Annotated in this window: 51 protein-coding genes (2 of these 51 running past the window's edge); 35 read left to right on the top strand and 16 right to left on the bottom strand. The window is 72.2% G+C overall.

Annotated features, from left to right (window positions below; all coding sequences use genetic code 11):
• The 6 genes from ACFWPS_RS12270 to ACFWPS_RS12245 all read left to right on the top strand — a co-directional run.
• Positions 1-512, top strand: partial view of an acyl-CoA dehydrogenase family protein gene (locus tag ACFWPS_RS12270; protein ID WP_383703868.1) — the final stretch only. The gene continues 640 nt to the left of window position 1, outside the view; the window shows 512 of its 1,152 coding nt (coding positions 641-1,152); its start codon lies off the left edge, out of view; its stop codon occupies positions 510-512.
• A 212-nt stretch (positions 513-724) separates the two neighbouring features.
• Positions 725-1,876 (top strand): thiamine pyrophosphate-dependent dehydrogenase E1 component subunit alpha, encoded by a 1,152-nt coding sequence (locus ACFWPS_RS12265; protein WP_383703865.1) that lies wholly within the window; start codon positions 725-727, stop codon positions 1,874-1,876.
• The gene (locus ACFWPS_RS12260) at positions 1,873-2,850 is read left to right on the top strand and encodes an alpha-ketoacid dehydrogenase subunit beta (RefSeq protein ID WP_383703863.1); all 978 of its coding nucleotides are present in this window, start codon (positions 1,873-1,875) and stop codon (positions 2,848-2,850) included. Before ACFWPS_RS12265 ends, ACFWPS_RS12260 begins: the two co-directional genes overlap by 4 nt.
• Before the next feature lie 10 nt (positions 2,851-2,860).
• On the top strand, positions 2,861-4,195 hold the full coding sequence (locus ACFWPS_RS12255; RefSeq protein ID WP_383703861.1) for a dihydrolipoamide acetyltransferase family protein: 1,335 nt from the start codon (positions 2,861-2,863) through the stop codon (positions 4,193-4,195).
• 75 nt (positions 4,196-4,270) lie between these two features.
• Complete coding sequence (locus ACFWPS_RS12250; RefSeq protein WP_383703859.1) at positions 4,271-4,927, top strand: maleylpyruvate isomerase N-terminal domain-containing protein; 657 nt, start codon at positions 4,271-4,273, stop codon at positions 4,925-4,927.
• 181 nt (positions 4,928-5,108) lie between these two features.
• Entirely contained in the window at positions 5,109-5,291 is a 183-nt protein-coding gene (locus ACFWPS_RS12245; RefSeq protein WP_089106194.1) for a hypothetical protein, read from the top strand.
• Between the two features lie 13 nt (positions 5,292-5,304).
• Here the strand turns inward: ACFWPS_RS12245 and ACFWPS_RS12240 are convergent, their stop codons facing one another.
• Both ACFWPS_RS12240 and ACFWPS_RS12235 read right to left on the bottom strand, forming a co-directional pair.
• Positions 5,305-6,531: a glucuronyl hydrolase gene (locus ACFWPS_RS12240; RefSeq protein ID WP_383703857.1), complete on the bottom strand. Its 1,227-nt coding sequence runs from the start codon at positions 6,529-6,531 to the stop codon at positions 5,305-5,307.
• Positions 6,532-6,731: 200 nt separating this feature from the next.
• The gene (locus ACFWPS_RS12235) at positions 6,732-7,397 is read right to left on the bottom strand and encodes a DUF4097 family beta strand repeat-containing protein (protein WP_383703855.1); all 666 of its coding nucleotides are present in this window, start codon (positions 7,395-7,397) and stop codon (positions 6,732-6,734) included.
• Between the two features lie 236 nt (positions 7,398-7,633).
• Here ACFWPS_RS12235 and ACFWPS_RS12230 point away from each other — a divergent pair, with 236 nt between their 5' ends.
• Positions 7,634-8,389 carry a helix-turn-helix domain-containing protein gene (locus ACFWPS_RS12230; protein ID WP_383703853.1) on the top strand — a complete coding sequence of 252 codons (756 nt, stop codon included), beginning with the start codon at positions 7,634-7,636 and terminating at the stop codon, positions 8,387-8,389.
• Between the two features lie 80 nt (positions 8,390-8,469).
• Here ACFWPS_RS12230 and ACFWPS_RS12225 read toward each other — a convergent pair whose 3' ends face one another.
• Positions 8,470-9,255: a DUF1932 domain-containing protein gene (locus tag ACFWPS_RS12225; protein ID WP_383703851.1), complete on the bottom strand. Its 786-nt coding sequence runs from the start codon at positions 9,253-9,255 to the stop codon at positions 8,470-8,472.
• A 113-nt stretch (positions 9,256-9,368) separates the two neighbouring features.
• On the opposite strand from ACFWPS_RS12225, the gene ACFWPS_RS12220 reads away from it, so the two are divergent.
• From ACFWPS_RS12220 to ACFWPS_RS12195, 6 genes are all read left to right on the top strand, one after another.
• Positions 9,369-10,040 (top strand): GntR family transcriptional regulator, encoded by a 672-nt coding sequence (locus ACFWPS_RS12220; protein WP_383703849.1) that lies wholly within the window; start codon positions 9,369-9,371, stop codon positions 10,038-10,040.
• 121 nt (positions 10,041-10,161) lie between these two features.
• The gene (locus ACFWPS_RS12215) at positions 10,162-11,103 is read left to right on the top strand and encodes a DUF6282 family protein (RefSeq protein ID WP_383703847.1); all 942 of its coding nucleotides are present in this window, start codon (positions 10,162-10,164) and stop codon (positions 11,101-11,103) included.
• Positions 11,100-11,861 carry an ABC transporter ATP-binding protein gene (locus tag ACFWPS_RS12210; protein WP_383703845.1) on the top strand — a complete coding sequence of 254 codons (762 nt, stop codon included), beginning with the start codon at positions 11,100-11,102 and terminating at the stop codon, positions 11,859-11,861. Before ACFWPS_RS12215 ends, ACFWPS_RS12210 begins: the two co-directional genes overlap by 4 nt.
• Entirely contained in the window at positions 11,858-12,730 is an 873-nt protein-coding gene (locus ACFWPS_RS12205; protein ID WP_383703843.1) for an ABC transporter permease, read from the top strand. The genes ACFWPS_RS12210 and ACFWPS_RS12205 overlap by 4 nt, the downstream gene beginning before the upstream one ends.
• On the top strand, positions 12,727-13,770 hold the full coding sequence (locus tag ACFWPS_RS12200) for an ABC transporter substrate-binding protein (RefSeq protein WP_383703841.1): 1,044 nt from the start codon (positions 12,727-12,729) through the stop codon (positions 13,768-13,770). The genes ACFWPS_RS12205 and ACFWPS_RS12200 overlap by 4 nt, the downstream gene beginning before the upstream one ends.
• A gap of 71 nt (positions 13,771-13,841) precedes the next feature.
• Positions 13,842-15,431, top strand: coding sequence for a thiamine pyrophosphate-binding protein (locus ACFWPS_RS12195; RefSeq protein WP_383703839.1), 1,590 nt, complete (start codon positions 13,842-13,844; stop codon positions 15,429-15,431).
• An 85-nt stretch (positions 15,432-15,516) separates the two neighbouring features.
• Here the strand turns inward: ACFWPS_RS12195 and ACFWPS_RS12190 are convergent, their stop codons facing one another.
• Positions 15,517-17,271, bottom strand: coding sequence for a tannase/feruloyl esterase family alpha/beta hydrolase (locus ACFWPS_RS12190; protein ID WP_383703837.1), 1,755 nt, complete (start codon positions 17,269-17,271; stop codon positions 15,517-15,519).
• Positions 17,272-17,645: 374 nt separating this feature from the next.
• Here ACFWPS_RS12190 and ACFWPS_RS12185 point away from each other — a divergent pair, with 374 nt between their 5' ends.
• The 4 genes from ACFWPS_RS12185 to ACFWPS_RS12170 all read left to right on the top strand — a co-directional run bounded on the left by ACFWPS_RS12185 (position 17,646) and on the right by ACFWPS_RS12170 (position 22,767).
• On the top strand, positions 17,646-18,776 hold the full coding sequence (locus ACFWPS_RS12185; protein ID WP_383703835.1) for a DUF3500 domain-containing protein: 1,131 nt from the start codon (positions 17,646-17,648) through the stop codon (positions 18,774-18,776).
• 289 nt (positions 18,777-19,065) lie between these two features.
• Positions 19,066-20,010: a HupE/UreJ family protein gene (locus tag ACFWPS_RS12180; RefSeq protein ID WP_383703833.1), complete on the top strand. Its 945-nt coding sequence runs from the start codon at positions 19,066-19,068 to the stop codon at positions 20,008-20,010.
• A gap of 86 nt (positions 20,011-20,096) precedes the next feature.
• A complete protein-coding gene (locus ACFWPS_RS12175) occupies positions 20,097-21,515 on the top strand; it encodes a lamin tail domain-containing protein (protein WP_383703831.1) in 1,419 nt (472 codons plus the stop codon).
• Positions 21,516-21,681: 166 nt separating this feature from the next.
• On the top strand, positions 21,682-22,767 hold the full coding sequence (locus ACFWPS_RS12170) for a hypothetical protein (protein ID WP_383703829.1): 1,086 nt from the start codon (positions 21,682-21,684) through the stop codon (positions 22,765-22,767).
• On the opposite strand, the gene ACFWPS_RS12165 is transcribed toward ACFWPS_RS12170, so the two are convergent.
• Positions 22,768-23,385, bottom strand: coding sequence for a helix-turn-helix domain-containing protein (locus ACFWPS_RS12165; RefSeq protein WP_383703827.1), 618 nt, complete (start codon positions 23,383-23,385; stop codon positions 22,768-22,770). It lies immediately after the preceding gene.
• Between the two features lie 111 nt (positions 23,386-23,496).
• Here ACFWPS_RS12165 and ACFWPS_RS12160 point away from each other — a divergent pair, with 111 nt between their 5' ends.
• The gene (locus ACFWPS_RS12160) at positions 23,497-24,288 is read left to right on the top strand and encodes an IclR family transcriptional regulator (RefSeq protein ID WP_383703825.1); all 792 of its coding nucleotides are present in this window, start codon (positions 23,497-23,499) and stop codon (positions 24,286-24,288) included.
• Positions 24,289-24,337: 49 nt separating this feature from the next.
• On the opposite strand, the gene ACFWPS_RS12155 is transcribed toward ACFWPS_RS12160, so the two are convergent.
• Both ACFWPS_RS12155 and ACFWPS_RS12150 read right to left on the bottom strand, forming a co-directional pair.
• Positions 24,338-25,276 carry a 3-carboxyethylcatechol 2,3-dioxygenase gene (locus tag ACFWPS_RS12155; protein WP_383703822.1) on the bottom strand — a complete coding sequence of 313 codons (939 nt, stop codon included), beginning with the start codon at positions 25,274-25,276 and terminating at the stop codon, positions 24,338-24,340.
• On the bottom strand, positions 25,273-26,268 hold the full coding sequence (locus ACFWPS_RS12150; RefSeq protein WP_383703820.1) for a zinc-binding dehydrogenase: 996 nt from the start codon (positions 26,266-26,268) through the stop codon (positions 25,273-25,275). Before ACFWPS_RS12150 ends, ACFWPS_RS12155 begins: the two co-directional genes overlap by 4 nt.
• Positions 26,269-26,369: 101 nt before the next feature.
• Between ACFWPS_RS12150 and ACFWPS_RS12145 the strand changes: the two genes are divergently transcribed.
• From ACFWPS_RS12145 to ACFWPS_RS12105, 9 genes are all read left to right on the top strand, one after another.
• Complete coding sequence (locus tag ACFWPS_RS12145) at positions 26,370-27,749, top strand: SRPBCC family protein (RefSeq protein WP_383703818.1); 1,380 nt, start codon at positions 26,370-26,372, stop codon at positions 27,747-27,749.
• Positions 27,746-28,081 (top strand): non-heme iron oxygenase ferredoxin subunit, encoded by a 336-nt coding sequence (locus ACFWPS_RS12140; RefSeq protein WP_383703816.1) that lies wholly within the window; start codon positions 27,746-27,748, stop codon positions 28,079-28,081. Before ACFWPS_RS12145 ends, ACFWPS_RS12140 begins: the two co-directional genes overlap by 4 nt.
• Positions 28,078-29,280 (top strand): NAD(P)/FAD-dependent oxidoreductase, encoded by a 1,203-nt coding sequence (locus ACFWPS_RS12135; protein WP_383703815.1) that lies wholly within the window; start codon positions 28,078-28,080, stop codon positions 29,278-29,280. Before ACFWPS_RS12140 ends, ACFWPS_RS12135 begins: the two co-directional genes overlap by 4 nt.
• A 4-nt stretch (positions 29,281-29,284) precedes the next feature.
• Positions 29,285-29,836 (top strand): aromatic-ring-hydroxylating dioxygenase subunit beta, encoded by a 552-nt coding sequence (locus ACFWPS_RS12130; protein WP_383703813.1) that lies wholly within the window; start codon positions 29,285-29,287, stop codon positions 29,834-29,836.
• Positions 29,837-29,875: 39 nt separating this feature from the next.
• Positions 29,876-30,724 (top strand): alpha/beta fold hydrolase, encoded by an 849-nt coding sequence (locus tag ACFWPS_RS12125; RefSeq protein ID WP_383703811.1) that lies wholly within the window; start codon positions 29,876-29,878, stop codon positions 30,722-30,724.
• Positions 30,724-31,545, top strand: coding sequence for a 3-(cis-5,6-dihydroxycyclohexa-1,3-dien-1-yl)propanoate dehydrogenase (gene hcaB, locus ACFWPS_RS12120; RefSeq protein WP_383703809.1), 822 nt, complete (start codon positions 30,724-30,726; stop codon positions 31,543-31,545). Before ACFWPS_RS12125 ends, hcaB begins: the two co-directional genes overlap by 1 nt.
• A gap of 84 nt (positions 31,546-31,629) precedes the next feature.
• Positions 31,630-33,216, top strand: coding sequence for an AMP-binding protein (locus tag ACFWPS_RS12115; protein ID WP_383703806.1), 1,587 nt, complete (start codon positions 31,630-31,632; stop codon positions 33,214-33,216).
• Position 33,217: 1 nt separating this feature from the next.
• A complete protein-coding gene (locus tag ACFWPS_RS12110) occupies positions 33,218-33,679 on the top strand; it encodes a hypothetical protein (protein WP_383703804.1) in 462 nt (153 codons plus the stop codon).
• Between the two features lie 222 nt (positions 33,680-33,901).
• On the top strand, positions 33,902-34,927 hold the full coding sequence (locus ACFWPS_RS12105; RefSeq protein WP_383703802.1) for an alcohol dehydrogenase: 1,026 nt from the start codon (positions 33,902-33,904) through the stop codon (positions 34,925-34,927).
• Between the two features lie 3 nt (positions 34,928-34,930).
• Here the strand turns inward: ACFWPS_RS12105 and ACFWPS_RS12100 are convergent, their stop codons facing one another.
• The 3 genes from ACFWPS_RS12100 to ACFWPS_RS12090 all read right to left on the bottom strand — a co-directional run bounded on the left by ACFWPS_RS12100 (position 34,931) and on the right by ACFWPS_RS12090 (position 38,641).
• Positions 34,931-35,881, bottom strand: a complete 951-nt coding sequence (locus tag ACFWPS_RS12100; protein WP_383703800.1) for a UbiA family prenyltransferase — start codon at positions 35,879-35,881, stop codon at positions 34,931-34,933.
• The gene (locus ACFWPS_RS12095) at positions 35,878-36,822 is read right to left on the bottom strand and encodes a polyprenyl synthetase family protein (protein ID WP_383703797.1); all 945 of its coding nucleotides are present in this window, start codon (positions 36,820-36,822) and stop codon (positions 35,878-35,880) included. The genes ACFWPS_RS12100 and ACFWPS_RS12095 overlap by 4 nt, the downstream gene beginning before the upstream one ends.
• A gap of 112 nt (positions 36,823-36,934) precedes the next feature.
• Positions 36,935-38,641: a SpoIIE family protein phosphatase gene (locus tag ACFWPS_RS12090; protein ID WP_383703794.1), complete on the bottom strand. Its 1,707-nt coding sequence runs from the start codon at positions 38,639-38,641 to the stop codon at positions 36,935-36,937.
• Positions 38,642-39,187: 546 nt separating this feature from the next.
• On the opposite strand from ACFWPS_RS12090, the gene ACFWPS_RS12085 reads away from it, so the two are divergent.
• Positions 39,188-43,216: a molybdopterin-dependent oxidoreductase gene (locus ACFWPS_RS12085; protein ID WP_383704028.1), complete on the top strand. Its 4,029-nt coding sequence runs from the start codon at positions 39,188-39,190 to the stop codon at positions 43,214-43,216.
• A 15-nt stretch (positions 43,217-43,231) separates the two neighbouring features.
• Here ACFWPS_RS12085 and ACFWPS_RS12080 read toward each other — a convergent pair whose 3' ends face one another.
• The gene (locus ACFWPS_RS12080; protein ID WP_383703793.1) at positions 43,232-44,260 is read right to left on the bottom strand and encodes a helix-turn-helix domain-containing protein; all 1,029 of its coding nucleotides are present in this window, start codon (positions 44,258-44,260) and stop codon (positions 43,232-43,234) included.
• A gap of 185 nt (positions 44,261-44,445) precedes the next feature.
• Here ACFWPS_RS12080 and ACFWPS_RS12075 point away from each other — a divergent pair, with 185 nt between their 5' ends.
• Positions 44,446-46,500 (top strand): molybdopterin cofactor-binding domain-containing protein, encoded by a 2,055-nt coding sequence (locus tag ACFWPS_RS12075; RefSeq protein WP_383704025.1) that lies wholly within the window; start codon positions 44,446-44,448, stop codon positions 46,498-46,500.
• Positions 46,501-46,532: 32 nt separating this feature from the next.
• Positions 46,533-46,991, top strand: a complete 459-nt coding sequence (locus ACFWPS_RS12070; RefSeq protein WP_383703791.1) for a (2Fe-2S)-binding protein — start codon at positions 46,533-46,535, stop codon at positions 46,989-46,991.
• A gap of 242 nt (positions 46,992-47,233) precedes the next feature.
• Here ACFWPS_RS12070 and ACFWPS_RS12065 read toward each other — a convergent pair whose 3' ends face one another.
• Positions 47,234-48,208: an alpha/beta hydrolase gene (locus ACFWPS_RS12065; RefSeq protein ID WP_383703789.1), complete on the bottom strand. Its 975-nt coding sequence runs from the start codon at positions 48,206-48,208 to the stop codon at positions 47,234-47,236.
• A 214-nt stretch (positions 48,209-48,422) separates the two neighbouring features.
• Between ACFWPS_RS12065 and ACFWPS_RS12060 the strand changes: the two genes are divergently transcribed.
• Positions 48,423-49,304: an LLM class F420-dependent oxidoreductase gene (locus ACFWPS_RS12060; RefSeq protein WP_383703788.1), complete on the top strand. Its 882-nt coding sequence runs from the start codon at positions 48,423-48,425 to the stop codon at positions 49,302-49,304.
• Between the two features lie 103 nt (positions 49,305-49,407).
• On the opposite strand, the gene ACFWPS_RS12055 is transcribed toward ACFWPS_RS12060, so the two are convergent.
• Positions 49,408-49,965 carry an NADPH-dependent FMN reductase gene (locus ACFWPS_RS12055; protein WP_383703786.1) on the bottom strand — a complete coding sequence of 186 codons (558 nt, stop codon included), beginning with the start codon at positions 49,963-49,965 and terminating at the stop codon, positions 49,408-49,410.
• Positions 49,966-50,067: 102 nt separating this feature from the next.
• On the opposite strand from ACFWPS_RS12055, the gene ACFWPS_RS12050 reads away from it, so the two are divergent.
• Entirely contained in the window at positions 50,068-50,748 is a 681-nt protein-coding gene (locus ACFWPS_RS12050) for a TetR/AcrR family transcriptional regulator (RefSeq protein WP_383703784.1), read from the top strand.
• On the opposite strand, the gene ACFWPS_RS12045 is transcribed toward ACFWPS_RS12050, so the two are convergent.
• Both ACFWPS_RS12045 and ACFWPS_RS12040 read right to left on the bottom strand, forming a co-directional pair.
• Positions 50,723-51,889 (bottom strand): FAD-dependent oxidoreductase, encoded by a 1,167-nt coding sequence (locus tag ACFWPS_RS12045; protein ID WP_383704022.1) that lies wholly within the window; start codon positions 51,887-51,889, stop codon positions 50,723-50,725. The genes ACFWPS_RS12050 and ACFWPS_RS12045 overlap by 26 nt on opposite strands.
• Before the next feature lie 18 nt (positions 51,890-51,907).
• Entirely contained in the window at positions 51,908-52,579 is a 672-nt protein-coding gene (locus tag ACFWPS_RS12040) for a TetR/AcrR family transcriptional regulator (RefSeq protein ID WP_383703782.1), read from the bottom strand.
• Between the two features lie 159 nt (positions 52,580-52,738).
• Between ACFWPS_RS12040 and ACFWPS_RS12035 the strand changes: the two genes are divergently transcribed.
• Both ACFWPS_RS12035 and ACFWPS_RS12030 read left to right on the top strand, forming a co-directional pair.
• Positions 52,739-53,785, top strand: coding sequence for a LacI family DNA-binding transcriptional regulator (locus ACFWPS_RS12035; protein WP_383703780.1), 1,047 nt, complete (start codon positions 52,739-52,741; stop codon positions 53,783-53,785).
• 124 nt (positions 53,786-53,909) lie between these two features.
• Entirely contained in the window at positions 53,910-55,346 is a 1,437-nt protein-coding gene (locus ACFWPS_RS12030) for an aldehyde dehydrogenase family protein (protein ID WP_383703778.1), read from the top strand.
• 35 nt (positions 55,347-55,381) lie between these two features.
• Here ACFWPS_RS12030 and trxA read toward each other — a convergent pair whose 3' ends face one another.
• Positions 55,382-55,762 (bottom strand): thioredoxin, encoded by a 381-nt coding sequence (gene trxA / locus ACFWPS_RS12025; protein WP_383703776.1) that lies wholly within the window; start codon positions 55,760-55,762, stop codon positions 55,382-55,384.
• A 136-nt stretch (positions 55,763-55,898) separates the two neighbouring features.
• Between trxA and ACFWPS_RS12020 the strand changes: the two genes are divergently transcribed.
• Positions 55,899-56,446 carry the 5' end (the start) of a dihydrolipoyl dehydrogenase family protein gene (locus tag ACFWPS_RS12020; RefSeq protein ID WP_383703774.1) on the top strand. Its footprint extends 880 nt past the window's final position, so 548 of the gene's 1,428 nt are visible here — the first part of the coding sequence; it begins with the start codon at positions 55,899-55,901; its stop codon lies beyond the right edge, outside the window.

Below are 56,446 nucleotides of genomic sequence, written 5' to 3'. Positions count from 1 at the left end.
ACTTCGAGGACGTGGTCCTGCCCGCCGACCGGCTCGTCGGAACTCCGGGTCAGGGCCTGCCGATCGCGTTGGCCGCGCTCGACGCCGGCCGACTCGGGATCGCCGCGGTCGCCGTCGGCATCGCCCAGGCCGCGCTGGACTACGCGGTCGGCTACGCCCGGGACCGGCAGACGTTCGGGCGCTCCATCATCGAGCACCAGGGCGTCGGATTCCTGCTGGCCGACATGGCGGCGCGAACCGAGGCGGCCCGCGCGACCTACCTGGTGGCCGCACGGCGCAAGGACTCCGGAAAGCCGTACACCCGGCAGGCCAGCGTGGCCAAGCTGATCGCCACCGACACGGCGATGGCGGTCACGACCGATGCCGTCCAGGTCCTCGGCGGCGCGGGATACGTGCTCGACCACCCCGTGGAACGGCTCATGAGGGAAGCCAAGATCACCCAGATCTTCGAGGGCACCAACCAGATCCAACGTCTGGTGATCAGCCGTCAACTTGCCTCTTTCGCACGGTAATCGGTGTCCGTCCACCCCTCTTTCGACGGCGCTCCGTGCATCCCCGAGGCGAGTACACGGTTATCCCGGACCTCCAACCTCCCATGCCCAACAGCCGTGTGAGCCGCCTCGGCGGATCCCTCCGCATGCCACCGCGCTGACTCCTGCCCGTGTGCCTGCCCTTCCCACATCCGCCGGTGCCCTCTCGGGTGCCTCCGAGAACGAGAGCCGTGATGCCACGAAAACCGTCCACACCGACCGCGGACGCCCGACGCTCCGACGGACCGATCCGGTTCCTCACCCCCGAGGGGGTGTTGGAGTCCGACAGCCGGCTCGGCCTGCCCGCCACGCTCGATCTGCCCGCGCTCTACCGGGACATGGCCCTGGTGCGCCGCCTGGACTCCGAGGCCATCGCACTCCAGCGCCAGGGAGAGCTCGGCCTGTGGCCCTCACTGCGAGGCCAGGAGGCCGCCCAGGTCGGGGCCGCCCACGCGCTGAGCGCCCAGGATATGGTGTTCCCCACCTACCGGGAACACGGTGTGGCCTGGTGCCGGGGACTGGACCCGGTGTCGCTCCTCGGCCTCTTCCGCGGTACGACGTTGGGCGGCTGGAACCCGTACGAGAGCCGCTTCCACCTCTACACCCTGGTCATCGGCGCACAGACGCTGCACGCCGTCGGCTATGCCATGGGACTGGTCCGGGACGACGCGATCGGCTCGGGGGACGACAGCCGCGACACGGCCGTGCTGGCCTTCCTCGGCGACGGCGCGCTGAGCGAGGGCGAGACCAACGAGGCCTTCGTCTGGGCCGCCGCCCAGAACCTGCCCGTGGTCTTCTTCTGCCAGAACAACCAGTGGGCCATCTCCGCCCCCTACAACGTGCAGAGCCGCGTCCCCGTCGCGCAGCGCGCGTCCGGCTTCGGCTTCCCCGGTGTCCCCGTGGACGGCAACGACGTGCTGGCCTGCCTCGCGGCGACCGGTGACGCCCTCGCCCGGGCCCGGTCCGGCGGCGGGCCCACCCTGATCGAGGCGGTGACCTACCGCGTCAACGCGCACACCACCGCGGACGACGCCGGCCGCTACCGGCCCGCCTCCGTGACCGACGAGTGGATCGCCAAGGATCCCCTGGAGCGGCTGCGCCGCCACCTCACCGCGAGCGGGGCGGTCGACGAGGAGTACTTCGCCGACATCGAGCGGCGGGAACGGGAACTGGCCGACCACCTGAGGACCGGCTGCCGGTCGCTCCCCGCGCCGGACCCCGCCTCGTCCTTCGAGCACACCTACACCACGATGCCGGCCGCACTCGGACACCAGCTGGCCGAGCACCTGGAGTTCGTCGCCGCCGGCCAGGAGCACGCCGGGCGGCAGAACGGGGCCACGCGATGAGCATCTCAGGCATCTCCATGGTCAAGGCGCTCAACAACGGCCTGCGCAAAGCCCTCCAGGACGATCCCAAGGTCCTGCTGATGGGTGAGGACATCGGACGCCTGGGCGGGGTCTTCCGCGTCACCGACGGCCTGCAGAAGGAGTTCGGCAGCCTGAGAGTCGTCGACACCCCGCTCGGCGAGGCCGGCATCGTCGGCGCCGCCATCGGTCTCGCCCTGCGCGGCTACCGCCCGGTCTGCGAGCTCCAGTTCGACGGCTTCGTCTATCCCGCCGCCAACCAGATCATCAGCCAGCTCGCGAAGCTCCGGCACCGGTCGGCCGGCGCGATCACCCTGCCGGTCGTCATCCGCATCCCCTACGGCGGCGGCATCGGCTCCATCGAGCACCACTCGGAGTCACCCGAGGTCTACTTCGCCCACACGGCCGGGCTGAAGGTGGTCACCTGCTCCCACCCGCAGGATGCCTACGACATGATCCGCCAGGCCGTCGCCGACGACGATCCCGTGATCTTCCTCGAACCCAAGCGGCACTACTGGAGCAAGGGCGACGTCACCGACGAGCCCCCGGCCCCGATCGAGCGGGCGCGCGTCATGCGCCCCGGCACCGACGCCACCCTCATCGCCTACGGCCCGACGGTCCCCGTCGCCCTGGAAGCGGCCGGCGTCGCCGCCGAGGAGGGCCGCAGCGTCGAGGTGGTCGACCTGCGCAGTCTGTCACCGCTGGACATGGACACCGTACGCGAGTCCGTCCACCGCACCGGCCGCGCCCTCGTCGCCCATGAGGCCTCCCTGTCCCACGGGTTCGGGGCCGAACTCGCCGCGAGGATCCAGCAGGAGGAGTTCCACTTCCTCGAAGCGCCGGTGCTCCGCATCACCGGATACGACACCCCCTACCCGCCGAGCCGACTCGAGTCGGACTGGCTTCCCGGTGTCGACCGGATCCTCGATGCCCTCGACCGCAGCATGAGTTACTAGAGGGGGGACCGTGTCACAAGAGCAAGTTTTCCTGTTGCCCGACGTCGGCGAGGGGCTCACCGAGGCCGAGATCCTCCAGTGGGCGGTGAAGGCCGGCGACACCGTGGAGATCAACCAGATCCTCGTCGAGGTCGAGACGGCCAAGGCCGCGGTCGAACTCCCCTCTCCCTACGCGGGTGTTGTCGGGACCCTGCACGCCCGGGAAGGGGAGACCCTGCCCGTGGGGCAGCCCCTCATCACCATCCTCAGCGATGCCGGTGTCGGTACGAGTCCCGAGGCGGCCGGCGAGACCGCGGAGGCTTCCGGCAAGGCGGCCCTGCTGGTGGGTTACGGACCGCAGGAGTCCGCCGGCCGCCGCCGCCGTCGTACCCCCGCCGCGTCCGCTGTCCGGTCGGTCGCGGAACCGGCGGTGACCGCCGAACCGTCGCCGGTCCCGGCCGTCGAGCGGGCGGCCGCGAAACCGCCCGTCCGGAAACTCGCCAAGGACCTGGGCGTCGACATCACCACCGTCACGCCGACGGGACCCGGATCCACCGTCACTCGCGACGACGTTCACAGAGCGGCGGCCACAAGTCCCGTCACGGCTACGGAAGGTGCCCCGCAAACCGTCCCTCAGACTGTCCCGGAGCCCGCCGCCACCGAGACCCGTGTCCCGATTCGCGGCGTACGCAAGCGCACCGCCGCCGCCATGGTCGCCTCGGCGTTCACCGCGCCGCACGTCACCGAGTTCACGACGGTGGACGTCACGGCGACCATGCGGCTACGGGACACGGTGGCCGCGCGCCGGGAGTTCCGCGAGCTGCGCGTCACGCCGCTGCTCCTCGTGGCCCGGGCGCTCCTGCTGGCGCTGCGCAGGAACCCCGAGGCGAACGCCAGTTGGGACGAGGACGCCCAGGAGATCGTGCTCAAGCACCACGTCCATCTGGGCATCGCCGCCGCGACCGAACGCGGGCTCATCGTTCCCAACATCAAGCACGCCGACCGGATGTCCCTGCGTGAGCTCGCCGAGGCGCTCGCCGAGCTCACCGGCACGGCCCGGTCCGGGAGGACGACGCCCCGGTCGATGACCGGCGGGACCATCACCATCACCAACGTCGGCGTGTTCGGCGTGGACACCGGGACGCCGATCCTGAATCCGGGGGAGGCGGCCATCCTCGCCGTGGGCGCCATCCGGCGCATGCCCTGGGTCGTGACGGACGCGTCGGGGGCGGAGACGATCGAGCCCCGCTGGGTCACGCAGCTGGCCCTGTCCTTCGACCACCGTCTCATCGACGGCCAACAGGGCTCCGAGCTGCTGGCCGGCATCGCCGCCGTCCTGCACGATCCCGGCCTTGCGATGCTCTGACGGGGCGAACCGCCGGCTGCCGGGCCGGTGTTCAAAGGGAGGGATGGCTCCTTCGGGTCGCGGTACGGTCCTGCCATGTCTCGATCAGCCGATAGCGATCTCTCCCAGCCCCCTGTCACCGCCGATGACCTCGACCTTGCCGTGCAACTCGCGGTGGCCGTCCTGCGCGAGGCGCCGCCGGCCGCCTGGGAGGGCAAGGCCGGTTCGCTGGAATGGGACTGCTGGGAGACCGTCGAGCACCTCAGCGACGACCTCTTCGCCTACGCCGCGCAACTGGGCCCGAAAACACCGCCCTTGGACGGGGAGGTGCCCTTCGTGTGGGAGAGCCGGCGGCCCGGTGGTCCGGCGAACGCCATTCACGCGGACCGCACGGCGGGGCCCGCCGGCCTGCTGCAGGTCCTGGAGGCGAGCGGTGCGCTGCTGGTCGCCATGGTGCGCACGACGCCTCCGGGGACCCGTGCCCACCACGTCTTCGGGGCCTCGGACCCCGAAGGCTTCGCCGCGATGGGAATCGTGGAGACCCTGGTGCACACGTACGACCTGGCACACGGGCTCGGACTCGCATGGAGTCCGCCCGCCGATCTGTGCTCACGGGTGCTCGTCCGGCTGTTTCCGGACGCCCCGTCGTCCACGGATCCCTGGCCCACCCTCCTGTGGGCCACGGGCCGTGCCGAACTACCCGGACATCCTCGTCTCGCCACCTGGAGCTGGGACGGCACGCCCCGGGCATAGGCAGGGAAGGGCTCACCGGGTCCATTGCCGCGCAGATTCCTCATTTCGGCGCGACAGCCGTGAAAGGCGGTCAGAATGTGGCGGTGAGGCCGGTGGTGTGGGGCGCCGGCCGTCCGCGTGCTGTGAAAAGTGAGTTCCGTCTTCAGGCAACGGCGTACGCTCCGCGTCGAAGGAGGGTGCCATGGCCGCTCACGCGAAAGCGATCGGGATCTGGTGGCTTGCCACCATGGCTGCCCTGACCACGGCGGTCATCGCGGTCGTCCTCGTCGTCCAGGCCGACTCGGGGGAGGCGTCCCCACCGCCGCCGTCCCCCCTCACCGCACCGTCGACGGACGCGCCCGGGACGACGAGCGCCTCGCCGTAGGGACCGGGCGTCGTCAGACCGTCGACAGGTCGATCGCCCGGTCCAGGTCGTGTGGCTGCAGGACGCGCAGGATCGCCTCCAGGAGGTAGTAGTCGGCGTACGGGAGGGAGATCTCGATACCGTCCTCGGCGGGGCGGTTGCGGGTGCAGCGGGCGACCACGGCCTCGGCGCGGGTGGAGTGGGTGGTGAGGCACGTCCGGCAGAGCGCGTCGAGTATGCGCAGGGCGGTGGTGCGGTACGGCTGGTTTCCCGTGGCGGCGGCCAGGTCGAGCAGCCCGCAGGCCATGACGGTCGCGGCGGAGGCGTCCTTGACGTCGTACGGCTGTTGCGGTGCGCGGTAGTCCCAGACGGGCACGTGGTCCGGGCCGAGGGCCTTGACGGCGTAGTCGGCGAGCGTGCGGGCGGTGGCGAGGAACCGGCGGTCGCCGGTGCGGCGGTACATGGTGGTGAAGCCGTAGATGCCCCAGGCCTGTCCGCGGGCCCAGCAGGAGGTGGGACTGTAGCCCTGGACGGTGTTCTGGCCGATGGGGGTGCCGGTGGCGGGGTCGAGGTCGTAGACGTGCGGAGTCGATCCGTCCGGTCGCGGGAAGAGGCGGCCGGTGGTCTGCGCGTGTCCCACGGCCGCCTCCATGAAGGCGTCTTCGCCGGTCTGCTGGGCGGCGAAGACGAGCAGGTCGAGGTTCATCATCGTGTCGATGATCATGCGCCCCGCGTTGTCGGAGGTGTTGAGCGCGCCCCAGGCCCGCAGGTAGCGGCCGCGGGGGTTGTAGCGCTGGAGCAGTGAGCGCGCGGCCTGCACGGCGCCGTCCCGCCAGGACGTGTCGCCGGTCAGCCGCCATGCGGTGACCCAGGACGGGGTGAACAGGAAGCCCAGGTCGTGGGTGCCGGTGTCGTACTGGCGGGGGGCGAGTCTCGCGGCCGATGCGAGGGCGAGGGTGCGCAGGCCGTCGTCGCCGCTGTAGAGCCAGCTCATCCAGAGGATGCCCGGCCAGAATCCGCCGACCCAGTCGCCGTTCTGGGAGTAGACCCACTTCTCGAACTTCGTCCCGACCGGGAAGGCGCTCACCCCGGGCGCGACGGCTCGCACTTTCGCCACCGCGTAGTCGGCCGCGTCACGCAGCACCGCCTCCGTCGCCGCCGGCACCCGGCCGGGGAGCGCCTGCGCGGACTGAGGCACGGCGGCGTACGCGACCGCGGCGCCGCCTGCGGTGGCCAGCACGGCCCTGCGGGACATGTGCATGGGTGCCTTCCTCTCCAACTGGGCTGATACGTGCGGGAGTTGAAGGAGTCTCGCATGCAGGTGCGCGTGCGTACATACATGTGCGCAAGGTTCAAGTATGTGAATGAGATGGGTGGGCCGCTCGGTTCCGGGCGGTGACTTCCCCGAGGGGCCCGGCGTGGATCGTCGGGCCCCTCGGAGCGGACGGCCGGTCGGTGCGTCTACAGGCTGCGGGCGGTGATGTCGCCCCGGGAGGTGGTGGCGCGGATGTCGAGTTCGGTGGTGCCGTCGTTCTTGAGGGCGTTGCTCACGCGGCCGTAGTCGGTGCCGGCGTCCAGGGTGGCCGAGACACCGGCAGCCGCGCCGACCGAGATGTCGCCGTCCTGGGTGCGGAGTACGACCGTGCCGCGCACGGCCTCGTTGATCCGGATGTCGCCCCGTGCGGTGCTGATCTCCGCCGGGCCGCCCAGCCGGCCGACCTCGACATCGCCGTCGGTCGCGGTGAGGCGGAGACTCGCGGCCTCGTCGATCTTGATCTCGCGGTACGCGCCGTCGAAGACGACGTCGCCGAGGCGTCCGACGCCGCGCAGTTCGGTGCTGGCCGCCTTGGCCTCGACGCGGGAGCCGGCGGGGAGCTGGACGGTGACCTCGACGGAGCCGGAGGGGCCGAGGAGCTGGTTGCCGGGTGCCGCGGCCGTGATCCGCAGGACGCCGTCGGCGTAGGTGACGGTGGTCTGCTCGGCTGCCTTGACGTCGCGGCTCTTGGTGGGGCCGGCGGGCCGGACCTCGACAGTGGTGTCGGCGCGCTCCGCGGCGATGAGCTGGACGCGTCCGGCGGGGATGTCCAGGACGGCGGAGATCGGGGCGGGGGTGTCGAACTTCTGCATCGTGGTCTCCCGTTGTCATTCGGTGTTTCTGATATCGGAAACGCTACGTTGCTTTCCTGATTACGACAATGAGTTCGTTGCGCAAGATATATGTAATCGCAGCTCAGAGCATAAAAACCGTTGCAACGGTTCTGAAATCAATGCAACGTCGAGACTGTGTGCGTTGCAATGGTGGACTGGTGAACGCTATGCTCGGAGGCCGGGGACCGTCACCGAGGAACAACGAGGAGAACGTGATGCCGGGAGGCAGGCTCACCCAGCAGGAACGCCAGCAGATCGCGCTGGGGCTGGCCGACGGCCTCGCCTATGCCGAGATCGGCCGCCGCCTCGACCGTCCGACCTCCACGGTCACGCGTGAGGTGATGCGCAACGGCGGCCCCACCGCCTACCGCGCCGACCTGGCCCACCGCGCCACCGAACGCCGCGCCCACCGGCGCCGGCCCGCCTCCTCCCGGGAGCCGGGCGCGGTGCCGCAGCCGCACGGACGTGACGCCGAGGCCGTCGCCGAGTACGAGGAGACGCTCACCACCGTCTTCATGCAGTCGGGTACGCCCCAGATGATGGCCAGGGTGCTGGCCTGCCTCTGCATCAGCGACGCGGCCAGCCTCACCGCGTCCGAACTCGTCCAGCGGCTCCAGGTCAGCCCGGCGTCCGTCTCCAAGGCGGTCGCGTTCCTCGAGGAGCAGGGGCTCGTCCGCCGGGAGCGCGACGAACGCCGCCGCGAGCGTTACTTCGTCGACGACGACGTCTGGTACCAGTCGATGGTGGCCAGCGCGCGCGGCACCGCCCAGGTCGCCGAGACCGCACGTCAGGGCGTCGCCGTCCTCGGCCCCCGCACCCCGGCCGCCAACCGCCTGGAGAACATCGCCCGCTTCCTCGACTTCGTCAGCGAGAGCATCACCCGCGCCGCCGAGCAGGCCCGCGAAGTCCTGCACACCAGACCTGCCGCGACCTCCGACGACACCGGCCGGCCGAGTCGGGACGACGAATAGACGGCCGTTTCGGTCGGCGCGACGGCGGGACCTGCTCAGCGAGCCGCCGAGCCGCCGAGTCCGATATGCCGTCGTGGTGCCTACCGCGTGGACAGCCGGTGCAGCAGATCCCGGCTCGCCGTGCTGATCAGCGGGGGTACGTCGAGGTCGTCGAGCATGTCGGCGGCGGCCTGCATCTCAGCCGTGCGGCGTACCGCGTGCCGGTGGCTGCCGTCGACCAGCCGGTCCAGCGTCGCCGAGTCCGCCTGCGTCAGCTCGTCGGTGATGAGCTCCCGCAGCCACTCCTCGCAGCCGGCCGCGCGCGCCGCCTCCAGTGCCTCGACGGCGGCCGCCGCCCATCCCTTGTAGAAGACGCTGCGCAGCAGCTTGCGCTCGGCGGCCAGCCCGGCGGGGCCGTCGAGGACGTCCACCCGCGCGCCGAGCGGACGGAGGAGGCCGGCGTAGCGTCCGGCCGCCGCCCCGGAGGCGAGCATCGGCGTGCGCAGCCCCCGGCCGGGCACGGTGGCCATCAGGGCCACGTCGACGAGAGCGATGCCCGCGTCCGCCGCGACCTCGCCGAGGCGCCGTTTCTCCGCGGGTGACGCGGTGTTGAGTTCGGCCCACAGGCAGCCGGGCGCGGTGCCGGCGAGGCCCGCGCGCAGCGCGTCCGGAGCGGCCGACGCGCTGTTGACGCTCAGGACCAGATCGCTGCCGGCGGCCGCCTCCGCCTCACCGCCGGTGCCCACGACACCCGGCGGCGCCGCGACCTTCGGGTCGTACCCGCGAACCAGCGCCCCCGCGGCGACCAGGTCGCTCGCGATCGCGGCGCCCGCCTCGCCCAGACCGAGTACGGCGATACGAAGACCGGCCACAGCCGTGGAGTTCACAGGTGCCTCCCAGTTCGTGTTCATCGTCCCTGGCCGGAGGCCGTCACGGCAGGGCAGGATTGGCGACAATATCGTTGCCATTCTGATCGTTCTGTCGCGGAAAGGGGAACCACGTGTCGACAGCACCCCACATCCCGTCCGGGTCCGACCCGGTCGTCGAGGTCATCCGCGCGGCGATCGTGCGCGGGGACTACGTACCGGACCAGCGGCTCGTGGAGGTGGACCTGGCGGAGCGGTTCTCGGTCAGCCGCGGTGCCGTGCGCTCCGCCCTGCTCCAGCTGGGCAACGAGGGGCTGGTGGAGCGCATCCCCAACCGGGGTGCCCGGGTGCGCGCGGTACCGCTCGCCGAGGCGATCGAGATCACCGAGGTCCGGATGGTGGTCGAAGGCCTGTGTGCCGCCAAGGCCGCCCAGCGGGTGACCGACGCGGAGATCGCCGAACTGCGCGAGATTCGGGCGGGGATGATCGGAGCGGTCGAGGCCGGGGAGGTCATGATCTACTCCCAGTTGAACAACCGGCTGCACCGCCGTCTCGTGGAGGTGAGCGGTCAGGCCACGGCCGGGGGCGTGCTGGAGCGGCTGCGCGGCCAGTCGGTGCGGCACCAGTTCCGGCTCGCCCTGCAGCCGGGGCGGCCGGCGGTCTCGCTCCCCGAACACCTCGCGATCATCGATGCCGTCTGCGGCCGTGACCCGGTCGCCGCCGAGCAGGCCGCCCGGGGGCACCTCGGCAGTGTCATCCACGCACTGCGGAAAAGCGCCAACACGGCGTCCTCGCGGGCGAGTTAGCGCGGCGGCCGTCGCCCGTCGGGCGCGGACGGCGGTCGGTACCGCTTTCTGCGCAACCCATTGACGCCTCCTGACTGATTGTTAACAATCTGGGTCACCAAATTGGTGACAGGGAGGCGGCATGACCGACCGACCAGCCACGCATCCGATCCCCTCGGATGAGGCCCGCGAACTCGTCGCGGGGGCTTACGACATCCATCTGCACATCGCACCCGATCTGATGAAGCGCCGCGTGGACGACCTGACCCTCGCCTCCCGCTTCGCCGAGGTCGGATTATCCGGCTTCGTTCTCAAGTCGCACTACGTGCCCACGGCGGAACGGGCCGCGGTGGTCCGCAGGGCCGTCCCCGGCTTCGGAGCGGTCGGGGCGATCACCCTGAACGGCTCGGTGGGTGGGATGAACCCGATCGCCGTGGAGATCGCCGGCCGTGGCGGCGCCCAGGTCGTCTGGCTGCCCACCGTGGACAGCGCCAACGAACGGGCCTGTACGGCGAGCAGCCCCGAGGGCGCCACACCGCCCATGTGGATGCAGTTGCAGAACGAACTCCGCGACGCCGGCATGACGGCCGACCCGGTGGACGTGGTCGGACCGGACGGCAAGGTCCTGGAGATCACCCGCCAGGTGCTCCGGGTGATCGCGGCCCACGACATGACCCTCGCCACCGGCCACCTCGGCACCGAGGAGATCACCGCAGTCGTGGACGCGGCGGTCGAGGAGGGCGTCCGCCGGATCGTCGTCACCCACCCGGAGTTCACCTCGCAGCGGGTGGAAGTGGCACGGCAGCGCGAACTCGCCGCCAAGGGCGCCCTGCTGGAGCGGTGCTTCACCACCCCGTACACCGGCAAGGTCTCCTGGGAGCTGTGGCTGGAGCACATCAGGGCCGTCGGCCCGGAACACTCCGTGCTCTCCAGCGACCTCGGCCAGCCCTTCAACCCGCCGGTGGAGGACGGACTTCCGCTGCTCGCGGAGCGGTTGCTCGCCGCGGGCTTCACCGAGGACGAGATCCGGGTCATGGCCGTGGACAACAGCCGCTGGCTGGCCGGAGCGGTGCAGGACCGATGACCGCCGTCCTGGAACTCCGCGGGCTGAGCAAGCAGTTCGTGAAGGGCGACACCGGGATCGTGGCACTGCGCGATCTGAGTCTCGGCATCGAGGAGGGCTGCTTCGTCACCTTCCTCGGCCGCAGCGGCTGCGGCAAGTCGACGATGCTGAACATGATGTCGGGGCTGATGTCCCCGACCTCGGGCCGGGTGACGTACCGGGACATGCGGGTGTCCGGCCCGCGCACCGAGGTCGGCTACCTCACCCAGTCCGACACCCTCATGCCCTGGCGCGACGTCCGCCGCAACGTCGAAATGCCCATGGAGATCAAGGGAGTTGCCGCCAGGGAACGCCGGGACCGCGCGGCGGACCTCATCGAGCGGGTCGGACTCACCGGCTTCGAACGGCACTATCCGCGCGAACTCTCCGGCGGCATGCGGCGCCGCGCCAGCCTCGCCCGGATGCTCGCCGGCGACCCCGAAGTGCTTCTGCTCGACGAGCCGTTCGGGGCCCTCGACGCCCAGCTCCGTTCCGTCCTCCAGGCCGAACTGCTCCGGCTCTGGCAGGGCAGCGGCCAGACCGTCGTCTTCGTCACCCACGACATCGAGGAGGCCCTGCTGCTCGGCGACCGGGTCGTGGTGCTCGGCCGGATCGGCCGGGTCGTCCTGGACAAGGAGATCGACCTGCCCAGACCGCGTGACGCCGACGGACTGCGCGTGGACCCGCACTTCGTCGGCCTGCACAAGAAGATGACGGCGGCGCTGCGGGAGGCACAGTGAACACGGTCGACGCGAAAACCCCGGCGGACCCGGAGACGGAGACCCAGACGACGATCGGTCAGTCGGTCACCGTCCCCCTGCACCGCAGCTGGTGGGAACGGCACGGCGGCACCGTCGTCATCTGGGGCGGCCGGCTGGTCCTCGCCGTCGTCCTGCTGGTGGCCTGGCAGCTGTGCGCCGGGCGGGTCTTCGACCTCACCTTCACCAGCAGGCCCCTCGACGTCGTACGACGGCTGGCCGACTGGCAGCGCCAGGGCCTGCTCTGGTCCAACACCTGGGTCACCCTCAAGGAGGTCGTCCTCGGCTTCCTGCTCGGCGCCGCCTCCGGTGCGGTCACCGGGTTCGTCCTCGCCTCGCTGCCGACCTTCTACCGCATGGTCGACCCGTTCATCGTGGCGCTGTACTCGCTGCCGAAGGTCGCCCTCGCCCCCCTGTTCATCGTCTGGTTCGGCATCGGCATGCAGATGAAGGTGCTGCTCGCCGCCGTCACCGTGTTCTTCCTGGTCTTCCTCAACACCGCCGTCGGCGTACGGGAGGTCGACCGTGGACTGATCGACGCGGTACGGCTGATGGGCGGCCGCCGCCGGGACATCGTCCTCAAGGCCGTCCTGCCCGCCTCCATGACCGGCCTGCTCACCGGCCTCAAGGTCGCCGTCCCGTACTCGCTGATCGGCGCCGTGATCGGGGAACTCGTCGCCTCCAACCGGGGGCTGGGCTATCTGATCAGCGACGCGGCCGCCAACTTCGACACGGCCGGGGTCTTCGCGACGCTCGTCGTCCTCTCGGTCATCGCCACCGTCCTCAACCTGATCGTCAGCCTCATCGACCGCAGGGCCAACCGCTGGAAGCCACTGGAGGGCAGGAAATGAGAGAGCAGCCGCGTATGGACCGCCGGCAACTCGTGAAGGGCCTGCTCGCCACCGGAGCCGTCACCCTCACCGGCACGGGCTGCGCCAGGTCCGGTGCCTCCACCGGGACCGGGAAGATCTCGGTCGGGCAGGTCAGCCAGTCCATCGCCTTCTTCCCGCTGTTCATCGCCACCGAGAAGGGCTACTTCAAGGACGAGGGCGTCACCTTCGGGGACCCGCCGATCCTCGGCACCGGCGCCAAGGTGGCCGCCGCGCTCAAGTCCGGCAGCATCGAACTCGGCGGCTCGGTCATGACCGACGTCCTCAAACTCTCCGCGATCCAGAGCGACATCCGGCTGGTCGCCGACCTGGTGGACCGCTACTACATCGACATCATCACCGGGAAGAACTTCAAGGGCGCCGCGGCCGACGCCACGCTCGACGAGCGCATCAAGTCGCTGCGCGGCCGGAAGATCGGCATCACCGGGCCCGGCAGCGGCACCGAGGCGCTCGTCATCTACCTCTTCGACAAGGTGGGCCTGGACTCCAAGAAGGACGCCCAGCTGGTCAACCTCGGCAGCGAGCCCAGCGCGGCGCTCGGCGCGCTCAAGGGCGGCCAGGTCGACGCCCTGTCCTTCGCCCAGCCGCTCGGCCAGCAGGCGGAGGGAACCGGCGTCGGAACCCTGTACATCTCCCCGGCGCGTGGCGACATCCCCGGCCTTGTCGACGTCTCCCACGGCGTCATCTTCACCACCCAGAGCATCCTCAAGGACAAGGCCAAGGAGATCGCGGCCTTCCAGAGAGCGCTCGTCCGGGCGAAGAAGGACATCCACGGCAACGACACCACAGGGGTCAAGAAGCTGCTCGCCGAGTACCGCAGCGGCCTTCCCGACACCACCCTCGACGCCCTGATCCCGCTGCTGAAGAGCGAGATCCCGACGACGAACGCCTTCAGACGCTCCTCCTTCGACACCGCGGTCGCCTTCCACAGGTCCGCCGGCCTCATCACCGAGGACCCCGACTACGACCTGCTCGTACCGGCGAACCTGCGCGAGACGTGACCGCGGCCGGCGGACCCGAGGAGCTCCGCACGGAAGGGACGAGAGGGGGTGGCACGGGCAGGACGGCCGCAGTGGTCGCCGAGTACGTGCGGGCCACGGGGACGCGAAGTGTGTTCGCCTACCCCGGTGACCCGATCATCGAACTGATGGAGGCGTTCCGGGCCGCCGGCGTCGAGGTCGTGGCCGGCACCCGTGAGGGCACGGCCGTGTTCATGGCCGAGGCGCAGGCGATGGTGACCGGGCGGCCCGGTGTCTGTCTGTCGACGCTGGGGCCCGGTTCGACCTCGATCGTCAACGGGGTGGCCGCCGCGACCTGGGACCGGGTTCCGCTGCTGGCGATCTCGGGCCAGATCGACCCCGGTCGCGAAGACCTGGTCACCCACCAGGTGGTGGACCACAAGCTGCTCTTCTCACCCGTGGCCAAGTGGGCCGGCCGCATCGACCCCCGGTCGGCCGACGCGGTGCTGCGCAAGGCGCTGCGGCTGGCCGTCGCGGAGCGGCCCGGCGCCGTACACCTCACCGGCTCCGCCGAGGCGTTCGCCGCTCCCGCACCCGCCGCCGGCATCGCGCCGCCGCCCCTGGACGGCGCCGCCGGCGGGGTCCGGGTGCAGCGGGCTCCCGGCGGCCCGGACCCGGCGGCGCTGCTGCGGTCGGCCCGGCGCCCGGTGGTGCTGGCCGGCACCGCCGCGACCCGGTGCGGAGCCTCCGCGGGCCTGGTCCGGCTGGCGGAGACGGCGGGTGCCCCGGTGGTGGTGTCACCGATGGCCAAGGGCGTCTTCCCGGAGGACCATCCGCTCTTCGCCGGGGTTCTCGACATGGCCTGCCATCGCGTGGTGTGGGACCTCCTGGCGGGCAGTGACCTGGTCGTCGCCGCAGGCTTCGACCCCGTCGAGCTCCTCAGGCCGTGGTCCCTGAACACGCCCGTCCTGCATGTCGACACCACGCCCAACGTCGACCAGGTCTATCCCAGCGACTGCGAACTGGTCGGGGACGTCGGGGCGAGCCTGGACTGGCTCGCCGACGGCTGGCGGGGCCAGCCCCGCCGGACCGGGGCGGACGTCGCCGTCCACCGCACCCGGCTCCGCACGGCCTACTACGCGGGCCGGGTCGAAGGACGTCTCAACCCCACCGACGTCATCGACGTCATCCGGGCCGGTGCGCCGCCCGACACCGTCGTCACCTGTGACGTCGGCTCGCACAAACTCCTCGTCGGCCAGGGCTGGCAGGCCCGCGCACCGCGGGGTGTCCTCATGAGCAACGGCCTGTCCTCGATGGGCTTCGGGCTCCCCGCGGCGATCGCCGCCCAGCTGACCCTGGGCGAGGTCCCCGTCGTCGCGCTGATCGGCGACGGCGGCTTCGCCATGACGGCGACCGAACTGCGGACGGCCGTCGCCCGCCGGCTGCGGCTGACGGTGGTGGTCTTCTGCGACGGCAGCCTCAACCGCATCGAGCTCAAACAGCGGGCCCTCGGCTACGGCGGCACGGCGACCCGGCTGGACGACATCGACCTGGTCGCGCTCGCGGGTGCCATGGGCTGCGACGGCGTACGCGTGACCTCGGTGGCCGAACTGGAGAAGGCCACCACCGGTCTCGCGACCCGCACCGGCCCCCTGCTCGTCGAGGCCCGCATCGACCCCGCCCAGTACGAGGCCCAGTTCTAGGAGCGGACCGTCCTGATCAGGCACCGGCTGCCGCACGGTGCCTGATCACCGGCTGCCGCACGGTGCCTGATCACCGGCCGGAGGTTCAGCTCTTCCCGGGGCGGGTCACCCACTTGCCGTCGACCCAGCTGCTGACCGTCTCGTATCCGGAGCGGAACGAGCCCAGGTAGTCCACCTTCAGGTTGTTCTCGGCGGTGGACAGCTGTGCCGTGTAACCGGCGGGGTCGTCGGCGGATCCGCCCGTGGTGCCGACCGCGATGTAGGGGAACGCGTACACGGGGCGGGCGGCCGTCACGGTGCCGCTGCTGTTGATCTTCCGGCTGAGCAGGCTGTCGGGTGCCTCGCCCGCGGTGACCCAGTCGACGACCGCGGTGAGTGCGTCGATGCTGTCCGGGCCCTGGCCGCCGCCGCAGTGGGCCACACCCGGGAGCAGGAACAGCCGCGCGAACTCCCTGGTGGCCGCCGCACCGCCCATCGTCTTCGCCACCGCCTTGTAGTAGGCCATCCCGGCGACGGAGGAGATGTTCGGGTCGGCCAGCCCCTGCCAGACGATCAGCTTGCCGCCGGCCGCCTTGAACGCGGACAGGTCGGGGTCGGTGGCGTCCATCGGCCCCTCGTTGAGCTTCATCAGCTTCTTGTACGAGGCGTCCGTGAACGTGACGTCCCTCCACGACAGTTCGGGGTGCGCCTCGGGATAGAGCAGGTAGCGGACCCGTTCGTTGACGTTGGTCTGGTTGGTCGTGGAGCCGGTGGCGGTGGTCGGGACGATGACCCCGGCCCAGTTCAGCTCGTTGCCGCGCAACTGCCAGCCCGGGTAGAGGAGTTTGCCGGCGCTGTCGCGCGGCCCCGAGTACAGCTTGCGCACGGTGCTGACCTGGGCGGCGGTCAGGCAGAAGTCGTCCGCAGTCGAGGTCTGCCCGCTCGCGCAGGCGATGCTGCCCGGGTCCCAGGTGCAGCTGAGCGGGTCCTCGATGATCCCGTCGTCGGTCGCGCCGCATCCGTTGAGCACCGCGTTGTGCAGCGGGGTGAGGTCGGCCGTGGTCAGCGTGGCCGCGCCGTCCGTCCCGGCGAACACGGCCTGGGCGTTCCAGGCGTGCTGGAAGGTGTGCGCGGTCCAGTTGTTGGCGGGGGCGCCGGCGACGATGCCGTTGAAGTCCGTCGGGTAGCGCTGGGCCTCGGTGAGGGCCTCGTGGCCGCCCTGCGAGCAGCCGTCGTAGTAGGCCCGGGTGACGGAGGCGCCGTAGAAGCGCCTGATGATGTCCTTGGCCACGACGGCGAGTTGGTGCTCGGACTTGTAGCCGAAGTCGGTCTTGAGGGTGGGGTCGGTGCCGAAGAGCCCGGAGCTCATGCTGGTGCCGTAGTGGCCCTGGTTGTCCGAGGCCACGGCGAACGCGCCGTCGGTCAGCGGCACGCAGCCGGTCGCGGCCGGGGCGCTGCCGCTGCTCACCACACCGCAGTTGCCGCCGCAGCCGACCTGGAGATAGCTGCCCTGCCAGGTCGTCATCGGCAGCCGCAGATCGAACTGGATCTGCGGGGCGATCAGGCCCTTCACCTCACAGGCCGCCCAGTTGCCGAGGGTGTTGCCGCCGGCGGCCAGCACGGTCGCCGAGGCGATCTGGGTGGGGGCGCCGGAGATGCCGCTCAGATCGAGCGCCGCGACGGCGGAGCAGTCGATGGCGGGAGCCGTGGCGGAGGCGGTTGCCGAGGCGGTGGCCGTGCTGTCGGCCTGTGCCGAACTTCCGGTCAGTGCGCCGACGGTGCCGATCGTCAGCGCCAGCACGGCGGCCAGGACCGCGGCGACACGTCGCAGGCGGATGCGTTTCCAGGGAGGTGGCTGCACGGGGGCTCCAGAGTCTCCAGGCTCTTCGAACGGTCCGGGAACACGCGGACCGCGGGACGGGTCAGGAGTGAAGCAGCGAGTGCGGGAGCGGGAGAAGCGGGCGGTGCCTGTGAATCCGTGGATCGGTCATCGACGACCGGGATGCGAGCCATCACCTTGTGAACCTGCCGAGAGACAAGGAGGTGCTGAAACTGAAAATCCTGGCCGTGTCCCACAGTAAGACACAGGTAAATCCGAGTACCGCTCGATGGCATCCATAGCGGCGGCTGGTGGAATTTATCTCCTTCACACAACGGGCAGGGAGATCTGGCGGCTGTGTTTACGGGAACCGCTTCCGGAATTCCTGCACTTCATCTTCCGAAGGGACCGGAAAGATGCCAGAAACCAAAACCCACCGCAGGTTAAAGAGCAAGTGGAAGCGCGCGGGCGTGGCCTTCGCCGCGGGGACGGCCCTGCTCCTCGGGGGGATCTACGTCAACGCCAACGCCGCGACCACCCCGAGCGACTCCTCGGCCGGTGACGCGTCGGCCGCCGGGACCACGGCCACCACCGCGGCCTCGTCGTCCGTGTCGGACGTGGTCGACGCCGCCAACGCGTTCCTGGACACCCTGGACAGCGACCAGCAGGCCGACGTCCTCCTCGACTTCACCGAGGCGAACGCCACCGCCTGGTCGAACCTCCCGTGCGGCTCGACCTGCCGGGTCGGCATCGAGTTCAGCACCCTCAGCGACGAACAGCTGACCGCCGCCAAGGCGGTGATCGAGGCGGCCACCGGTACCGGCAGCGGCACCGGATACGACCAGATCACCCAGATCCTGGCGGCCGACGACAAGCTCGGCGAGACCGCCAGCGGCTACGGCAGCGGCAACTACTACCTGGCGTTCCTCGGCACCCCGAGCACCGACGGCACCTGGCAGCTGCACTTCGGCGGTCACCACCTGGCGCTCAACCTCACCTACAAGGACGGCGAGGTCGAGGGCACCACCCCGTTCTTCATCGGGGTGGAGCCGACCAGCTGGACCGGCGACGACGGCACCTCGTACGCACCGCTGGCCGGGATGCACGACGGGATGGAGGACATGCTCGCCGGCCTCAGCGACGACGAGCTGTCGGAGGCGAAGCTCTCCGAGTCGTTCAGCGACGTGCTGCTCGGTCCGGGCGAGGACGGCGACTTCCCGGAGACCAAGGAAGGCCTCGCGGTCAGCGAACTCACCGACGACCAGCAGGAACTGGTCCTCGCGGCGATGGAGCCCTGGGTCGACGTCGCGGACGACACCACCGCCGCCTCCGTGCTCAGCGCCTACCAGGCGGACCTCGACGACACCTACATCGCGTACTCCGGCAGCTCCGACCTGAGCGCCCAGGGCGACTACGTGCGCATCGACGGCCCCGGCGTCTGGATCGAGTTCGTCTGCCAGAACGGCGTGGTGTACCAGAACCAGGTCCACTACCACACCGTCTACCGGGACCACGACACCGACTACGGGGGAGAGTTCTCGTTCTGATGAACCGCCTGCCGATCTCACTGTGGCATGCCCTGCGCATGCTGGCCGGGATCGCGACGGTGGTCACGGCGGCGCTGCTTCTGGCGGCGCCGCCCGCCGCCGCGCACCCCATGCCGCACTCGGTGCTCCTGCTCGACGTGCACGAGACCTCGGTCGCCGCCGAACTGGAGCTCCCGGTCAGCGACTTCTCCCGGGCCGGCGGAATCGACCTGGACGACGGCACCACGGCACGGCAGCTGTCGGCGCGGGAAGCCGCGATCCGCCGCCCGCCGGCGGGGACCCGCGCCGGTTGGTCCTCGACTACGACGTCATCGTCCACCAGGTCGTCACCCACACCGTGCTGGTCTCCGTCCGCCAGGACTGGGCCACCGGAAAAGTTGCCGACGACGGCCACGACGACGCCACCCAGGTCGGGGTCATCCGCATCGACACCCGGACGATGACCATCGCCCCGCTCACCGTCAACCTGGAGGACGCGAGCATCTGGAGCGGCACCTACGCCATGTTCCAGCTCGGCGCCCACCACATTCTCGAAGGCACCGACCATCTGCTGTTCCTGCTCATTCTGCTGCTGCCCGCACCCCTGCTGGCCACCGGAAACCGCTGGCGCGGACTGGCGAGCACAAGGACGGCCGTCGGCCGCATCGGCCGTACCACGCTGGCATTCACCGTCGGGCATTCCGTCGCGCTCGCCGTGAGTGCCTTCGGGCGCCTCGACATCCCGGCCCAACCGGTCGAGGCATTCATCGCCTTCAGTATTCTCGTCGGCGCCGTCCATGCAATTCGACCGATTTTCCCCGGACGTGAGGCTGTCATCGCCGGTGGCTTCGGCCTTGGACACGGACTCGCCTTTTCCCTCACCCTCGCCGAGATGCACCTCTCCACCTCCCAATTGGCGCTCAGTCTCGCCGGATTCAATATCGGCATCGAATGCATGCAACTCGTCCTGGTCCTGCTCACCCTGCCGAGCCTGATCTGCCTCAGCCGGCTGCACGGGCACGCCGCCCTGCGGACCGCCTGCGCCGGACTCACCGCCGTCGCGGCCCTCGGCTGGCTGCTGGACCGCCTCGGTCTGGCCAACCCCGTCGCCCGGGCAGCGGACAGCGCCGGGACCCACACGTCCCAGCTGCTCCTCGTCCTGGTCACCGGTGCCGTGCTCGCCAGGCTCTGGACGGTCGCCCCGCACGGGCGCGGCGACCCCCGCCGATCTTGGCGGTTCGCTCACCGTTCATAACGTCCTCACCTGCGCGAAGTCGTCCGTTCGGGCCGCGCCGGAAAGGTCCTGGCGGCCTGTCACAACGAAACCCCAGGACGGATTTGGTGACCGAATCACGCGTTCGCCGGTGGCGCCGCAGCCTCCGTGTCCTGCTCGTCGCCGTCGCCGGACCGACGCTCGTCGTCGGCGCCCTGACGGCGTCCCCCGCCCACGCGGCGGCGGCCGACGACATCCGGATCAACGAGGTGGTGACCACCGGAGACGTCAACGACTCCGTGGAGCTCTACAACAGGGGCACCACCACGGTGGATCTCTCCGGCTGGATCCTCAGGGACGACAACGACAGCTCCAAGTACGCGATAGCCTCCGGGACCACCCTTGCGCCCGGCGGCTTCGTCGCCTTCGACGTGCACAACGCCTTCGGTCTGGGCTCCGACGACGAGGCGCGCCTCTATCTCGCAGACGGCACCACCCTGGTCGACAGCTTCGGCTGGACCCAGCACTCCGACCCGTCGTGGTCGCGCTGCCCCGACGGCACCGGTGCCTTCGGCTCGGCCGCGGTGACCCTCGGCGCCGCCAACGACTGCGGCTCCGGCGGTATTTCGGCGACGGCATGGCCGGGCGGCAGCTCGGTCACCACCGCCGACACCAAGAACGCCTTCGGCTCCGACCTGAGCGGCCTCTACCAGGAGGGGAGCGTGCTGTGGGCGGCACAGAACAGCGGCAAGCTGTGGCGGCTGGTGCCGAACGGCTCCACCGCCTGGAAGGCCGACACCAGCAACGGCTGGACGTCCGGCAAGACGCTCAGGTTCCCGGGCGGTTCGGGCACCCCCGACGACGAGGGCGTCACCCTGACCGGCTCCGGTTCGAGCGGCGGCGTGTACGTGTCGAGTGAGCGCAACGCGGACTCGTCCGGCACCAGCCGGCTCTCCGTCCTCAAGTACGACGTGAGTGGCACCGCCACCACGCTCACCGCCACCACCGAGTGGAACCTGACCTCCGACCTCCCGGCGGTGGGCTCCAACCTCGGTCTGGAGGGCATCACCTGGGTCCCCGACGCCACCCTGACCGCCGCCGGGTTCAAGGACGCCTCGACCGGTGCCGCCTACAACCCGGCGAACTACGGCTCGCACACCGGCGGGGTGTTCTTCGTCGGCGTCGAGGGCACCGGCATGGTCTACGGCTACGTCCTCAAGGACGGCGGCACCTTCACCCGGGTCGCGGCCGTCAGCAGCGGCATGGCCGGCGTCATGGAGCTCCAGTGGGAACCGCAGGCGTCCCGTCTCTGGGTGGTCTGCGACGACACCTGCTCCGGCCAGCACCGGACCATGCAGATCAACTCGTCCGGGGTCTTCGCCGCCACCGCGATCCACAACCGCCCGACCGGCATGGACAACCTCAACAACGAGGGCTTCGCCGTCTCCGGTTCCGACGCGTGCAGCGGCGGCAGCAAGCCCGTGTGGTGGTCCGACGACAGCAACGACAGCGGTCACGCGCTGCGCAGGGGCACCGTCACCTGCTGAGACCTGCCGACCCGCCCGCACCGCGCTGTATCGTACCCGCGGCATCACCCGCACCACCGGTACATACGTCAACTCCCTTACCGGCACGTCGACTTCACCGACGTGCCGGTTCCTTTCGCGGCCCCCCGGAGGAACCGTGGCAACCCCCCGCACCCACCGTTTCCGTGTGCCTCTGACCCGACGCAGATCCCTCGCCGTGACGGCCGCCCTCGCCGCCGTCTGCGGTGCCGGCCTCACCCAGCCGGCCCCGGCCAGCGCGGACTCCGCCACCGACCGTGCCGCCCTCGCCCAGTGGTGGGCCCCGGTCAACTTCCAGGACGTCGACTCCACCGGCGAGACCGCCCTCGGCGGCAAGTCCGACTACATCACGTCGTACGACTACGACGGTGACCTCAACGGCCGCAACAACTGGGAGAACACCAGCCAGTTCCCGCTCGCGGCGCACGTCTACTACTCGGTCGTCCAGACCCCGTCCTTCTCGTACCTGCTGTACACGTACTTCCACCCGCGCGACTGGTCGGACGGAGTCCTCGACAACTACCAGGAGGACCTCACCGAGCACGAGAACGACGCCGAGGGCGTCCTGGTCGTCGTCGCCAACGACGGCTCCGCGCACGGGCAGTTGAAGGCCGCCATCACGGTCGCGCACAGCAACTTCTACTCCTGGGTGCCCTCCGGCAGCGACTTCACCAGCGGGCAGGAGAGCGTCGACGGCACGCTGAAGCTGGAGGGCGACCCGCACGACGACGGCCACGGACGCCCGTTCACGACCCAGCAGCCCAACACGCATGCCGCGTGGGCCGAGGGCTACCTGTCCCAGGAGCGCAGCCAGTACGCGAGCGGCGACGGCATCGTGTACTACCCCGGCTCCACCGCCGAGGTGCCGTCCGGCTCCAACGACCGTGACGTGCAGTACACGCTGACCGACGTCTTCGCCTCGAACGGCATGTGGGCGAACCGCACCCTGACGACGTTGTTCGCGACCACCGACAACTTCGCCGGCGACGACAGCTCCAACCCCTACGGTGCCAAGTGCGGCGCGGGCGGGGTCCTCGGCCCCGCCAACGGCGCCTGCGCCACCGACGCGGCCAACCCGCCCTGGGCCTGGGACGACTCGAACGACCTGCCCGGCCGGGGCTACCTCGCCACCAACCCCGCCGAACTCGTCTGGGACTACTTCGACTGGCCCGGCAAGCCCTCCTCGCCCGACCTCGCCTACACCTGGGACCAGTACAACGGCATCACCTCCTGATCAGGCGACGGGCCCGCCCTGCAGCACCGTGGGGCTGATCTGCCGTACCTGAGGCAGTGTGGTGACCATGTGGGCGACCGCGCGTTCGCTGAGGCAGACATGGCGGTGGGGGATGTCCCCGGGGAACCGGGCGAAGTCCCCTGCCGCGAGGTCGACCGGTTCGGTGACCGGGCCGGTGCGCAGCTTTCCGGTGATCACGTAGATGTGGTGGAGGGTGCCGGCCGCGTGCGGGACGACGGGCTCGGGCTGCCGGCCGCTGCGTTCGAGACGCAGCACCAGGGTCCTGACGTACCCCGAGCCGTACACCTCGTCGAGGAGCCGCTCCGACCAGTTGCCGCTGTCGGACCATTCCCCCTCGTCGTGGCGCTGGACATAGACCGGCGTGCCCCACTCGGTGAGCAGCCGGCGGGCCGGCACGTCCAAGGCCGCACCGAGCAGCGAGAGCGTCTCCACGGTCGGGTTGCCCGCGCCCTGCTCGATCTTCGACAGCGTCTGCTTCGAGAGGCCGGAACGGCGGGCCAGCTCGCCCAGTGACATGGCACGTTCGAGCCGGAACCGGCGGACGTTGCGGGCCACCAGCTCGTTCTCATGGGCCAGGTCGTCACTTTTAATGTGCATCCCGTCATTGTTGACGGACGGCTGACGGTCTGGCCATGCTTGTCACGTAAAAGTTTCCGGACGGTCTACTGAAAATGACATCGGACCCCCTCGAAGCTGAGGTGAACCGCCATGACCACCGCCTCCCTCGCCTCTCAGGCCCGTGACGACCGGGCCGCCGTCGACAAGGCCATCAGCCTGCTGGTCGCCTTCGGCGACAGGGCGAGCAGCGGGGTCGGCGTCAGCGAGCTGGCCCGGCGGGCCCAGCTGAGCAAGTCGACCGCGCACCGGGTGCTGGGCATGCTGGAGCGCAACGGCGTCGTGGAACGGGTCGGCACGGACTACCGGCTCGGCGAGCGCCTCCACCAGCTGGGCCGCTCCGTGTACGCGGCCGGCCACGAGAGCCTGCGCGACCTGCTCCTCCCGTACCTGACCGACCTCTACGAGCTCACCCGGCACACCGCCCACCTCGCCGTCCTGCACGGCACCGACGTGGTCTACCTCGGCAAGCTCCACGGCCACCGCCCGGCGACGGTCCCGTCCCGGATCGGCGGCCGGCTGCCCGCACACGCCACCGCCGTCGGCAAGGTCATGCTCGCCTACGACGCGGAGGCCGCCGCCCAGGCGATCGCCGGGCCGCTGCACCGCTTCACCGCCCGGACCATCGCCGACCCGGCGGCACTCGCCGAGGAACTGGACCGCATCCGCCGGACCGGCCTCGCCTACGACGACGAGGAGAGCCAGCTCGGGCTGAGCTGCGTCGCCGCGCCCGTCCTGGGCCGGTCGGGGCGGGCGGTGGCCGCACTGTCCATCGCCGGACGGCGCGGCCGGATCGACACCCGGCGGCTCGGCGCCGACGTACGCCGGGTCGCGGCGGCGGCCTCCCAGGCACAGCAGCGGACGGGCCGGCCGCAACGCCCGTGACTCCGGCGCCTGCCGCGCCCGTGGCTCGGGCACGCTCCGCGTCCGCGGTTCAGGCACGCTCCGCCGTGGCGACCGCGAAGCCCGCTATCCACTCCGGGATCGGCGCGTAGAAGCGGGAGGTCATCCGGTAGCCGCCGGTGGCGGCGAGGGAGGCGAACGCGGCGATCCAGGTGCGGACCTCGTGGGCCGAGCCGCCGCCCTCGGAGCCCATCCACTCCACGGTCCAGGAGTCGACGTCCGCCAGCCGTCCGCTTTCGAACACGTCCAGGACCTGGTTGTCCCACGCGGGGTTGACGGGGATCATCCGCGTCGAGCCGGCCGCGTAGTCCCGGCCCGCCTGCACCACCCGCTCCTCGCCCCGGGCCCGCTGCTCGGGGGTCGGCGGGTGTCCCTCGATCAGGGCGTCGGCGACCCGGGGCGGAGCACCCTCCAGGACCGGGACGGGCGGGTCGTGGGAGAGCCCGCCGGAGCCGAGGAACAGCACCCGGCGGTCGAGTCCGGCCGCGGCCTGCCCGACAGCCGTGCCCAGCGCGCGGATACGGCCGACCGGGCCCAGCGGAGTCGCGACCCCGTTGACGAAGACCGGGACGACCGGCACCTTGTCGATCCCGCCGAACAGCACCTCCAGCGGCTGGACGAAACCGTGGTCGACCGTCATCCGCGCCGAGACGGTCAGGTCGATGCCACGCTCCAGCACCCCGCGCGCCAGCGACCTGGCCGCGTCCGTGTCGACCGACAGCGGCCCCGCCGCCGACCCGAAGTCACCGACGGCATGCGCGGCGGTGGCCAGGCAGAACGGCGGCATCTCCTTGTAGAAGAAGCCGTTGTAGTGGTCCGGGGCGTACAGGACGACCAGTTCGGGGTCGTAGGCGCGGACGAAGGAACGGGCCTCCTCGACCGCTTCCGCCACGGCGGCGAGAACCTCGGGCGCGGGGTCGTTCCGGCCGATCAGGGGGGAGTGGGACAGCCCGACGGCGGCGGCGTTCACGATGGTTCTCCCTCGGGGCGGGGCTGGGGGTGGACGACGAGCTTGCCGGTCAGCCGCCCGTCGATCATGAGCTGGAACCCCTGGTGGATCTCGGCCAGGGGCAGGGCGCGGTCGATGACCGGACGCAGACCGGTGGCGTCCATCAGCTTCAGCAGGGCGACCAGTTCGGCCCGGGTGCAGCCGGTCGAGCCGAGGATGCGCTGCTGGAGGTAGAAGACCCGGCCGAGGTCGGCGGGCGGGTTGGTGCCGCTGGTCGCCCCGGCGATGACGACCGTGCCGCCGGGGCGCAGCGACTTCAGCGAGTGCGACCAGGTCGCCTCGCCGACCGTCTCGACCACCACGTCCACCCGCTCGGGCAGCCGTTCTCCGGTCGGTACGGCCCGGCGCGCGCCCCAGGACTCGGCCTGCGCCCGCTTCTCCGCGCTGCGGCTGGTGGCGTAGACGACCGCCCCGGCGGCCACCGCGAGCTTGATCGCGGCCGAGGCGACCCCGCCCCCGGCGCCCTGCACCAGCACCCGGTCGCCCGCCCGGATCCCGGCCTGCGTGAACAGCATCCGGTACGCGGTGCCCCAGGCGACCGGCAGACAGGCGGCCTCGTCGAAGGTGAGCCACTCCGGTTTGGGGATCAGATTGCGGGCGGGGACGGAGAGGTACTCGGCGAAGGCGCCGTCGTGCCGCTCCGACAGCAGCGCCCGCCCCGGGTCCAGCGTCTCGTCGCCCAGGCCGGCGTCCGCGTCGGCGATCACCGGGTGGACGAGGACCTCGTTGCCGTCCTCGTCGTACCCCGACGCGTCACAGCCGAGGACGACCGGCAGCCGTTCGGGCGGATGGCCCACCCCGCGCAGGGTCCACAGGTCGTGCATGTTCAGCGACGACGACACCACACGGACGGTCGACCAGCCGGGGCGCGGCCCGGGCTCGGGAACGTCTTTGACGACGAGGCCGGCCAACGGGTCGGTCGCGCTCTGGGAGACGGCGGTTGCGGCAAGCATGGGAGCACGCTCTCCCGCTGCCCCGGGCCGCCGACAGCCCGTGTGCCGCCGTACGGAACGGCCGATGGCCTCCGCCTGACCTGCTGCTGTTCGCTGAGGCCATGACCTCGACGAACGAACCCAAGGGCGCTGCCACCACGGCACCGCGTGGGGCGCTGCGCCGCCCCGCGGACCTGGCACGGAACATCGACGTCTCCGGGCTCGTCGACACCGAGGGCGGACTGCTGGACCGCATGGTCTTCACCGACGGGGAGCTGTACCGGCAGGAGTTGCGCAGGGTCTTCGCGCCGAGCTGGCTGTTCCTCGCGCACACCGACCAGTTCCACCGGCCCGGCGACTTCTTCACCACGTACATGGGCGAGGACCCGGTCATCGTCACCCTGGACCGCGACCGCCGGATCCGCGCCTACCTCAACTCCTGCCGCCACCGGGGCGCCCGCGTCTGCCGCGCCGACTCCGGCACCACCCGCAACTTCACCTGCACCTACCACGGTTGGTCCTACAACCTGGACGGCTCCCTGGTCAGCGTCCCCAACAAGGACGGCTATCCGGGCGACTTCGAGCAGCGCGACTGGGGCCTGGTCGAGGTCCCGCACGTGGCGACGTACCACGGGCTGGTCTTCGGCACCTGGAACCCGGACCCGGTCCCGCTGCGCGAGTCGCTCGGGGACATGGCCTGGTACCTGGACGCCATGCTCGACCACGACGACGAGGGCACGGTCGTCGTCGGCGGGGTCCACAAGTGGGTCCTGGAGGGCAACTGGAAACTGGCGGCAGAGCAGTTCGCCACCGACTGGTACCACGTGAACATGAGCCACGCCTCGGCGCTCATGCTGCTCGCACCGGCCGGCCGGAAGCCCAAGGACGAGGTCGTACACCGCACCGGCCGTCAGTACTCGGACCCGAACGGCCACGGCGCCGGCTTCCCGGTCCACCCCAGGAACCGGTTCGACGCGCAGACCGTGCACAAGTGGACGGACTACGACGCCCTGCGCGAACGCCTCGGTGCGGCGCGGGTGGAGGGACCGCTGACGAACGGGCACGCGACCGTCTTCCCGAACTTCTCCTACCTCCCCGTCAACGGCTCCATCCGGGTCTGGCACCCCAAGGGCCCGGACCGGATGGAGGTATGGGCCTGGACGATCGTGGACAGGTCCATGCCCGAGGAGGTCCGGGAGGCCCAACGCCTCTACAACCTGCGGACGTTCGGGCCCAGCGGGATCTTCGAGCAGGACGACGGCGAGAACTGGAGCGAGGTGCAGGCGATCGCACACGGCTTCATCACCAACGGCGTCGCCCTCAACTACCAGATGGGCATGGGCAGCGAACGCCACGACGGCCGCCATCCCGGTCTGACGAGCGAGCTGTACAGCGACGCCGCCGGCCGGGCCTTCTACGGGCGCTGGCGCGACCTGATGAACACCCCCGCCTGGCACGAGGAACACGAGGAACACGGGGAGCACGAGGAGAACAAGACATGAGCAACGGCATCCGGGTCGCGGCCCTCGACGACATCCCCCAGGGCGAGGGCCTCGCCGTCGCCAAGGAGATCACCGGCACGGCCGACGACATCGCCCTGCTGCGCGACACCGACGACACCGTGTACGCCCTGGACGACACCTGCACCCACGAGGACGCCTCGCTGGCCGACGGCTGGGTGGAGGACGGCCATGTCGAATGCCCCCTGCACGCCAGCAGGTTCTGTCTGAAGAACGGTGAGGTCCAGGGGCTGCCCGCGACCAGGAACACCTGCCCGCACCGGGTCGAGGTCCGCGACGGCGAGGTCTGGCTCTTCCCCGGGGAGGCGCCGTGAACGTGGTCGTCGTCGGCGGCGGCATCGCCGGCGTCAGCACCGCCGCCGCCCTGCGCTCCCAGGGCTTCGACGGCGAGGTCACCCTCGTCGACGCCGGTGAGTTCCCCTACGACCGGCCGCCGTTGTCGAAGGACTACCTCGCCGGCACCAGGCCCGTGCGGCAACTCGCCCTCCAGGAGCCGTCCTGGTACGACGACCAGCGCGTCCGGCTGGTCAACCGCACCACGGTCACCGCGCTGCGCCCGGCCGAGGGCAGGCTCGAACTCTCCGACGGCACCATGCTGCCCGCCGACCGGGTCGTCCTCGCCACCGGCGGCAGCGCGGCCCGCCCGCCGGTCCCCGGCATCGACGGCGAGCGCGTGCACGTCCTGCGCACCGCCGAGGACGCCGACCGGCTGCGCCCGGCGCTGACACCCGGCGCCCGCATCCTCGTCGTCGGCGCCGGCCTGATCGGCGCCGAGACCGCCTCGACCGCCGTACGCCTGGGCTGCGCGGTCACCCTGGTCGACCCGCTGGCCACCCCGCTGGCCGCCGCACTCGGCCCGGAACTCGCCACCTGGCTGCACGACATGCACACCTGGCACGGCATCACCACCGCCCAGGCGGCCGTGGAGTCGTTCACGGACCGCGGCGACCACATCGAGGTCCGGCTGACCGGGAAGGCCGGATCACGGTCGTACGACGCCGTCGTCGTCGGCGTGGGCATGGTCCCGCACACCGGGCTCGCCGAGCGGGCCGGCCTCGACGTGGACCGGGGCATCCTGGTCGACGCCGGACAGGTGACCTCCAACCCGGCCGTGCTCGCGGTCGGCGACCCGGCCCGGCCGCGCGGACAGGCCCGCGCCGAGCACTGGGAGGCCGCGCAGCAGGACGGCGCCCGGGCCGCCGCCACCCTCCTCGGCACCGCGGCCCCCGCCCCGACGGCGCCCTGGTTCTGGACCGACCGGCACGGCCGCCACATCGAGGCGGTCGGGCACCTGACGTCCGCCACCGAGACCGTCGTACGCGGCTCCTGGGCCGAGGCGTCCTTCGCCGTCTACGGCCTGCGCGACGGCCGGGTGGTGGCGGCTGCCGCCGTCGACGACGCCACCGCCGTACGCGCCGCCCGCCGCATGATCGACCGTCGGACCCCGGTCGACGCCGGACGGCTGGCGGACCCCGACGTGAGCCTGCGCGCCCTGCTGCGCCCGGAAAGGTGACCCTGTGACCTCCCCTGCCCAACGCGCCGACCGCGACACGCACTTCGAGGTCGAGCAGTTCTACTACGAGGAGGCCGCCCTCCTCGACGACGGCCGCTACACCGACTGGCTGGAGCTGCTCGCCGACGACCTCGACTACTGGGTGCCCACCCGCACCAACCGGCTGCGCCGGCAGCAGACGCTGGCGGTGGCCGCGCGGGGCGAGGCCGCGTTCTTCGACGAGACCAAGGAGAGCCTGGCCTGGCGCATCCGCCGCTTCGACTCGGGCATGGCCTGGGCCGAGGACCCGCCGTCCCGCACCCGCCACCTGGTTGCCAACGTGATGGTGCGGCACCACGACCCGGCCGAGAACCCGGAGTTCACCGCCGACGACCTGCAGGTGCGCTCCGCGTTCCTGGTCTACCGCAACCGCCTGGAACGCGAGGAGAACGTCTTCGCCGGCAGCCGCGCGGACGTGCTGCGCAGAGGCGAGGACGGCAGCCTGCGGGTGGCCCGCCGGACCGTCCTGCTCGACCAGAGCATCTTGCTGGCCAAGAACATCTCGACCTTCTTCTGACTCCTGTGACTCCTGTGACTCCTCCGATTGGGAACCGTCGTGACCGAACTCAAGCACCATCGCGTGGCCACCTCGCTCGGTGAGATCGCCGTCGCCGAGACCGGTGAGGGACCGGTCCTCGTGATGCTGCACGGCGGCGGCCCCGGCGCCTCCGGCGTCAGCAACTACCACCAGAACCTCGCCGCGTTGGCCCGGCACTTCCGGGTCGTGCTGCCCGACCAGCCCGGTTTCGGCCGCAGTTACCGCCCGACGGACGACGACCTCGCCGAACGGTCTGTCACCGAGATCACCGTCGACGCCCTCTTCCAGGCCCTCGACTCCCTGGGCATCGACGGCTTCCACCTGCTCGGCAACAGCCTCGGCGGAGCGGCGGCCATCGCCATGGCCCAGCAACGTCCCGAGCGGGTCGCCCGGTTGGTGCTGATGGCACCCGGCGGCGGCTGGCTGCCGTCCGGGCCGACGCCCACCGAGGGACAGAAGGAGATGTTCCGCTACTACAACGGCGGCGGGCCCAGCGAGAACAAGATGGCCGCGTTCATCCGCACCATGGTCTACGACCACAGGCAGTTCGGCGCGGACGTGGTGAAGGCCCGCTACGAGGCCTCCCTCGACGAGAGCCACATCGCCTTCTACCACCGCTACAACGCGGCCTTCGCCCGGCGCGGCGGAATGGACCCGCTCTGGCGCGACCTGCACCGGATCAAGGCGCCCACGCTGCTGCTCTGGGGCCGCGACGACCGCACGATCACCCTCGACGGCGCCCAGCTGATGCTCCGGCAGATCCAGGACGTGCAGCTGCACGTGTTCGGCCGGTGCGGGCACTGGGTGCAGCTCGAACGGCAGCCGGAGTTCGAGGAGTTGGTCGTCGGCTTCCTCGGGGAGCGGTGATGGGCTGGCTGGACGGGTACGCCGCCCTGGTCACCGGCGGGGGAGCGGGCATCGGCCGCGCGGTCACCGAGCGGTTCGTGGCCGAGGGCGCCTCGGTCACCGTCTTCGGGCGGGACAAGGGCCAGTTGGACGAGGTCGTCGCCGTCGCCCCCGACCGGATCCACGCCGTCACCGGTGACGTACGCGACTCCGGGCGGCTGCACACCGCCGTCGCCGAGACCGTCGAACGCTTCGGCAAGCTCGACACCCTCGTCGCCAACGCCGGTGTCTGGGACTACCAGCGGCAGCTCACCCGGCTCGGCGCCGCCGAACTCGACGCCGCCTTCGACGAGATCTTCGCCGTCAACGTCAAGGGCTGTCTGCTGGCGGCCGAGGCGGCCTGGCGGGAGCTGGTGAAGAGCCGCGGCAGCATCGTCATGACCCTCTCCAACGCCTCCTTCCACGTCAACGGCGGCGGCCCCCTCTACACCGCCAGCAAGCACGCCTGCCTGGGCCTCATGCGCGAACTCGCCTACGAACTCGCACCCAAGGTCCGCGTCAACGGCGTCGCCTGCGGAGGCATGAACACCGACCTGCGCGGCCCCGAGGCGCTGGCGCTCGGCGACCGCTCGATCTCCGCGTCCTTCGCGAAGAAGAACCCCGACGCCCCGCCGCTCATCCCGCTGCACGACTCCAGCACCGACCCGCGCGACTTCACCGGACCGTACGTGCTGCTCGCCGCCCGAGAGCAGAGCGGCCCGATCACCGGACACGCGATCTCCGTCGACGGCGGCATCGGCGTCCGCGGCTTCGCGCACGCGGCCGGCGGCGACCACCTCTGACCACTCCGGCGACCCTGCGACTCCGGCAACCTTGCGACTCCGACGGCTCCGACGCCCCATGACACTCGACGAGGAGTGCTGACTGTGCCCAGCCCCCACCCGCGCAACTCCGGACTCCGGGTCGACCTCAACCCGGCCGCGGCGGTGGCCCGCCACGCCCGCCACCAGGCCGACGAGGTGGTCGTACGTTACCCGGGCGGCGATCTCACCTACGCCGAACTCGACGACAGGGCCGCCCGGTTGGCGAGCGTCCTCGCGGGCGGCGGCGTCGTCGACGGCACCCGCGTCGCGTATCTCGGCCTGAACAGCCCGGCGTTCCTGGTCACCATGTTCGCCGCGTTCCGGCTGGGTGCCGTCTTCGTCCCGGTCAACTTCCGGCTCGCCGAGCCCGAGCTGGAGCGGGTCCTGGCGGGCAGCGGCGCCGAGGTGATCGTCTGCGAGGAGGGCCACCGCCTCGCGGTCGAAGCGGTGCGCGGGGCCACGGAGCTGCGGCGCCTCCTGCTGGTGGACGACGACCCCGCGATACCGGCCGCCGCCGGCGTGGCCGGCTGGGAGCCCTGGTCGCCGCTGATCGCGGCCGCGCCGCCGACGACCGCCCTCGCCCAGAAGTACGCCGACGACCCGGCCGTCCTGATGTTCACCTCCGGCACCACCGGGACGCCCAAGGGAGTCGTGCTCACCCACGGCAACGCCTGGTGGAACTCGGTCAACGTCGACCTGCGCCTGGACACGCGCCGCGGTGACGTCACCTACGCGGCCGCCCCGCTCTTCCACATCGGCGCCCTCAACAGCTTCGCCCTGCGCACCCTCGTACGCGGCGGCACGGTCGTCGTACGCCGCTCCTTCGACCCGCAGACGTGCCTCGACGACCTGGTCACCCACCGGGTCAACTCCATGTTCGGCGTCCCGCAGATGTTCGCGGCGCTGGCCCGCGTCCCGGGCTTCCTCGAGCAGGAGCTGGGCGATCTGCGCGCGGTGGTGGTCGCGGGCGCACCGGTGCCGCCGTCCCTGGTCGAGCTCTACGCCGGGCGCGAGGTGCTGCTGCAGCAGGCGTGGGGCCTGACCGAGACCGCGCCGTTCGCCACCCACCTGCCCGCCGAGCGCACCCTGGACAAGCTGGGGTCGGCGGGGATCGCCATGCCCTACACGGAGGTGCGGGTCGTGGACGCCGTCAGCAACGAGCCGGTGACGGCGGGGGAGCCCGGTGAGATGGTGGGTCGCGGCCCCAACGTCACCGCGGGCTACTGGAACAACCCGCAGGCCACGGCCGCCGCGTTCGACGCGGAGGGCTGGTTCCACTCCGGGGACATCGGCTATCTCGACGAGGACGGCTGTCTCTTCATCGTCGACCGCCTCAAGGACGTGATCATCAGCGGTGGGGAGAACGTCTACCCGGCCGAGGTGGAGCGGGTCCTGGCGGCCATGCCGGGCGTGGTGGACGTCGCCGTGGTCGGAGTGGCCGACGAACAGTGGGGCGAGGCCGTCGCGGCGGTGGTCACCGTCGCCGACGGCACCGGCATCGACCTGGCGGACATCCGCGCGTACGCGGCCGGCCGGCTGGCCCGCTACAAGCTCCCGCGGCGGCTCACGCTCGTGCCGGCGGTGCCGAGGAACGCCTCCGGGAAGCTGGACAAGGCCGTCATCCGGCGGCTTGCGGCCGAGGAGGGCTGAGATGATCACAGTGCCCGCGATTCCGGCGGACCTCGCCCCGGCCCCCGGCTGGGAGACCGAGCCGACCATCCGTGGCCGCACCACGGCCGGCTTCCGCCTGCGCCGGGACGGGATGACGGTGGACGTACACCTGGAACGGTGTGCCGCGGGACGGCTGCGGGACGCGTATCCGGCCGGTGCCCACGACCTGGAGCTACGGGTGGCCGCCGGATGCCCGGACCACCTGCTCCCGGCGCTGCTGCGGAGCCTCACGGCGGCGGTCCGGGACGCCGATCCGCACTGCCGGCGGGTCGTCCTCGCGGTACCCGCCGCCGACCGGGCCGGGGTCACGGCCGCCGGGTCGGCCGGTTACCGCCACGCCGCGGACGTCGACCTCGGGCCGGAAGAACTGACCCTGCTGGTGGCGGAACCGCACTGGGTGACGGTCACCGACATCGACCTGGACCGCGTCCCGGGCGCCTGAGACACGCGTTGCCGTAGCGCCCCGCAAAGGGCGCGGGGCTGTATCCGATATGCGGCTCCGCCACGCGGGCGCGACAGGCCCCCACCGGCCCGCACCCGGACGAGAGCCCGCCGGACCGGGGCTGCGGTGCCGTGCGGGGCTCGGCGCGCGCGATCGGCGCGGAGCTGGTGTGCTGGGAGAGGGGGGCGACCGTACCCGTCGTACCCGTTCCGGGAGAGACGCATGAGCAGCTACCGAGTCGCGCAGGTGACCGCCCTGGGCGGGCCGTTCGAGATCGTCGAGCGGGAGGTGCCGAGGCCCGGCCCCCGCCAGGTGCGGATCGCCGTGGAGGCCTGCGGCATCTGCCACAGCGACACCTTCTTCGTCACCGCCGCACTGCCGGGCGTCACGTTCCCGGTGGTACCCGGCCACGAGATCGCCGGGCGGATCGAGGAGATCGGAGAGAGCATCGAGGACTGGGGCTGGCAGCTCGGCGACCGGGTGGCGGTCGGCTGGTTCGGCGGCAGCTGCGGCCACTGCAAGCCCTGCCGCCAGGGCGACTTCATCGTCTGCGAGAACATGAAGACGCCCGGCTGGACCTACGACGGCGGCTTCGGCGAGCAGGTGATCGCACCGGTCGACGCGCTGGCCCGCATCCCCGACGGGCTGGCCTCGGTCGACGCGGCCCCGATGGGCTGCGCGGGCGTGACCACCTTCAACGGCCTGCGGCGCAGCCCGGCCCAGCCCGGTGACCTGGTCGCCGTCGTCGGTCTCGGCGGGCTCGGCCACCTCGGGGTGAAGTACGCGGTGGCCATGGGCTTCGAGACGGTGGCCGTCGCCCGCGGCGCCGAGAAGGCCGACTTCGCCAAGCAGCTCGGCGCCCACCACTACGTCGACTCCACGGCCGCGACCCCGGTCGCGGAGGCCCTCCAGTCGCTCGGCGGCGCCAAGGTCGTGCTCGCCACCGCGGGCAACTCCCAGGCGATCACGGCGGCCGTGGACGGGCTGGGCCCCCGGGGCGAGCTGGTGGTGATCGGCCTCGACACCGAGCCGCTCGGGGCCACCCCGCTCCAGCTGCTCGGAGCCGCGCGAGAGATCCGCGGCCATCCGTCCGGCACCGCGCAGGACGTGCAGGACACCATGGAGTTCAGTGCCCTGCACGGGATCCGCCCGACGATCGAGACCGTCCCCCTGGAGCAGGCGGGCGAGGCCTACCAGAAGATGCTCACCGGTGCCGCGCGCTTCCGGATGGTCCTCACCTACGACTGAGCGTCACGCACTCACCGCGCCGCCCTCCTCGTAGGGCTCGGGCCGCAGCATCGGCCGGGACGTCAGGCGCAGCACCCCGGCGCAGGCCGCCGCGACCGCCACGGCCACGGCGGTCCTGCCGGTCAGCGACCACAGGGCCGCGGGCAGCAACGCCCGCTCGTACATGTGCAGTTCGACGGCGTCGGCGGTGCGCCGCCGTACGGTGACGAGGACCGCGGCGGCCGTGCCCGCGGCCGGCAGGACCAGCAGCAGGAACACCGGTGCGGTGGCGCGCTGCCCGAGCTGGACCGGGAGCAGCAGGGCCCCGGCGTACCCAGCCACCGCCAGGGCGGTCAGCACGGTCCACGCCCGGCCGGGTCCGTGCCGTACCGGCAGGGTGCGGCAGCCCGCGCGCAGGTCGTGCGGACGGTCGTCGACGGCGAGCAGCAGGTTGCCGAAGGTGCCCTGCGCGCCCAGCAGCAGCGCCGGCGCCATCAGGTGCGCGGGCGGCCAGGGCGCGGTGCAGCAGGCCCCGGCGAGCAGCGGGCACGACCAGCCCGAGAACCCGACGGCGAGGTCTCCCCACAGCCCCCGGCCCTTCAGACCCCGCCCGTAGGCGTCCTGGGCGAGGACCGCGAGCCCGAGGAAGAGCAGCGAACGCCAGTTGGCCAGGGTGGCCAGCACGAACGCGGCCAGCCACAGCAGGACCGCGCACCGCCGTGCCGTGGCGGCCCGCAGCCGTCCGGAGGGGATCGGGCGGTACGGCTTGGTCCGCCCGTCCTCGTGCCGGGTGAGGTAGTCGGCGGTGTACAGCGCCCCGGCGCACGCCGTGAGGCCGAGCGCCGCCGCCGGCAGCAGCCGCCCGTCGGCGGGAGCGGGGACGGCCAGCGCGGCGCCGAGCGCGGTGATGACCGGGGTGACCACGAGGTCGTACGGGCGCAGCGTGTCCAGATGGCCGGACAGCCGGGTCCTCACCGGGCACCGCCCGTGTGCCACGGCCCGGGTGCCAGCGCGTCGGCCGTCCGGCACAGCGCGGCCCGGTGCGGACCCTGCGGCAGCGGCTCCAGCTCCCGGCGGGCCCGTTCCGCATACGTGCGCGCCAGCCGCGTGGACTCCTCCAGCGCGCCCGTCTCCACCAGCAGCCGCCCCACCTCCTCCGGATCCTTCGAGACCGGCCCGGCCAGCAGCAGGGGCAGACTGGGCCGGTCGTTGCGCAGATCGCTGTCGGCGGGCTTGCCCTCCCGCCCGGCCTCCGGGCCGTACGGCAGCAGGTCGTCGCGGATCTGGAACGCCACCCCGAGCGCCTCGCCGTACCCGGACAGCGCCCGCGCCTGCCCCGGCGAGCCGCCGCCCAGCACCGCTCCCGCCTCGCAGCAGGCACTCAGCAGCGCGCCCGTCTTCAGCCGGACCATCTCCAGATACCCGCCGACCGCGTCCGGCGCCCGGACCGGGTCCAGCTCCCGGGCCACCCCCTGCGCCATCCGCCGGCCGGCCCGCGCCAGCGTGCCCACGGCCCGGGTCACGGCCGCCTCCGGCACCCCTAGCCGACCGCACTCCACCACCATCTCGAACAGCGCGAACATCAGCGCGTCACCGCCCAGGACGGCCGCACCCGGCCCGAACCTGGCATGCCCCGACGGCTTGCCGCGGCGCAGCTCGTCACCGTCGAGGATGTCGTCGTGCAACAGGCTCGCCACATGCACCAGTTCCACCCCGACCGCCGCGGGCATGACCCGCTCGTACGACCCGCCCACGGCCGCCGCCGACTCCAGCAGCAGCACCGGCCGCAGCAGCTTGCCCGGCGGGTGCAGCGCCCAGCGGTGCACCTCCGCGAGCGGATCCCCGGAGCACCGGGACAGCCAGTCCCGCAGCGCCTGCTCCACGGCCGCCGCCGCGCCGTTCTCCTCGTGCCGCATCCCCGGTCCTCACTGCTGATCGTTTCCCTGGCGATGAACGAGCCACGCCTCGGCGGTGTCACACGGCGGCCGGGGGCGCGGCGGGCGCGCGCCCCGGCGTACGGGAGTGCGCTCAGCTCCGCACCGCGCGGGCCGCGAGCAGCGCGATGTCGTCCTCGGAGCCGGTGGCGAGGTGTGCGAGGACCGTGTCGAGGATCTTGTCGAGCGGGTCGGTGGGGCACAGCGACAGTCCCGTGAGCCGTGCCAGGCCGCAGTCGATGTCCTCGCCGCGCCGCTCCACCAGCCCGTCCGTGTACAGGAGCAGCACACCGCCGCGTTCCGGGGTGACACGCTGCTCGTACCGGCCGAGCCCGCTGCCCAGCGGCGGGCCGACCGGCACCGGGACCAGCAGTATCTCGCCCTGCGGGGTGAGCCAGACCGGCGGCAGATGGCCGGCGCTGGCGTAGGTGAGCGTGGCGACGTCCGAGTCGCCGAGCGCGAGGAAGCAGGTGGCCACCCGCTCGAAGCCGGAGTCGGCGACCATGCGGTCCGCGTGCTGGAGGATGCGGCGCGGCGAGAGCCCCGCGAGGGCCAGGGCGCGCAGCGTCGAACGGTAGTGGCTCATCGCCACCGCCGCGTCCACACCGTGGCCCATCACGTCCCCGATGACCAGCATCGTGCGGCCGTCGGGCAGCGCCAGGACGTCGTACCAGTCGCCGCCGATCATCGAGCCGTCGTCGGCGGGACGGTAACGGGCGGTGGTCTCCACACCGGCGTGCTGCTGCAGCTGGCCGGGCTCCGCCAGCAGGGCCCGCTGCAGTTCCAGGGCCATGGTGTGCTCGCGTTCGAAGCGGACCGCGCGGTCCAGGGCGCGGGCGGCGCGGGCGGCGAGTTCGCGGGCGACCGTGGCGTCCTCGTTCGAGAACGCCCCGGAGTCCCCGGCCCTGGCCAGCATCAGGATGCCGAGCACCCGGCCGTCCGAGACCAGGGGGGCGAGAAGGACCGAGTGGACACGGGCGGTCAGACACGCCCGGGCCGGCGGCCAGCGGGGGATCAGCGACCGCCACTGCGCCGCGGTGATCGCGTCGCGCCGCCAGATCCGGCCCGCCGCCAGGTTCCGCCGGGTCCCGGTGCCCCGCGGCCAGCCGACCAGCTCACCGCGCGCGTCAAGGGCCGCGAGGCCGGTCGCGAGCCCCGGACGGGTGGCGTACGCCGCGAGCCGGGTCGGCGCCCGCCGCGCCGACGCCGTGTCCGGCGGACTGAGCTCGACCCCGGCCGCGTCCGCCAGCTCCGGTACGACGAACTCCGCGAGCTCCCGGCAGGTCCCGGCGACATCGGTGCCGGTCCCGATCCGGGACGCGGCCGCGTCCAGCAGCGCCAGCCGCCGGTGGGCACGCTCCAGCTCGTACACGTACTGCTGCGGCTCACTGATCTCCATGCCCACCGCGGCGACGCCCACGACCTTGCCCGTGCCGGCCACGAGCCGGTGGTACACGCACCGCCACTCCCGGACCTGGTACGGCGAGTCCACCCAGGTCCGCCCGGTGACGATGGCCTCGCGCGGCCGTCCGTCGTGGATGACGTCCAGCAGCACCTGGTCGGGCCGCTGGATGTGCGGCAGCACCTCGTGCTGGGTGCGGCCGAGGTACGCGGCGGCGGGCAGGCCCGTCATCCGGGCCATGTGCGGATTGACGTAGACGTAGCGCAGGTTGGTGTCGAGGACCGCGAAACCGACGGCCGCGTCCTCGACGATGCCGCGCAGCATATCGATGTAGCCGATGTCGGCCGGGGGCGCGTCCAGTGGTGCTGGTGCTGGTGCTGGTGCTGGTGCTGGTGCCATAGATGGTGTCGGTGTGCCTCGGGCGACCGGTGGAGCCGGTGTGGCGGGGAGCCCCGGAGCGGCCGGTGGCGCCGTTGGAGCCGGTGCGGCCGGTCGTCGTGAGGAGGTGTCCCTGTCCACCCGGTCCTCCTCGCCTGCCCCCTCCCTCGGCCGCCCTCATCCTGCAACAGGTCCCGGCACGGCGCATCCCGGGACCGGTCCGGGCTGCCGAGCGGGGTGTCCCGGGGCCGGTCCGGGCGGCAGCGCGGGGTGTCCCGGGGCCGGTCCGGGCGGCAGCGCGAGGCACCCACGAGGCATCCTGGGACCGTACCGGCCCATATCCGGGACGCCTCGGCTCACACCGCCCGGAGCGGGTCTGTGCGGCGGCCTTAACCCCCGTTGATCGGGAGCGGTGACGCCGGCGTAATCAGCCGTACCTACGGTCGGAGTCGGATGGAAGAGGCTGACCAGCAGGAACAGGGGGCGCCCGTGGCCGCGCCGGACTCGCGCAGCACCGACACCGGCAGGGTGCGGACCGTCTGCTCGTACTGCGGGGTCGGCTGCGGCATGGTCCTGGACATCGGCAGGGGCCCGGACGGCCGCCGTACCGTCCTGAAGGCCTCCGGCGACAAGGAGCACCCGGCGAACTTCGGCAGGCTGTGCACGAAGGGCGCCACCACCGCCGACATGCTTGCCGCGCCCGGCCGTCTGACCACCGCCCTGCTGCGGCCCGAGCGGGGCGAGGAGGCGGTGCCGTCGGCCGTGGACGCGGCGATCGACGAGACAGCGCGGCGGCTGCGCGCGATCGTCGACGAGCACGGCCCGGACGCGGTCGCCCTCTATGTCTCCGGCCAGATGAGCCTGGAGGCCCAGTACCTCGCCAACAAGCTCACCAAGGGCTGGCTCCGCACCAACAACATCGAGTCCAACTCCCGGCTGTGCATGGCCAGCGCCGGCACCGGCTACAAGCTCTCCCTCGGCGCCGACGGCCCGCCCGGCTCCTACCAGGACCTGGACAAGGCGGACGTCTTCCTGGTCATCGGCGCCAACATGGCCGACTGCCACCCCATCCTCTTCCTACGCCTGATGGACCGGGTGAAGGCTGGCGCGAAACTGATCGTCGTCGACCCGCGCCGCACCGCCACCGCCGCCAAGGCCGACCTGTTCCTCCAGGTCAAACCCGGTACCGACCTCGCCCTCCTCAACGGCCTGCTGCACCTCCTGTACGAGAACGGGCACACCGACCCCGAGTTCATCGCCGCGTACACCGAGGGCTGGGAGGCGATGCCGGAGTTCCTCGCCGACTACCCGCCCGCCGCCGTCGCCGAGATCACCGGGATTCCCGAGGCAGACCTGCGCGCGGCCGCCCGGCTGATCGGCGAGGCGGGGGAGTGGACCAGCTGCTGGACCATGGGACTCAACCAGTCCACGCACGGCACCTGGAACACCAACGCCCTGGTCAACCTGCACCTCGCCACGGGCAGGATCTGCCGCCCGGGCAGCGGCCCGCTCTCCCTCACCGGCCAGCCCAACGCCATGGGTGGCCGGGAGATGGGCTACATGGGACCGGGCCTGCCCGGCCAGCGGTCGGTCCTGGTCGACGCCGACCGCGCCTTCGTCGAGGAGCAGTGGGGGCTGAAGCCCGGCACGATCCGCGCCGACGGCGTCGGCAAGGGCACCGTCGAGATGTTCCAGAAGATGGCCGACGGCGAGATCAAGGCCTGCTGGATCATCTGCACCAACCCGGTCGCCTCCGTCGCCAACCGCAGGACCGTCATCGAGGGCCTGGAGGCCGCCGAGTTCGTCGTCACCCAGGACGTCTTCACCGACACCGAGACCAACGCCTACGCCGACGTCGTCCTGCCCGCCGCCCTGTGGACCGAGACCGAGGGCGTCCTCATCAACAGCGAGCGCAACCTCACCCTCGCCCGCCCCGCCGCCGACCCGCCCGGCGAGGCCACCGCCGACTGGCGGCTGATCGCCGACGTCGCCCGCGCGATGGGCTTCGAGGACGGCTTCTGCTACGACAGCGCGGAGGAGGTCTTCGAGGAGATCAAGCGCTTCCACAACCCGCAGACCGGCTACGACCTGCGGGGCGTGACCTACGACCGGCTGCGCAGCACCCCCGTCCAGTGGCCGGCCGCCACCGCCGACGGCCCCGACCGCAACCCCGTCCGGTACGTCGGCGCCGACGGCTCCCTCACCTTCGCCACCGCTTCCGGCCGCGCCGTCTTCCACGCCCGCCCGCACGTGGACCCCGCCGAGATGCCGGACGACGACTACCCGTTCGTCCTGAACACCGGCCGCCTCCAGCACCAGTGGCACACCCTGACCAAGACCGCGAAGGTCGCCAAGCTCAACAAGCTCAACCCCGGCCCGTTCGTCGAGGTCCACCCCGAGGACGCGGCCGCGCTCGGGCTCGCCGACGGCGACTCCGTGGAGGTCGCCTCGCGGCGCGGCCGGGCCGTGCTCCCGGCGGTCGTCACGGACCGGGTGCTGCCGGGGTCCTGCTTCGCGCCCTTCCACTGGAACGACCTGTTCGGCGAGTACCTCAGTGTCAACGCGGTGACCAGCGACGCGGTCGACCCGCTGTCCTTCCAGCCCGAGCTGAAGGTGTGCGCGGTGTCGCTGACCAAGGTGGCCACGCCGGTGAGCGTGCAGGTGCCGGGGACCGAGCAGACCCCGGCCGCCACCGTGGTATCCGCTGCCGCCACCGTCGTACCCGCTGTCGCCGCCGCCGCGCCCACGGCCGTGCTGCCCTCCGCCGCAGCCGTGTTCGGCCTCGATCCGGCGCCCCCGCCGGTCCTGACCGACCCTGAACGGCAGTACCTGGTCGGCTTCCTCGCCGGTATCCCGGCCGGCGCCCCGGGCGTCCCCGTGCTGCCGCCGGACGCGCCGTTCAGCCCCGAGCACGCTCTGTGGGTCAACGGCACCCTCGCCGGCATGTACTCCCGGTCCGCCACGACCACGGTGACGGTCACCGCACCGGCGGCGAGCCGCCAAGTGGTCATTCTGTGGGCCTCGCAGACCGGCAACGCCGAGGACTTCGCCGCCACCACCGCCGAGCGGCTCACCGCGGGCGGCCACGCGGCCTCCCTCGTCGCCATGGACGAGGCCGACCCGGCCGCCCTGCCCGCGGGCGCCGACCTGCTCCTGATCACCAGCACCTTCGGCGACGGCGACGCCCCCGACAACGGCGCCGGCTTCTGGGACGGCCTCGCCGCCCTCGACACCGGGCGCCTCGAAGGCCGCCGGTACGCCGTGCTGGCCTTCGGCGACTCGAACTACGACGACTTCTGCGGACACGGGCGGCGCCTGGACAGCCGTATGGACGAACTCGGCGCGGTCCGGCTCGCGCCGCGCACCGACTGCGAACCGGACTACGAGACCCAGGCGGAGGCCTGGCTGGACCAGGTGCTCACCGCCCTCAAGGGCGGGTCCGCGGCGCCGGCCCCGGCGCCCCGCAAGCCCCGGCGCCCCGCCCCCGTCACCGCCCGGCTCGTCGGCAACCGACTGCTCAGCCTGCCCGGCGCGGGCAAGGAGGTCCGCCGCTTCACCTTCGACAGCCGCGACAGCGAGACCCCGCTGGTCTACGAGGCGGGCGACGCGCTCGGGGTCCGCCCGCTCAACTCCCGTGACCTGGTGGCGGAATGGCTGACTGCCACCGGCCTCGACGGCACAACCGGCGTGGAGGTCGACGGAGTCGGTGAAGTCCCCATCGGCGAGGCCCTCTCACGCCATCTGGACATCACCCGCGTCACCCCGGACCTGCTCCGCTTCGCCGCCGAACGCACCCGTGACCCGCGCGAGTTGCGGAAACTGCTGCGCCCCGACAACAAGGACGAGCTGGCCAAGTGGTCCTGGGGCCGACAGGCGGTCGACGTCGTCGCCGAGTTCGGGATCCGCGCCGACGCCGGCGCCTGGGCGGGCGTCCTCGGCAGGCTGCAGCCGCGCCTGTACTCCATCTCGTCCAGCCCGCTCACCGACCCCCACCAGGTCTCGCTCACCGTCTCCGTCGTCCGCTACGAGAACCTGCACGGCAGGCCCCGGCAGGGCGTCTGCTCCCCCTTCCTCGCCGACGCCGAACCCGGCACGCCGGTCCCGGTGCACGTCCAGCGCTCCCCGCACTTCCGCCCGCCCGCCGATCCGGCGACCCCGATGGTCATGGTGGGCCCCGGCACCGGCGTGGCGCCGTTCGTCGGCTTCCTGGAGGAGCGCCGCGCCCGCGGCCACCGCGGCCCCAACTGGCTGTTCTTCGGCGAACAGCACCGGGCCACCGACTTCTACTACGAGGAGGAGCTCACCGCCCTGCTCGCCGACGGCACCCTGAGCCGCCTCGACACCGCCTTCTCCCGCGACCAGCGTGCCAAGGTCTACGTCCAGGACCGGATGCGCGAACACGGCCCGCTGCTGTGGTCCTGGCTCCAGGACGGCGCCCACTTCTACGTCTGCGGCGACGCCTCCCGGATGGCCAAGGACGTCGACCGGGCGCTGAAGGACATCGCCACCGTGCACGGCGGACTGACCGAGGACGAGGCGACGGTGTACGTGAAGCAGCTGGCCGCGGACCGGCGTTACGCCCGGGACGTCTACTGACGCCCTGCCGACCTGCTACTGAGTCTCCATCAGGTGGCGCATGGTGAGGGCGAGTTGCAGCCGGAACCGGCCCTGCGGGGTGCGCACCGACCAGCCCAGCAGATGCTCGGCGTGGGTCAGCCGGTCCTGGAGCGTGGAGTGGTGGACGTTGATGTCGGCGGCCGCCGCCCGCAGGCTCGCCGTCGACGCGACCGCGTGCAGCGTGCGCAGCATCCAGGGCGCGTCCGCCGCGGCGGCCTGCACGGCACGGACGTCCGGCGCCGGTTCCGCACCGGGTACGACGAGTTCGGCGAGCAGCGCGACCCCGCCCAGTTCGTCGGCGCGCACGACGGGCGGGCCGCCCGGCTCCGGTGCGCCGGCGGCGGAGGTGAACCGCAGCGCGGTGCGGGCCGCCGACCAGGACCGGGGGAGGTCGGCGACGGCCACGGCCGGGCCCACGCCCGCACGTCCCGCCGACGGTCCCGCCGACGGTCCCGGTGGTGGCCCGTCCGGCACGATCCGGGGCAGTCCGTCGGCGACCGCCACCGCCCGGAACCGCGCCGCAGGGTCGGCGGTGTCCAGGCCGAGCCGACGGGCCGCGTGCAGCCGGGCCGGCAGCGGGGCGCCGGCGTCCAGGACCGTCTCGACCAGCGCGGGGTCGGCCGACGGCGGCCCCGGGGCCCGCCCCCGGGTGCGGTCGAGCACGGACCGTACGGCCGCCGAGGCCCGCTCCAGGATCACCGCGTCCACGACACTCGGGCCGTCGGCCCCCTCCCGCTCCAGCCACAGCGCCGGCGGCCCGCCCGCCACCAGCGGCGCGCACGGCCAGCCCGGCTCGGGCGCGCCCGCCACGTCCGTCCGCCGTCCGTCCGGCTCCACCCGCAGCCGGACCCGTCGCTCCTCGTCGGCCAGCCGCGCCGGACACCCGGCGAGCACGGCGGCCCCGCGCACCAGCGCCTCCAGGCCGGCCCGGGTCTCGGCCAGCCGGTCGAAGTAGGCGATCACCGCGACGGCGGCCCCGGCATCCGGGTCCACCGCGGCCAGCCGCCCCGCCAGCTCTTTCATACGGCCATGATGCGCCATCCGGCCGTACGGCGAGGAGAGCCCGGCACGGCAGGCAACCCCTGCGCCCGCCCGCCCCTCCTAGGTGTCGAGGCACAGCACCGATACAGAGCCACATGGACAGGAGCCCCCGCTTGGACCGCAACGAGCCCCCGCGGGCCGCCGTCGGGCCGTCCCGCCGGAGATTCATGGTGTACACGGTGGCCGCGACCACCCTCACGGTCGCCGCCCCGCTCGGCTGTGACACCCAGCGGGCCGACGGCGCCACCCCGGCGTCCGACGTCCTGGTCACCGGCACCGACGAGGAGATGCTCGTCCTGGAGGTCACCGCCGCCAACGAGGTCGTCGTACGGCTGCCCCGGGTCGAGGTCGGCCAGGGCATCACCACCGCCGTCGCCATGATGATCGCCGAGGAGCTGGACGCCCGCCTCGCCGATGTCCGGATCCCGCTCGCCGACGCCCGCAGCAAGGGCAACCAGTACACCGGGGGCTCCAGCTCGGTCAGTTCGCTCTACGGCCCGGCCCGGCAGCTGGCCGCCACCGCACGCGCCCGGCTGGTGACCGCGGCCGCCCGCCGCTGGCGGCTCCCCGCGCGTATCCTGCGCACCTGGAACACCCAGGTCGTGGCCCCCGACGGCCGGACGGCCACCTTCGGCTCACTCACCGCGAGCGCCGCCCGGATCCGCACCCCGGACGTGTCGTCCAAGCCCAAGCCGGCCTCCCGGCACCGGGTGATCGGGAAGCCGACGACCAGGATCGACGCCCGGGACATCGTCACCGGCGCCGCGAAGTACGCCGGCGATCTGGCGGTGGCAGGCGCGAAGCCGACCGTGGTGGCCCGGCCGCCGACCCTGCGCGGCAGGCTGGTCTCCCTCGACGACTCGGCGGCCCGCGCCCTGCCCGGCGTCCACGCGGTCGTGAGGATCCCGGGCGGGGTCGCCGTGGTGGCGGAGACCTTCCACCACGCCTTCCAGGCCCGGGACGCGCTCCGGATCACCTGGGCGGACGGCCCGCTGGTGCCCCTGTCCGACAGGGAGATCCGTTCCCGGTTGCGGGCCGCGGTGCCCCGGCTCGGCACTCCGCCGCGTGGATCGACGCAGATCGAGGGCGAGTTCGCGTTCGCGTTCGTCAGCCATGCCCCCATGGAGGTGCTCACGGCCGTCGCCGACGTCCGCGCCGACCGGGCCGAGCTGTGGTTCGCCACCCAGACACCGATGGACGCCCGCGAGACCGTCGCCGAACTGCTGGGGCTCTCGAAGACCGCCGTACGGGTCCATGTGATGCGCGGCGGCGGCTCCTTCGGGCGGCGGCTCAATTTCGACCAGGCGATCGAGGCAGTGCTCGTCTCCAAGGCGGCCCGCAGGCCCGTGAAGCTGATGTGGAGCCGCAACGACGACATCCGGCACGGCAGGATGCGCCCCGCCGACCACCACCGGATCCGGGCCAGCGTCGCCGGAGGCCGGGTGGTGGCCTTCCAGCACATGTCGGCCTCGGTGGGGGAGTCGTCCGACGAAAAGGGCCTCATCGCGCAGTCCGGTGCGGTACGCCCGTTGCCCAGCGACAGCGGGCTGTACAACTTCGGCCGGGTGGGCGGCGATTCGGGCGGCATCGAACTGCCGATACCGCTCGGCGCCTGGCGTTCGGTGGACTCCGGGACCATGCGCACGGCGGAGGAGATCGTCGTCGACGACATCGCCCGCGCGCTGGGCCGGGACCCGGTCGCCTTCCGCCGTACCACCCTGCGCAGCAAGGCGGTGAAGGCCGTCCTCGCCAAGGCGGCCGCCGCCGGCCACTGGGGCCGCGCGATGCCCACGGGCACCGCCCAGGGCGTCGCCGTCCACGAGGAGTACGGGTCCGCGGTCGCCTGCCTGGCCGAGATCGACGCCACCGACCCGAAGAACCCCCGGGTCACCAAGGTGGTGATGGCCGCCGACGTCGGTACGGCCGTCAATCCGCGCGGCCTTCAGGCGCAGCTCATGGGCACCGCCGTCGACGGCATCTCCACCGTGCTGCGCGCCGGGCTGCACATCGACCGGGGCGCGGTCCGCGAGGGCAGCTTCGCCGACTTCCACTACGCCCGCCAGCGGCACGCCCCGCTGGCGTTCGAGGCCCACGTCATCCAGTCCGGCGGGGATCCGGGCGGCGCCGGCGAACTCGGCGTTCCCGCGGCGGCGGGCGCTGTCGCCAACGCCTACGCCCGTGCCACCGGCCGGAAACCCCGCAGCTTCCCCCTCGACTTCTGACCTACCGCCTCCCCAACTCCCAGAAGGCACCGATGCGTTCGTATTCGTTCGTCCTCAACGGCAAACCGGTGACGGTCGAGGCCCCCGCCGACATGCCCCTCCTCTGGGTCCTGCGCGACCTGCTCGGCGTCACCGGCCCCAAGTACGGCTGCGGGGTGGGCGTCTGCCGCGCCTGCACCAGCCACCTCGACGGCGCGGAGATCCAGCCGTGCACGGTCCCGGTCGCCGACTGCGCGGACCGGGCGGTCACCACCATCGAGGGCCTCGCCGACGGCGACACCCTGCACCCCGTCCAACAGGCCTGGCTGGACTGCGACGTGGCCCAGTGCGGGTTCTGCCAGCCCGGCCAGATCATGGCGGCGGCCGCCCTCCTGAAACGCACCCCGCACCCGACGGACGCCGACATCGACGGCATCGAGAACGTCTGCCGCTGCGGCACCTACTCCAGGATCAGGGAGGCGATCAAGAAGGCGGCGGCGAACGGGGGTTGAGCCCCCGTCCCCGCTCCTCCTCGCGACGCGCGAACGGAGACCGAAGACGCCCGGGCATGCACGATCGGCCGACGCCCAGCGGGCGGTTCGGGCCGTCGCCCCACGTATGACCTCAGACACCCTCCTGCCCCCGACCGCCCCCTGCGCCACACACCCCACCCTCACCACCGCAGCGGGCCCACGGCCGCCGTACCACAGGGAACCGGGCCTGGGCCCGCGCTGACCGCAGGCCCGATCGGTGCTCAGCGCGCCAGCAGCCGTCGCAGCCAGTCCACGTGGGCTGCCCTGGCCGACTGGGACAGGGCGGCCTGGGGGGCGAAGCCGTCGAAGCCGTGGAAGCCGCCGGGCCAGACGTGGAGTTCGGCGATGCCGCCGGACTGCCAGATACGGGAGGCGTAGGTGACGGTCTCGTCGCGGAAGGTCTCCGCCGAGCCGACGTCGAGGAAGGCCGGGGGGAGGTTCGTGAGGTCGGTGGCGCGGGCCGGGGCCGCGTAGGGGGAGACGTCGGTGCCGCCGCGGTGCTCGCCCAGCAGGGCGGTCCAGCCGGTGTCGTTGGACGTGCGGTCCCAGACGCCGAGGCCCTTCATCTGGTGGCTGGACGGGGTGTCGTTGCGGTCGTCGAGCATCGGGCAGAGCAGCATCTGGCCGATGACAGACGGACCTTGACGGTCCCTCAGGAGAAGGGCCAGGGCCGCGGTGAGGCCGCCGCCCGCGCTGGCGCCGACGATCACGATCCGTTCCGGGTCGCCGCCGATCTCCTTCGCGTGCTCCGCCGTCCAGAGCAGGCCGGCGTACACGTCCTCCACCGGTGCCGGATGCGGATGCTCGGGCGCCAGCCGGTACTCGACCGACACCACCACCGCGCCCAGCTCCTTCGCCCAGGCCAGCGGGACGTCCAGGCCCACCCGGTTGTTGCCGAGCACCATGCCGCCGCCGTGCACGTGGTAGATCACCGGGAGCGGCCCGGAGGCGGTGGGGGCGACCGGGCGGCAGATCAGGAGGGAGATCTCGGGGGCGTCCGCGGGGCCGGGGACCGTGCGCTCCGCCACCTCGAACGCTCCGTCCATGGTGAGGTCCAGTTCGGCGAGCAGCCGTATCCCCTCGCCCTGCCGGATCGCGGTGATGTCCGCCATCGTGAACGCCGGAGAGATCACGTCCTTGATCAGCTCCAGGGCGGCGGAGAGCTCGGGGTCGAACGGGGGCGGTACGGCGGTCATGGCGGCTCCTCGCGGTGGTGCGCTGCGGCTCGTACACCCATGATCCGCGCGGTCGTGTGCTCCCCGGGGGCCGCCGGACGGCGGAAGCTCCCCGCCATCCGGCGGGTGCCTGCCCAGGACACGGCGGACCAGCGGCCGAGGCTTGACTTGGAGCGCGCTCGAAGACCTAGCGTCGGGAAGGCAGAAGACGATCCGGGCGGAACGGAGAACGGTCATGCGCGTGGGCGTGCACATCAACCGGTTCGACCACCCCGGGGGCGGACCCGCCCTCGGCGCCGAACTCGCCGCCGCCGGTGCCGCGGCCGAGGCGGCGGGCGTCAGCTGGGTCTCGGTGATGGACCACTACTTCCAGATGGAGTTCAACGGCGGCGCCGAGGACCCCATGCTGGAGGCCTACACCACCCTCGGCTACCTCGCCGGCCGCACCTCCACCGTGCGGCTCGGCGCCCTGGTGACCGGAGTGACGTACCGGCACCCCGGACTCCTCGCCAAGATCGCCACCACCCTCGACGTGGTGTCCGGCGGCCGGGCCACCCTGGGCATCGGCGCCGCCTGGTACGACCGTGAGCACCACGGACTCGGCGTGCCCTACCCGCCGATCGCGGAGCGCTTCGAGCGGCTGGAGGAGACGCTGAGGATCTGCCTGCAGATGTGGGACCCGGAGAACAACGGCCCCTTCGAGGGCAAGCACTACCAGCTGGCCGAGACCCTCTGCGTGCCGGCGCCGGTGAGCACCCCGCACCCCGAGATCATGATCGGCGGCCAGGGGGAGAAGAAGACCCTGCGCCTGGTGGCTCAGTACGCCGACGCCTGCAACCTCATCCCCTCCTCCCCGGAGGAGCTGCGGCACAAGCTCGACGTGCTGCGCGGCCACTGCGACACCGTCGGGCGGGACTACGACAGCATCCGCAAGACCATCGTGTACGGCGCCGAGCCGGTCACCGCGGGCGACCTGGACGCCTTCACCCGGGACATCGAGGGCTACGCCGAGCTCGGCGTCGACACCGTCATCCTGTCCCCGCGCCTGGGCGGGACCTCGGGATGGATGGAGACCTTCGCCGCCCCGGCCGTCGAGCGGCTCGCCGGCATCGAGTGACGCCGGGCGGCTCGCCGGGATCGAGTGACGGGGTCGGGAGTGGGTCGCGGAGGACGCGAAAGGGGCCGGAGCTGGTGAGCTCCGGCCCCTTTCAGGGGGTGCCTCAGGCGGCCACGCCCACGTTGCCGTGCAGGCGGGCGACGACCTCGGTGAGCTGCGCGGCGACCTCGCTGTCGTCGGCCGGGTGGGTCTCGGCGAAGCGGACCACGGAGCCGGGGATGGACAGCTTGATGTCCTCGATCACCTTGCCGCCGGCGATGCCGACGGCCTTGCGGGCCTCGTCCTGCGCCCACACGCCGCCGTACTGGCCGTAGGCGGTGCCGATGACGGCGACCGGCTTGCCGCCGAAGGTGCTGGCGCCGTACGGGCGGGACAGCCAGTCGATGGCATTCTTCAGGACGGCCGGGATGGTGCCGTTGTACTCGGGGGAGAAGAGCAGGAAGGCATCGGCGGCCTGGGCGGCCTCGCGCAGCTTCGCGGCGGCGGGCGGGAGGCTGTCCGCGACGTCGATGTCCTCGTTGTAGAAGGGGATGTCGGCCAGGCCCTCGAAGACCTCGACCTCGGCACCCTCGGGGGCGAGCTTGACGGCCGCTTCGGCGAGCTGGCGGTTGTGCGAACCGGCGCGAAGGCTGCCGACGAGCGCAAGGATGCGGACAGACATGAGGAGCTCCAGGGGGGGGTGAAACACTGCCGTTACGAATCCGGACCGAGGTCCGCTTAATTTCTAACACCCTAAACGGACCCTGGTCCAGTTCTGTTCCCGATGCTTTACGCTGTCTTCATGTCCAGCGTCCTGCCGCCCCTCCCGCAGCCCCAGGAGCCCTTCGACACCCCGCAGTTGCTAGAGGTCGGGCCCGCCCCCGAGGAGCCGTGCCTGCGTGCCGACGCGGCCCGCAACCGTGCCCGGCTGCTGGAGGCCGCCGCCCGGCTGATCGCCGAGCACGGGGTGGCCGGCGTGACCATGGAGGCGGTGGCCGCGGCCGCCGAGGTGGGCAAGGGCACGGTCTTCCGCCGCTTCGGCGACCGCACCGGACTGCTGATGGCGCTGCTCGACCACTCCTCGCGGCAGCTCCAGGCGGACTTTCTCGGCGGCCCGCCGCCCCTCGGCCCCGGCGCCCCGCCGGTCGAGCGGCTGAGGGCGTTCGGCGTCGCGGTGCTCTACCGCGGAGCCGAGCAGCTGGACCTCCAGCTGGCCGCCCAGCCCGAGCCCACCCGGCGCTATGCCAATCCGCCGATCCAGGCGCTGCGCACGCACATCACGATGCTGCTGCGGCAGATCGAGCCGGCCGCCGACTGCGAACTGCTCGCCCAGACGCTCCTCGCGTACCTCGACCCCGCCCAGATCCACCATCTGACCAGGCAGTGCGGGATGCCGATGGAGCGCCTGGAGGCCGGCTGGACCGACCTGGTCGACCGCGTCACGCGGACGGAGCCGACCCGCTGACCTCCGGCAGGCCGCCGGTGAACATGTCGACCAGGCCCCGCGGCGCGTCGGCGCGGAACAGCACGTCCCCGCCCTGGGCGGACTCCGCCGCGGACCGCTCGGCACGCACGAGCATCTTCTCCTCGTAGGCGGCCAGGGCGGCCTCGGTGTCGCCCGGGTGCGCGACGAGCGCCAGCCCGAGGTCGGCGCCGTCGATCAGCGCCAGGTTGGCGCCCTCGCCGGCGAACGGCGACATCAGGTGCGCCGCGTCGCCGAGCAGGGTGACCCCGGGCGTCCGGACCCAGCGGTGGCCGACCGGCAGGGCGTGGATCCGCCGCGGCACCAGCGCGCCCTCGGCGTCCGCGACCAGCGCCCGCAGGCTCTTGTCCCAGCCGTCGAAGTGATCGAGCACGGCCCGCTTGGCCGCCTCGGTGTCGGTGAAGTCGATCCCGTCCAGCCACTCCTCGGGCGCCTCCACCGCCGTGTACACATGCAGGCTGCCGTCGCTCTCCCGGTGGGCGAGGAAGCCCCGGCCCGCGCCGAGCGCGAACAGCATGCCGCCGCCGACCACCTCGGCGCTCACCGGATGCCGTACGTCCGCGTCAGGCAGGTCCGCCTCCACGAACGAGATCCCGGTGTACGCGGGCCGCGCGTCGGAGACCAGTGGGCGCACCCGGGACCAGGCGCCGTCCGCGCCGACCAGCAGGTCGGTGGTGAAGGAGCCGCCGTCCTCAAGGGTGACCTCGTGCCGGCCGGCACCGAGCGGGCGGGCGCCGGTGACCTTCGCGCCCCAGCGGATCACGCCCTCGGGAAGCGAGTCGATCAGCAGCCGGCGCAGCTCGCCCCGGTCGATCTCCGGCCGCCCGCCGGTGCCGTCGTCGGGCGTGTCCAGCAGGACCCGGGCGTCCCTGTCCAGGACCCGCGTCGCCTCGCCGCCCGCGTGGACGTGCGTCAGGAACGTGTCGTACAGCCCGGCCGCGCGCAGCGCCACCTGGCCGGAGTCGTCGTGGATGTCGAGCATGCCGCCCTGGGTGCGGGCCGCGGGGGAGGCGTCGAGGTCGAAGACGGCCGCCTCGACGCCGTGCACCCGCAGCACCCGGGCGAGCGTGAGCCCGCCGAGACCGGCTCCGACGATCGCTACGGGGTGGTGGGGAGTGGTCATGGGGGTCATGGGGGTCTCCTAGTCATGAGGTCCGGGTACGGCGGTGTGCTCGATGCCGTTGATCAGGGCCTGGAACGCCCAGGACACGCGGGCCTCGGGCGCGCCCGACAGGAGCGCCCCGGAGGCGGCGGCGATGTGCGGATGGGTACGGGCCGACACCTCGCCCAGCGCCCGGCCGAGGGCGTCCCAGTCCTCCTGGGACGCCCCGCCCGCGTGTTCGGCGGCGGTCGCGGTGGCGCGCTGGAGCAGCAGGTCGACGCCCCAGGCGGCCCGCTCGCGCGGCACCCCGCCCTCGTCGAGCAGGCCCAGCAGGGTCTCGATCAGGTTCAGGTAGTGCGGGCCGCTCGGCCAGGAGGTCAGCGCGGACCGGGCCAGGCTCGGATGCTCCAGGAGCATCGTGGTGTAGGCGACGAGCACCTGCTCCAGCCGCTCCCGCCAACCGCCCTGTGCCGGGGCCGGGGCCACGGTGCCGAGCAGTTCGTCCAGGACCGCCGCGTGCAGCTTGGCGGTGTTGCGGAGGTAGACGTACAGCGAGGCCGGGCCGGTGTCGAGCTCCTGGGCCAGGCGCCGCATGGTGACCTTCTGCAGACCCTCGGCGCGCAGGATCTCCACGGCGGCGGCGACGATGCCCTCCCTGGTCAGGGCGGGCTTGGCGGGACGCTCCCGACGGGAACGGGGAGGTGCTGGCATGCGCCCACCATAACGAACATGTTCGTTGCGAACAAGTTCGTTGCGAACGTGTTCGTCAGATGGTGCGGTGAGCCCGCGCAACAGGTGGTCGAGAGCCCAATTCGTCGAACCCTCAACCACCTTGCCCCGCCGATCCCTCCTGCCCGGGCTTCTGCCAAGATGCCGTACGTCATGGTGCACATCCCGAAACCGCCCTCGGCAGCGTCGCCGGTCCCGCGCTCGGTCCCCACGAGCGCCGATGTGGCCCGCCTGGCCGGCGTCTCCCGCGCGACCGTCTCCTACGTCCTCAACAACACCAGTGCCGTCCGGATCAGCGAGCCCACCCGCCGCCGGGTCCACGAGGCCGCGAAGGAACTCGGGTACGTCCCGCACGCGGCCGCCCGCAGCCTGCGCGCAGGCCACAGCCGGATGGTGCTGATGCCCGCCCCTGCCATCCCGATGGGCCCGCTGTACGGGCGGTTCATCAACGAACTCCAGTGGGCCCTCAGCCGCCTCGACTACACGGTCGTCCAGTACGGCACCGCGGGCCTGCGCGGTGACGAAGCCGCCCGTGCCTGGGCCGAGTTGAGGCCGGTCGCCGTGCTGGTCCCCGACGCCGAACTCGGCCCCGAGGGCGTCGTGGTCCTCAAGCGGGCCGGTGCCCGTGCCGTGGTCACCTTCGGTCCCGAACGCGTCGAGGGCGCCCACGCCCTGCTGATGGACAACGACGCCGTCGGCCGCTGCGCCGGCAGTCACCTGTTCGCCCGTGGCCGGCGCCGGATCGGCGTGGTCGTCCCCGAGGAGGCCGGTCTGGAGACGTACTCGCGGCCACGCCTCGAAGGTGTCCGCCAGGCCCTGCGCGGCACCGACGCCGAGGTGACCGGGCTGCCGCTCGGCTACACCGAGCAGTCGGCGGCCGAACTCGCCGCCCGCTGGCCGGAGTTGGGGCTTGATGCGGTGTTCGCGTACAACGACGAGTACGCGATGCTGTTCATGCGCGCCCTCCAGGACGCGGGCGTGCGCATCCCCGAGGACGCCGCGGTGCTCGGCGCCGACGACCTGATGCTCGGCCGGCTGCTGCGGCCCCGGCTCTCGACGATCCACATCGACCTGCCCTCCGGCCGCGACCTCGCCGAACTGGTCGACCGCGTGGTGCGCGACCCCGGCGGCGAACCGGAGATGCACCGGGCGCTCGGCGCCTCGGTGGTGCAGCGCGAGTCCAGCTGATGGGCGACCCTGGTCGGGGGCGGTGCATTTCCGGGCCCCCTGACTAGGATGTTGCGCGCTCAACCAAACGGCTCATGGGCGTGCCGTGGGCCGCGCAATCCCGGTGATCGATCGGAGAGCCGTCATGCCGTTGCTCGACCCGAAGACCTGGCAGGCGAGCGCCCTGTCCGGCGCCCAGTACGAAGTCACCGAGCCCGCCACCGGCGACGCGCTCGGCACGGTCGTCCTGGCCGCCCCCGCGGACGTCGCCACGGCCGCCACGGCCGCCCGCGCCGCGCAGCGCGACTGGGCCCGCGTACCGCACTTCGTCCGGGCCCAGGTCCTGCGCAAGGCGGGCGACCTGTTCGCGGAACACGCCGACGAGCTGCGTGAGTGGATCGTCCGCGAGTCCGGCTCCATACCCGGCAAGGCGGACTTCGAACTGCACGTCGCCGCCCAGGAGTGCTACGAGGCCGCTGCCCTCGCCTCCCGTCCGGCCGGCCAGGTGCTGCCCAGCGAGGCGCCCCGGCTGTCGTACACCCGCCGGGTCCCGGTCGGTGTCGTCGGGGTGATCGCGCCGTTCAACGCGCCGCTGATCCTGTCCATCCGCTCGGTCGCGCCCGCCCTCGCCCTCGGCAACGGGGTCGTCCTGAAGCCCGATCCGCGCACCGCCGTCTGCGGCGGGCTCGCGCTCGCCGCGGTCTTCGCGGAGGCCGGACTGCCGGAGGGGCTGCTGCATGTGCTGCCCGGCGGTGCCGACGTCGGTGCCGCGCTGGTCGAGGACCCGCTGGTGCCGGTCATCTCCTTCACCGGCTCGACCGCCGCGGGCCGCGCGGTCGGCGAGGCCGCGGGCCGCCGTCTCAAGCGCGCCCATCTCGAACTCGGCGGCAACTCGGCCCTGATCGTCCTGGAGGACGCCGACCTCGACGCGGTGATCTCCACGGCCGCCTGGGGGTCCTTCTTCCACCAGGGCCAGATCTGCATGACCACCGGACGGCACCTGGTCCACGCCTCGCTCGTCGAGGAGTACGTCGAACGCCTCGCCGCCAAGGCCGACTCGCTCGCCGTCGGCGACCCGCACCGCGAACAGGTCCACCTCGGCCCGATCATCGACGCCGGTCAACTCGCCAAGATCCACGGCCTGGTGGAGTCCAGCACCGCCCAGGGCGCACGGCTCGCCGCCGGCGGCACCCACGAGGACCTCTTCTACCGGCCGACGGTGCTGACCGGCGTCGACGACCGCACACCCGTCTACGCCGAGGAGGTCTTCGGGCCTGTCGCGCCCGTCCGGGCCTTCGCCGACGCCGACGAGGCGGCCGCGCTCGCGGCCGACAGCTCCTACGGCCTCTCGCTCGGCATCGTCACCCGGGACGCCGCGCGCGGCCTGGACCTCGCCGAACGCATTCCGACCGGCATCGTCCACATCAACGACCAGACCGTGAACGACGAGGCCGTGGCCCCCTTCGGCGGAGTCGCCGCCTCCGGCACCGGAGCCCGGTTCGGCGGCGAGTCCAACCTGGAGGCGTTCACGGACGTGCGGTGGACGACCGTACGCGGGGACGTGGCCCCGTACCCCTTCTAAGGTCGGTTGAAGGCTCTGGCTCCCGCTAGGGGGTGTCACTCGCCCTGGGTGCTGCCCTGCTGTGCGGCGACGCTCTTGCGGACCTCGTCCATGTCCAGCTTGCGGGCCTGGCCGATGACGTCCGTCAGGGCGGCCTCCGGCAGGGCGCCCGGCTGGGCGAACACGGCGACCTGGTCGCGCACGATCATCAGGGTCGGGATCGACTGAATGCCGAAGGCCTGGGCCAGCTCCGGCTGCGCCTCGGTGTCCACCTTCCCGAACACCAGGTCGGGGTTGTCCTGCGCGGCCTTCTCGTAGACCGGGGCGAACATCCGGCACGGGCCGCACCAGGACGCCCAGAAGTCGATGAGAACGAACTCGTTCTCGGTGACCGTCTGGTCGAAGTTCTCCTTGGTGAGTTCCACGGTGCTGCTCATGCGTGCTTCCCTCTTCCTGCTGTGGGGGGGGCGCCCCGGGGCGGGGCGGAACCGTCCGCACAACATGTCCGGCCGGGCAGGTATTCCGCCCCCTACCCGTGTGGCCCGGGCGCACACCACCGGCAAGACTGGCCCCATGACGGAAACGGAAACCATCGCTTACGACGTCGTGGTGCTCGGGGCCGGGCCCGTGGGGGAGAACGTCGCCGACCGCACCCGTGCGGCCGGCCTCACCACCGCGGTCGTGGAGAGCGAACTCGTCGGCGGCGAATGCTCGTACTGGGCGTGCATGCCCAGCAAGGCCCTGCTGCGCCCGGTCATCGCCCAGGCCGACGCCCGCCGCCTGCCCGGCCTCGCCAAGGCGGTCCAGGGCCCCCTCGACACCCCGGCGGTGCTCGCCCGCCGCAACTACTTCACCTCGAACTGGAAGGACGACGGTCAGGTCGCCTGGCTGGACGGCATCAGCGCCGACCTCTACCGCGGCCACGGCCGCCTCGCCGGACCCCGCACGGTCACCGTGACCGGCCCCGACGGAACCCTCACCACCCTCACGGCCCGGCACGCGGTGGCTGTTTCCACCGGCACCCGCGCCCAGTTGCCCGACCTGCCCGGCCTCGCCGAGGTGAAGCCCTGGACCAGCCGCGAGGCCACCAGCGCCCAGGAGGCACCCGGCCGGCTGATCGT

Source organism: Streptomyces sp. NPDC058457, from assembly GCF_042720695.1.
Classification (GTDB): Bacteria; Actinomycetota; Actinomycetes; order Streptomycetales; family Streptomycetaceae; genus Streptomyces.
This window is presented reverse-complemented; position numbering and strand designations above follow the sequence as displayed.

Excerpts from the sequence above, each read along its gene's own strand:
- ACFWPS_RS12265 (WP_383703865.1), top strand. The coding sequence starts at position 725 with ATGCCACGAAAACCGTCCACACCGACCGCGGACGCCCGACGCTCCGAC.
- ACFWPS_RS12260 (WP_383703863.1), top strand. The coding sequence starts at position 1,873 with ATGAGCATCTCAGGCATCTCCATGGTCAAGGCGCTCAACAACGGCCTG.
- ACFWPS_RS12250 (WP_383703859.1), top strand. The coding sequence starts at position 4,271 with ATGTCTCGATCAGCCGATAGCGATCTCTCCCAGCCCCCTGTCACCGCC.
- ACFWPS_RS12245 (WP_089106194.1), top strand. The coding sequence starts at position 5,109 with ATGGCCGCTCACGCGAAAGCGATCGGGATCTGGTGGCTTGCCACCATG.
- ACFWPS_RS12240 (WP_383703857.1), bottom strand. The coding sequence starts at position 6,531 with ATGCACATGTCCCGCAGGGCCGTGCTGGCCACCGCAGGCGGCGCCGCG.
- ACFWPS_RS12235 (WP_383703855.1), bottom strand. The coding sequence starts at position 7,397 with ATGCAGAAGTTCGACACCCCCGCCCCGATCTCCGCCGTCCTGGACATC.
- ACFWPS_RS12230 (WP_383703853.1), top strand. The coding sequence starts at position 7,634 with ATGCCGGGAGGCAGGCTCACCCAGCAGGAACGCCAGCAGATCGCGCTG.
- ACFWPS_RS12215 (WP_383703847.1), top strand. The coding sequence starts at position 10,162 with ATGACCGACCGACCAGCCACGCATCCGATCCCCTCGGATGAGGCCCGC.
- ACFWPS_RS12210 (WP_383703845.1), top strand. The coding sequence starts at position 11,100 with ATGACCGCCGTCCTGGAACTCCGCGGGCTGAGCAAGCAGTTCGTGAAG.
- ACFWPS_RS12200 (WP_383703841.1), top strand. The coding sequence starts at position 12,727 with ATGAGAGAGCAGCCGCGTATGGACCGCCGGCAACTCGTGAAGGGCCTG.
- ACFWPS_RS12185 (WP_383703835.1), top strand. The coding sequence starts at position 17,646 with ATGCCAGAAACCAAAACCCACCGCAGGTTAAAGAGCAAGTGGAAGCGC.
- ACFWPS_RS12165 (WP_383703827.1), bottom strand. The coding sequence starts at position 23,385 with ATGCACATTAAAAGTGACGACCTGGCCCATGAGAACGAGCTGGTGGCC.
- ACFWPS_RS12160 (WP_383703825.1), top strand. The coding sequence starts at position 23,497 with ATGACCACCGCCTCCCTCGCCTCTCAGGCCCGTGACGACCGGGCCGCC.
- ACFWPS_RS12150 (WP_383703820.1), bottom strand. The coding sequence starts at position 26,268 with ATGCTTGCCGCAACCGCCGTCTCCCAGAGCGCGACCGACCCGTTGGCC.
- ACFWPS_RS12145 (WP_383703818.1), top strand. The coding sequence starts at position 26,370 with ATGACCTCGACGAACGAACCCAAGGGCGCTGCCACCACGGCACCGCGT.
- ACFWPS_RS12140 (WP_383703816.1), top strand. The coding sequence starts at position 27,746 with ATGAGCAACGGCATCCGGGTCGCGGCCCTCGACGACATCCCCCAGGGC.
- hcaB (WP_383703809.1), top strand. The coding sequence starts at position 30,724 with ATGGGCTGGCTGGACGGGTACGCCGCCCTGGTCACCGGCGGGGGAGCG.
- ACFWPS_RS12110 (WP_383703804.1), top strand. The coding sequence starts at position 33,218 with ATGATCACAGTGCCCGCGATTCCGGCGGACCTCGCCCCGGCCCCCGGC.
- ACFWPS_RS12105 (WP_383703802.1), top strand. The coding sequence starts at position 33,902 with ATGAGCAGCTACCGAGTCGCGCAGGTGACCGCCCTGGGCGGGCCGTTC.
- ACFWPS_RS12095 (WP_383703797.1), bottom strand. The coding sequence starts at position 36,822 with ATGCGGCACGAGGAGAACGGCGCGGCGGCGGCCGTGGAGCAGGCGCTG.
- ACFWPS_RS12090 (WP_383703794.1), bottom strand. The coding sequence starts at position 38,641 with ATGGCACCAGCACCAGCACCAGCACCAGCACCAGCACCACTGGACGCG.
- ACFWPS_RS12085 (WP_383704028.1), top strand. The coding sequence starts at position 39,188 with ATGGTCCTGGACATCGGCAGGGGCCCGGACGGCCGCCGTACCGTCCTG.
- ACFWPS_RS12080 (WP_383703793.1), bottom strand. The coding sequence starts at position 44,260 with ATGAAAGAGCTGGCGGGGCGGCTGGCCGCGGTGGACCCGGATGCCGGG.
- ACFWPS_RS12075 (WP_383704025.1), top strand. The coding sequence starts at position 44,446 with ATGGTGTACACGGTGGCCGCGACCACCCTCACGGTCGCCGCCCCGCTC.
- ACFWPS_RS12070 (WP_383703791.1), top strand. The coding sequence starts at position 46,533 with ATGCGTTCGTATTCGTTCGTCCTCAACGGCAAACCGGTGACGGTCGAG.
- ACFWPS_RS12065 (WP_383703789.1), bottom strand. The coding sequence starts at position 48,208 with ATGACCGCCGTACCGCCCCCGTTCGACCCCGAGCTCTCCGCCGCCCTG.
- ACFWPS_RS12060 (WP_383703788.1), top strand. The coding sequence starts at position 48,423 with ATGCGCGTGGGCGTGCACATCAACCGGTTCGACCACCCCGGGGGCGGA.
- ACFWPS_RS12055 (WP_383703786.1), bottom strand. The coding sequence starts at position 49,965 with ATGTCTGTCCGCATCCTTGCGCTCGTCGGCAGCCTTCGCGCCGGTTCG.
- ACFWPS_RS12050 (WP_383703784.1), top strand. The coding sequence starts at position 50,068 with ATGCTTTACGCTGTCTTCATGTCCAGCGTCCTGCCGCCCCTCCCGCAG.
- ACFWPS_RS12045 (WP_383704022.1), bottom strand. The coding sequence starts at position 51,889 with ATGACCACTCCCCACCACCCCGTAGCGATCGTCGGAGCCGGTCTCGGC.
- ACFWPS_RS12040 (WP_383703782.1), bottom strand. The coding sequence starts at position 52,579 with ATGCCAGCACCTCCCCGTTCCCGTCGGGAGCGTCCCGCCAAGCCCGCC.
- ACFWPS_RS12035 (WP_383703780.1), top strand. The coding sequence starts at position 52,739 with ATGCCGTACGTCATGGTGCACATCCCGAAACCGCCCTCGGCAGCGTCG.
- ACFWPS_RS12030 (WP_383703778.1), top strand. The coding sequence starts at position 53,910 with ATGCCGTTGCTCGACCCGAAGACCTGGCAGGCGAGCGCCCTGTCCGGC.
- trxA (WP_383703776.1), bottom strand. The coding sequence starts at position 55,762 with ATGAGCAGCACCGTGGAACTCACCAAGGAGAACTTCGACCAGACGGTC.